This is a genomic window from Acidobacteriota bacterium (assembly GCA_016716715.1).
Taxonomy (GTDB): Bacteria; Acidobacteriota; Thermoanaerobaculia; order UBA5066; family UBA5066; genus Fen-183.
Genome location: JADJVE010000002.1, coordinates 1 through 57,671 on the forward strand (window position 1 = coordinate 1; position 57,671 = coordinate 57,671).

General features: G+C 70.2%; 41 protein-coding genes and 7 pseudogenes (1 of these 48 running past the window's edge). 16 read left to right on the top strand and 32 right to left on the bottom strand.

Annotation, left to right across the window (positions count from 1 at the left end; all coding sequences use genetic code 11):
• The 5 genes and pseudogenes from IPL89_02560 to modC all read left to right on the top strand — a co-directional run.
• A partial coding sequence (locus IPL89_02560) for a TonB-dependent receptor (GenBank protein MBK9062068.1) occupies positions 1 to 907 on the top strand: 907 nt, incomplete at its 5' end.
• 91 nt (positions 908 to 998) lie between these two features.
• Complete coding sequence (locus tag IPL89_02565; protein MBK9062069.1) at positions 999 to 1,370, top strand: LysR family transcriptional regulator; 372 nt, start codon at positions 999 to 1,001, stop codon at positions 1,368 to 1,370.
• A 92-nt stretch (positions 1,371 to 1,462) separates the two neighbouring features.
• Positions 1,463 to 2,220, top strand: a pseudogene (gene modA / locus IPL89_02570) (molybdate ABC transporter substrate-binding protein).
• A gap of 19 nt (positions 2,221 to 2,239) precedes the next feature.
• Positions 2,240 to 2,917, top strand: coding sequence for a molybdate ABC transporter permease subunit (gene modB / locus IPL89_02575; protein MBK9062070.1), 678 nt, complete (start codon positions 2,240 to 2,242; stop codon positions 2,915 to 2,917).
• Positions 2,914 to 4,026: a molybdenum ABC transporter ATP-binding protein gene (gene modC / locus IPL89_02580; GenBank protein MBK9062071.1), complete on the top strand. Its 1,113-nt coding sequence runs from the start codon at positions 2,914 to 2,916 to the stop codon at positions 4,024 to 4,026. The genes modB and modC overlap by 4 nt, the downstream gene beginning before the upstream one ends.
• A 13-nt stretch (positions 4,027 to 4,039) precedes the next feature.
• Here modC and IPL89_02585 read toward each other — a convergent pair.
• Positions 4,040 to 4,248, bottom strand: a pseudogene (locus tag IPL89_02585) (TOBE domain-containing protein).
• A gap of 96 nt (positions 4,249 to 4,344) precedes the next feature.
• Between IPL89_02585 and IPL89_02590 the strand changes: the two are divergent.
• The gene (locus IPL89_02590) at positions 4,345 to 4,836 is read left to right on the top strand and encodes a DsrE family protein (GenBank protein ID MBK9062072.1); all 492 of its coding nucleotides are present in this window, start codon (positions 4,345 to 4,347) and stop codon (positions 4,834 to 4,836) included.
• Between the two features lie 13 nt (positions 4,837 to 4,849).
• On the opposite strand, the pseudogene IPL89_02595 reads toward IPL89_02590, so the two are convergent.
• The 18 genes and pseudogenes from IPL89_02595 to IPL89_02680 form a co-directional block, all read right to left on the bottom strand.
• Positions 4,850 to 5,406 (bottom strand): annotated as a pseudogene (locus tag IPL89_02595) (response regulator).
• On the bottom strand, positions 5,403 to 6,701 hold the full coding sequence (locus tag IPL89_02600; GenBank protein MBK9062073.1) for a HAMP domain-containing histidine kinase: 1,299 nt from the start codon (positions 6,699 to 6,701) through the stop codon (positions 5,403 to 5,405). Before IPL89_02600 ends, IPL89_02595 begins: the two are co-directional and overlap by 4 nt.
• A gap of 47 nt (positions 6,702 to 6,748) precedes the next feature.
• Positions 6,749 to 8,111: pseudogene (locus IPL89_02605) on the bottom strand (PepSY domain-containing protein).
• Positions 8,093 to 10,402 carry a TonB-dependent receptor gene (locus tag IPL89_02610; GenBank protein ID MBK9062074.1) on the bottom strand — a complete coding sequence of 770 codons (2,310 nt, stop codon included), beginning with the start codon at positions 10,400 to 10,402 and terminating at the stop codon, positions 8,093 to 8,095. The pseudogene IPL89_02605 and the gene IPL89_02610 overlap by 19 nt, the downstream one beginning before the upstream one ends.
• 97 nt (positions 10,403 to 10,499) lie before the next feature.
• Positions 10,500 to 12,743, bottom strand: a complete 2,244-nt coding sequence (locus IPL89_02615; protein ID MBK9062075.1) for a TonB-dependent receptor — start codon at positions 12,741 to 12,743, stop codon at positions 10,500 to 10,502.
• Positions 12,744 to 12,915: 172 nt separating this feature from the next.
• The gene (locus IPL89_02620) at positions 12,916 to 14,088 is read right to left on the bottom strand and encodes an SCO family protein (GenBank protein MBK9062076.1); all 1,173 of its coding nucleotides are present in this window, start codon (positions 14,086 to 14,088) and stop codon (positions 12,916 to 12,918) included.
• Between the two features lie 1,201 nt (positions 14,089 to 15,289).
• The gene (locus IPL89_02625) at positions 15,290 to 16,057 is read right to left on the bottom strand and encodes an HAD-IC family P-type ATPase (GenBank protein ID MBK9062077.1); all 768 of its coding nucleotides are present in this window, start codon (positions 16,055 to 16,057) and stop codon (positions 15,290 to 15,292) included.
• Positions 16,009 to 17,050, bottom strand: a pseudogene (locus tag IPL89_02630) (HAD-IC family P-type ATPase). The gene IPL89_02625 and the pseudogene IPL89_02630 overlap by 49 nt, the downstream one beginning before the upstream one ends.
• 31 nt (positions 17,051 to 17,081) lie before the next feature.
• Positions 17,082 to 17,684: pseudogene (locus tag IPL89_02635) on the bottom strand (YHS domain-containing protein).
• Positions 17,681 to 20,938 (bottom strand): efflux RND transporter permease subunit, encoded by a 3,258-nt coding sequence (locus tag IPL89_02640; GenBank protein ID MBK9062078.1) that lies wholly within the window; start codon positions 20,936 to 20,938, stop codon positions 17,681 to 17,683. Before IPL89_02640 ends, IPL89_02635 begins: the two are co-directional and overlap by 4 nt.
• Complete coding sequence (locus IPL89_02645) at positions 20,935 to 22,215, bottom strand: efflux RND transporter periplasmic adaptor subunit (GenBank protein MBK9062079.1); 1,281 nt, start codon at positions 22,213 to 22,215, stop codon at positions 20,935 to 20,937. Before IPL89_02645 ends, IPL89_02640 begins: the two co-directional genes overlap by 4 nt.
• Before the next feature lie 10 nt (positions 22,216 to 22,225).
• Entirely contained in the window at positions 22,226 to 23,617 is a 1,392-nt protein-coding gene (locus tag IPL89_02650) for a TolC family protein (protein MBK9062080.1), read from the bottom strand.
• 73 nt (positions 23,618 to 23,690) lie between these two features.
• A complete protein-coding gene (locus IPL89_02655; protein MBK9062081.1) occupies positions 23,691 to 24,029 on the bottom strand; it encodes a hypothetical protein in 339 nt (112 codons plus the stop codon).
• A gap of 53 nt (positions 24,030 to 24,082) precedes the next feature.
• A complete protein-coding gene (locus IPL89_02660) occupies positions 24,083 to 24,493 on the bottom strand; it encodes a hypothetical protein (GenBank protein ID MBK9062082.1) in 411 nt (136 codons plus the stop codon).
• Complete coding sequence (locus IPL89_02665; GenBank protein ID MBK9062083.1) at positions 24,490 to 25,809, bottom strand: FAD-binding oxidoreductase; 1,320 nt, start codon at positions 25,807 to 25,809, stop codon at positions 24,490 to 24,492. The genes IPL89_02660 and IPL89_02665 overlap by 4 nt, the downstream gene beginning before the upstream one ends.
• Positions 25,806 to 26,549: an SDR family NAD(P)-dependent oxidoreductase gene (locus IPL89_02670; protein ID MBK9062084.1), complete on the bottom strand. Its 744-nt coding sequence runs from the start codon at positions 26,547 to 26,549 to the stop codon at positions 25,806 to 25,808. Before IPL89_02670 ends, IPL89_02665 begins: the two co-directional genes overlap by 4 nt.
• A gap of 31 nt (positions 26,550 to 26,580) precedes the next feature.
• Positions 26,581 to 27,363, bottom strand: a complete 783-nt coding sequence (locus tag IPL89_02675; protein MBK9062085.1) for a hypothetical protein — start codon at positions 27,361 to 27,363, stop codon at positions 26,581 to 26,583.
• A 128-nt stretch (positions 27,364 to 27,491) separates the two neighbouring features.
• Positions 27,492 to 29,933, bottom strand: a complete 2,442-nt coding sequence (locus IPL89_02680; protein MBK9062086.1) for a PBP1A family penicillin-binding protein — start codon at positions 29,931 to 29,933, stop codon at positions 27,492 to 27,494.
• A gap of 51 nt (positions 29,934 to 29,984) precedes the next feature.
• On the opposite strand from IPL89_02680, the gene IPL89_02685 reads away from it, so the two are divergent.
• Positions 29,985 to 30,527 carry a cysteine dioxygenase family protein gene (locus IPL89_02685; GenBank protein ID MBK9062087.1) on the top strand — a complete coding sequence of 181 codons (543 nt, stop codon included), beginning with the start codon at positions 29,985 to 29,987 and terminating at the stop codon, positions 30,525 to 30,527.
• Positions 30,528 to 30,555: 28 nt separating this feature from the next.
• On the opposite strand, the gene IPL89_02690 is transcribed toward IPL89_02685, so the two are convergent.
• Positions 30,556 to 30,771, bottom strand: coding sequence for a hypothetical protein (locus IPL89_02690; GenBank protein ID MBK9062088.1), 216 nt, complete (start codon positions 30,769 to 30,771; stop codon positions 30,556 to 30,558).
• A 72-nt stretch (positions 30,772 to 30,843) separates the two neighbouring features.
• Positions 30,844 to 31,824 (bottom strand): putative sulfate exporter family transporter, encoded by a 981-nt coding sequence (locus IPL89_02695; protein ID MBK9062089.1) that lies wholly within the window; start codon positions 31,822 to 31,824, stop codon positions 30,844 to 30,846.
• Here IPL89_02695 and IPL89_02700 point away from each other — a divergent pair.
• From IPL89_02700 to IPL89_02715, 4 genes are read left to right on the top strand one after another with little or no spacing between them, the layout of a single operon-like run.
• Positions 31,810 to 32,679 (top strand): formate dehydrogenase accessory sulfurtransferase FdhD, encoded by an 870-nt coding sequence (locus tag IPL89_02700; protein ID MBK9062090.1) that lies wholly within the window; start codon positions 31,810 to 31,812, stop codon positions 32,677 to 32,679. The genes IPL89_02695 and IPL89_02700 overlap by 15 nt on opposite strands.
• A gap of 12 nt (positions 32,680 to 32,691) precedes the next feature.
• Positions 32,692 to 33,642, top strand: a complete 951-nt coding sequence (locus IPL89_02705) for a hypothetical protein (GenBank protein MBK9062091.1) — start codon at positions 32,692 to 32,694, stop codon at positions 33,640 to 33,642.
• A gap of 43 nt (positions 33,643 to 33,685) precedes the next feature.
• Complete coding sequence (locus tag IPL89_02710) at positions 33,686 to 34,552, top strand: hypothetical protein (GenBank protein ID MBK9062092.1); 867 nt, start codon at positions 33,686 to 33,688, stop codon at positions 34,550 to 34,552.
• Positions 34,552 to 35,727, top strand: coding sequence for a trypsin-like peptidase domain-containing protein (locus IPL89_02715; GenBank protein MBK9062093.1), 1,176 nt, complete (start codon positions 34,552 to 34,554; stop codon positions 35,725 to 35,727). Before IPL89_02710 ends, IPL89_02715 begins: the two co-directional genes overlap by 1 nt.
• A 6-nt stretch (positions 35,728 to 35,733) precedes the next feature.
• On the opposite strand, the gene IPL89_02720 is transcribed toward IPL89_02715, so the two are convergent.
• The 5 genes from IPL89_02720 to IPL89_02740 are packed head-to-tail and all read right to left on the bottom strand — an operon-like array spanning position 35,734 to position 45,187.
• On the bottom strand, positions 35,734 to 36,171 hold the full coding sequence (locus tag IPL89_02720; GenBank protein ID MBK9062094.1) for a hypothetical protein: 438 nt from the start codon (positions 36,169 to 36,171) through the stop codon (positions 35,734 to 35,736).
• Between the two features lie 12 nt (positions 36,172 to 36,183).
• Positions 36,184 to 40,587, bottom strand: a complete 4,404-nt coding sequence (locus IPL89_02725) for an amidohydrolase family protein (GenBank protein ID MBK9062095.1) — start codon at positions 40,585 to 40,587, stop codon at positions 36,184 to 36,186.
• A 9-nt stretch (positions 40,588 to 40,596) separates the two neighbouring features.
• Positions 40,597 to 42,540: a S9 family peptidase gene (locus IPL89_02730; protein MBK9062096.1), complete on the bottom strand. Its 1,944-nt coding sequence runs from the start codon at positions 42,538 to 42,540 to the stop codon at positions 40,597 to 40,599.
• Complete coding sequence (locus IPL89_02735; GenBank protein MBK9062097.1) at positions 42,537 to 44,624, bottom strand: GreA/GreB family elongation factor; 2,088 nt, start codon at positions 44,622 to 44,624, stop codon at positions 42,537 to 42,539. The genes IPL89_02730 and IPL89_02735 overlap by 4 nt, the downstream gene beginning before the upstream one ends.
• Positions 44,621 to 45,187 (bottom strand): chalcone isomerase family protein, encoded by a 567-nt coding sequence (locus IPL89_02740; GenBank protein MBK9062098.1) that lies wholly within the window; start codon positions 45,185 to 45,187, stop codon positions 44,621 to 44,623. The genes IPL89_02735 and IPL89_02740 overlap by 4 nt, the downstream gene beginning before the upstream one ends.
• A gap of 141 nt (positions 45,188 to 45,328) precedes the next feature.
• Here IPL89_02740 and IPL89_02745 point away from each other — a divergent pair, with 141 nt between their 5' ends.
• Positions 45,329 to 46,051, top strand: a complete 723-nt coding sequence (locus IPL89_02745; protein ID MBK9062099.1) for a hypothetical protein — start codon at positions 45,329 to 45,331, stop codon at positions 46,049 to 46,051.
• A 3-nt stretch (positions 46,052 to 46,054) separates the two neighbouring features.
• Here the strand turns inward: IPL89_02745 and IPL89_02750 are convergent, their stop codons facing one another.
• From IPL89_02750 to recO, 3 genes are read right to left on the bottom strand one after another with little or no spacing between them, the layout of a single operon-like run.
• Entirely contained in the window at positions 46,055 to 48,115 is a 2,061-nt protein-coding gene (locus tag IPL89_02750; GenBank protein MBK9062100.1) for a glycine--tRNA ligase subunit beta, read from the bottom strand.
• On the bottom strand, positions 48,108 to 49,034 hold the full coding sequence (gene glyQ / locus IPL89_02755) for a glycine--tRNA ligase subunit alpha (protein ID MBK9062101.1): 927 nt from the start codon (positions 49,032 to 49,034) through the stop codon (positions 48,108 to 48,110). The genes IPL89_02750 and glyQ overlap by 8 nt, the downstream gene beginning before the upstream one ends.
• 30 nt (positions 49,035 to 49,064) lie before the next feature.
• Complete coding sequence (gene recO / locus IPL89_02760; protein ID MBK9062102.1) at positions 49,065 to 49,700, bottom strand: DNA repair protein RecO; 636 nt, start codon at positions 49,698 to 49,700, stop codon at positions 49,065 to 49,067.
• Here recO and IPL89_02765 point away from each other — a divergent pair.
• The 4 genes and pseudogenes from IPL89_02765 to mqnE all read left to right on the top strand — a co-directional run bounded on the left by IPL89_02765 (position 49,681) and on the right by mqnE (position 52,384).
• Positions 49,681 to 50,571 carry an MFS transporter gene (locus IPL89_02765; GenBank protein MBK9062103.1) on the top strand — a complete coding sequence of 297 codons (891 nt, stop codon included), beginning with the start codon at positions 49,681 to 49,683 and terminating at the stop codon, positions 50,569 to 50,571. The genes recO and IPL89_02765 overlap by 20 nt on opposite strands.
• The gene (locus IPL89_02770; GenBank protein ID MBK9062104.1) at positions 50,568 to 50,978 is read left to right on the top strand and encodes an MFS transporter; all 411 of its coding nucleotides are present in this window, start codon (positions 50,568 to 50,570) and stop codon (positions 50,976 to 50,978) included. The genes IPL89_02765 and IPL89_02770 overlap by 4 nt, the downstream gene beginning before the upstream one ends.
• A gap of 10 nt (positions 50,979 to 50,988) precedes the next feature.
• A complete protein-coding gene (locus IPL89_02775; protein ID MBK9062105.1) occupies positions 50,989 to 51,234 on the top strand; it encodes a hypothetical protein in 246 nt (81 codons plus the stop codon).
• A pseudogene (gene mqnE / locus IPL89_02780) lies at positions 51,234 to 52,384 on the top strand (aminofutalosine synthase MqnE). The gene IPL89_02775 and the pseudogene mqnE overlap by 1 nt, the downstream one beginning before the upstream one ends.
• On the opposite strand, the gene IPL89_02785 reads toward mqnE, so the two are convergent.
• The 3 genes in view from IPL89_02785 to IPL89_02795 are tightly spaced (at most 32 nt apart) and all read right to left on the bottom strand, a layout consistent with a single transcriptional unit that may run on beyond the window.
• Positions 52,381 to 53,514, bottom strand: a complete 1,134-nt coding sequence (locus IPL89_02785; GenBank protein ID MBK9062106.1) for a hypothetical protein — start codon at positions 53,512 to 53,514, stop codon at positions 52,381 to 52,383. The pseudogene mqnE and the gene IPL89_02785 overlap by 4 nt on opposite strands.
• 15 nt (positions 53,515 to 53,529) lie before the next feature.
• Positions 53,530 to 53,712 carry a hypothetical protein gene (locus IPL89_02790; GenBank protein ID MBK9062107.1) on the bottom strand — a complete coding sequence of 61 codons (183 nt, stop codon included), beginning with the start codon at positions 53,710 to 53,712 and terminating at the stop codon, positions 53,530 to 53,532.
• Between the two features lie 32 nt (positions 53,713 to 53,744).
• Positions 53,745 to 57,671: the 3' portion of a PKD domain-containing protein gene (locus IPL89_02795; protein ID MBK9062108.1), read on the bottom strand. It continues 813 nt past the right edge of the window; only the last 3,927 of its 4,740 coding nucleotides appear in the window; its start codon lies off the right edge, out of view; its stop codon occupies positions 53,745 to 53,747.

Here is a 57,671-nt window from a genome sequence, read left to right on the forward strand (position 1 = left end):
GCAGACGAGCGGCGCCCTCTGGGGGCAGGCCGCCGTCCAGCTCGCGCCGTGGTTCCGCGCGGTCGCGGGTCTGCGCGGCGACCTCTACCGCTTCAACGTCTCGAGCAACGTCCCCGAGAACTCGGGCACGGAAACGAGCGGCATCGTGAGCCCGAAGCTCAGCCTCGTCTTCGGGCCGTTCTCGAACACCGAGATCTACCTGAACGGCGGGTACGGCTTCCACAGCAACGACGGGCGCGGCGCGACGCTCCACGTCGATCCCGTGACGAAGGACCCCGCCGAGCCGGTGACGCCTCTCGCCCGGGCGAAGGGCGCCGAGTTCGGCGTTCGCTCAACGGCGTTCAAGGGCTTCCAGTCGACGCTCGGCGTCTGGCTCCTCGACATCGGCTCCGAGCTCGTCTTCTCCGGCGACGCGGGCATCACGGAACCGAGCCGGCCGAGCCGCCGCATCGGCTTCGAGTGGGCGAACTACTGGAGCCCCCTCCCGTGGATGACCGTGGACGCGGACTTCGCGTACTCGCGCGCGCGCTTCACCGAAGACGATCCCGTGGGCAACTACATCCCGGGCGCGATCGAGGGCGTCGCGTCGGCGGGCGTCTCCGTCAACAATCTCTCGGGCTTCTTCGGAAGCGTGCGCGTCCGGTACTTCGGTCCGCGCGCGCTGATCGAGGACGACAGCGTCCGGTCGAAATCCTCCACGCTCGTCAACCTCAAGGTCGGCTGGCAGGCCGCGCCCTGGGCGCGCTTCACGCTCGACGTCTACAACCTCTTCAACACGCAGGCGAGCGACATCGACTACTACTACGCGTCGCGCCTTCCCGGCGAGAGCGCGGAAGGCGTCGACGACGTCCACTTCCACCCCGTCGACTCGCGAACGATCCGGGCGGGGCTGACTCTGACGTTCTGACGAGCGGCGACTAGAATCCACGGCACGTGCACCACCTGAGGGAGGTTTCGGCCGCACGGCCCCTCGGTGCCCCTTCACACGGAGTCAGGCGATGACCGCTGCTGCCAAGTCCGCGACCGCGATCCGAGCTCGGCCTCGAATCCGGATCCTGAGGGGGACCGTGATCGCCTTCGGACCCGGAAAGGCTGACCTGCTCGACGCCATCCGGGCGAAAGGCAGCATCCGGAAGGCCGCAGAGAAACTCGGGATGTCCTACATGCGCGCCTGGCACCTCGTGCAGACGATGAACGCGGAGTTTCGGGCACCGGTCGTCTCGACCGTTCGGGGAGGGGAAAGACGCGGCGGTACATCGGTGACGGCGACGGGTGAAGCCGTGCTCGTCCTCTATCGGGAGATGGAGTCGGCGAGCGTCGGGGCGATGGTGCCGGCTTGGCACCGCCTCAGGCCGTACCTCAGGCGATGAGGCCTCTTCAGACCATTCGCATCAAGGCCCCGTGTTTTCCGTTATATTTACCGGATTATATCGCGCGTCGAGATCCTGGATCCGCCGAAGATATGGAGCCAACCGTGAACCCTCTCAGAACTCTGGTCCCGCTCATCCTGACCTTCGCGCTCTTCCCGGCCCGTGCGGATGAAGTCCAGGTGGCCGTGGCCGCCAACTTCTCCGCGCCAATGAAGCAGATCGCCGCGGTGTTCGAGCAGGACACGGGCCACAAGGTGCTGGTCTCCTCCGGCTCGACCGGCAAGCTCTACGAGCAGATCAAGAACGGGGCGCCGTTCCAGGTCTTCCTGGCCGCCGACGACAAGACGCCAGCAATGCTCGACAGTGAAAACCTGACCGTCGCCGACACGCTTTACCTACGCGATCGGCAAGCTGTCCTCTGGTCGGCCAAGCCCGGATTCGTCGACGCCAAGGGCGAAATCCTGAGACAAGGCGCCTTCCAGCATCTCGCCGTCGCCAATCCAAAGCTCGCACCCTACGGCACCGCAGCGGTCGAGACGATGACGAAGCTCGGGGTGTTCGCGGCGATCGAGCCGAAGCTCGTAAAGGGCGAGAACATCTCGCAGGCGCACCAGTTCGTCGCAAGCGGCAACGCTGAGCTGGGGTTCGTGGCGCTGTCGCAGGTGATGAAGGACGGCAAGCCGGTCGAAGGCTCAATGTGGGTGGTCCCGGCAGACCTCCACTCCCCATCCGCCAGGACGTCGTACTCCTCGCGACCGGCAAGGGTAAAGCCGCCGCCGAAGCGCTCGTGAAATACCTCAAGGGCGACAAAGCGCGCGCCATCATCACGTCCTTCGGCTACGGCCTCTGAGGCCATCGGGGCAGCGACGATGACGGCCGCCGATTTGTCCGCGATCCGCCTGACAGCGGAGCTGGCGACGCTCACGACGCTCCTCCTCCTCCTCGTCGGAACGCCGATCGCCTGGTGGCTCGCCCGCACGACCTCGCTCTGGAAAGGACCAGTCGCCGCAGTCGTGGCGCTGCCGCTCGTCCTTCCGCCCACCGTTCTCGGTTTCTATCTCCTTGTGACGATGGGGCCGCACGGCCCCGTCGGCCGGCTCACGTCATCGCTCGGCCTCGGCGTCCTGCCGTTCACGTTTCCGGGACTCGTCATCGCCTCCGTCCTCTACTCGATGCCCTTCGTCGTGCAGCCGGTCCAGAACGCCTTCGAAGGCATCGGCGACCGCCCTCTCGAGGTGGCCGCGACGTTGCGCGCGAGTCCGCTCGACACGTTCTTCTCCGTCGCAGTGCCGCTCGCGCGCCGCGGGTTCATCACCGCCGCGATCCTCGGGTTCGCGCATACCGTCGGCGAGTTCGGCGTCGTCCTGATGATGGGTGGCAACATCCAGGGCGTGACCCGTGTCGTGTCGGTCAGCATCTACGATCACGTCGAGGCGTCGGAGTACGCATCGGCGCACTGGCTCGCCGGCGGCATGATCCTGTTCTCCTTCCTCGTGATGCTCGCGTTGAACTGGATCGGCACGACACCGCGCAGGCACGCTCGGTGAGCGGCCCTGAGTCGTCGACCACCGCCGCGCCCGGCCGTCTGTCGGGCCGCTTCCGCCTGAGCTACCCCTCAGGGTTTGACCTCGACGTGGATTTCGACCTGCCGGGACGCGGCGTCAGCGCCCTCTTCGGTGCGTCGGGCTCGGGTAAAACCACGATGCTGCGTTGCATGGCCGGACTCGAACGAGCACCGGATGCGTTCCTCGCCGTGGCCGGCGAGGTGTGGCAGGACGAGACGCGCGGCGTGTTCGTTCCCACTTTTCGCCGCCCCCTCGGCTACGTCTTCCAGGAAGCCAGCCTCTTCTCTCATCTCTCAGTTCGGCACAATGTCGACTACGGCCGACGCCGTGTCTTACCAGCCGAGCGACGCGTGGCGCGAGAGAAGGCGATCGAGCTTCTCGGTATCGGCCACCTCCTCGACCGAATGCCCGACCACCTCTCCGGCGGAGAGCGCCAACGCGTCGCCATCGCCCGCGCGCTCGCCGCCAGCCCGCGATTGCTCCTCCTGGACGAGCCGCTCGCGGCGCTCGACCTCCAACGCAAGCGCGAGGTCCTCCCGTACCTGGAGCGGCTGCATGGGGAGCTGGAGATACCCTTGATCTACGTGAGCCATCAACCCGACGAGGTGGCTCGCCTTGCCGATCATCTCGTCCTCCTCGATCGGGGCCGCGTGACGGCTTCCGGCCCGCTCGCGGAGCTGCTGACCCGGCTCGACCTGTCGCTCGCGCACGGCGATACAGCCGGTGCCGTGATCGAAGCCACCGTGGCAGCACACGACGAGGCTTTTCACCTCACGTATCTCGAGTTCGCGGCCGGTCGCGTGAGCATTCCGCGAGAGGACTTGAGCGCCGGTACGCGCCGGCGAGTGCGGGTGTTGGCACGCGACGTGAGCGTCACGCTCGCGCCGCAGACCGGTACCAGCATTCTCAATATTCTGCCGGCCCGTGTCGCGGGCCTCGTGGAAGAGAAGCCGGGACAGGTGATGGTGCGGCTCGACGCGGCGGGCACCGCTCTCCTGGCGCGCGTGACGGCGAAGTCCGTGTCGCAGCTCGGGCTGCGCGAAGGCCAGAGCGTCTACGCGCAGATCAAGGGAATGGCGATGCTGGAATGAGCGGGCACAACCTCTACTCCTTCACCGGGAGGACGTGGATGGCCTTCACGACGAGAAGTACCTGGTCGCCTCTCTTCAGGCCCATCTCCTCCAGAGACTCCGTCGTGAGCACCGAGGCCATGGCCGTCGGAGCCGTGACGTCGAACTTCACGAGGGACATGACGTCCCCTTTCTTCACCGACTCACTTTGGCAACGATCGCGTTCCGCGCGCCGTACTTCATGGCGAACTCCTTTCGCGCTTGCGAGCCTTCCAGTCTACCCGCGTCGAGCCGGCGCCCGGCCTTTTCGGGAGCTAAGATTTCTCGAGGAGGAACGACATGACAGACACGATGAGGCCGGGCGATTGCTCACGTCTCGATTTTTTGAGGACCGCGGGGCTGGCCTCCGCCGCACTCGGCGTCAGTTCTCTCGCAAGCCCGGCGGCGTCCGCCGCGGACGCGAAGGGGAGGTACGTCGTCGTCGTCACCAACGGGTCGAATGACCCGAACCGGGCCATCCTCGGGCTGCTGATGGCTCTGCAGGTGGCCGACAAGGGCCTCGGCGAGGTGCACGTCTGGACGACGATCCACGGCGCCGAGCTCGCGAACAGTGCGAAGGCCGAGAAGATCGTCTCGCCGATCTTCAAGAAGTTCGGGAACGGGCTGGAGCTCGTGATGAAACTCAAGGCAAAGGGGGCGACGTTCCGCGTCTGCCCCCCCTGCGCCGACGCAATGGGAGCCACCGGCGCCGACAAGATGGACTTCTTCGAGCTGAAGGGGGCCGACTGGCTGATGCAGAACCTGCAGGGCGCCCAGGTCGCCTGGATGTAGCGGAAGGCGGTGCTCAGCGCCGGACGGGCGCCTTCGCCAGTTTCCGCTGCAGGGAGCGGCGGTGGAGGCCGAGGCGCCGCGCGGCCTCCGAGACGTTTCCGCCGCAGTCCGCCATGACGCGCTGGATGTGCTCCCACTCCACACGCGCCAGAGAGGGCACGTCGCTGCCGGGCTCGGCCACCGCCGCACCCGCCGCCGCCGTACCCGGCTCGAGCGCGGCGAGAATCGCGTCTGGATACGCGGGCTTCGTCAGATAGTGGACCGCCCCGAGCCGCACGGCTCGACCGCGGTCGCAATGCTGCCGTACCCCGTGAGAACGACGACGCGCATCGCAGGCTCCAGCGCGAGGAGCCCACGCACGACGTCGAGGCCGGGCGGCCCGGGCATCCGGAGATCGACGACGGCCATCTCGGGAGGGTCCGCCCGGGAGACGGCGAGCGCGGCGGCGCCGTCCCCCGCTTCGCGGACGTCGAGCCCGCGCTCGCGGAAGGCCTTCGCGAGGCGCGTCCGGAAATTCTCGTCGTCGTCGACGAGGAGGATCGTGCGTGCGAGCGGCGCGCCGTCGCTCAAGCCGGGCCCCTCGCCTCGGGCAGCTCGAGGGTCACGGATGTCCCGCCCCGCGGGCGCCGCTCGACCGTCAGGCGGCCGCCGAGGCTCTCGCAAAGGCCGCGCGCGAGGAAGAGCCCGAGGCCGAGCCCCTGCCCCGGCAACTTCGTCGAGAAGAACGGCTCGCCCACACGCCCGAGCGCTTCCGGGGAAATCCCGGGGCCCTCGTCGAGCGTCGTGATGCGGACGGAGCCGGAACCCGCGTCGAGCCACAGCGCCACGGGCGCGCCAGGCGGGCTGGCCTCGAGCGCATTTCGGAGGACGTCGCGCAGGGTGCGGGAGAGCGCCTTGTGCGGGGCGACGATGCGTGCGGACGGGGCACGGTCCTCGAAGACAACCCGGCGGGCGTCGGCCTCCGACAGCGACGCGAGAGCGTCCGCGGCGACGTCCCCAGCCCGTATCGGGGAGACGTCTTCTCCGGTGATCTCGCCTCCCTCGGAGGCGATCCGGTCGAGGACCGCGCGGCAGCGTTCCACTTCAGCGCAAATGAGGCGCGCGTCGGCGGCGAGCGCCGGGAGGTCCGGGGCCTTCGACTCGCGGAGCACGCGCTCCAGCTCCGACGCGGCGACCGCGATCGTCCCGAGCGGCGTCCCGAGTTCGTGCGCCGCGCCCGCCGCGAGCGTCGTCACGACGGCGAGGCGTTCGGCCTTGAGCGCGCGCTCGCGCATCCGACCGACCTCCTCGTTCCTCTTCTCGAGCGCGCCGGCGAGCCTCACCACGAAGAGGACGGTCAGAAAGGCCGACACGCTCAGGGCGACCCACATGGTCTGGAAGTGGTCCAGGTGCAGCCCCGCACCGGCGGGCATCCTGTGGCCCATGTGCTCCAGCTCGGGGATCGGCACATACCAGAAGAAGAGGCTCGCGTAGCACGCGACGGCGAGGCCCGTGAGGATCCACGCCCACCGCGCCCCGAGGACGACCGCCGCGAGCGTGACGTGGACGAGGTAGAGCGTGCTGAACGGATTGGACGGCCCGCCCGAGAGCATCAGGAGGCCCGTCAGGGAGAGCGTGTCGAGCGTCAGGAGCGCGCCGGGCAGGCCCGCCGCAGGGGTCCGGCCCGACGCGAGCAGCGCGCGCACCGCGAGGTTCGAGAGCGCCGTGACGAGGACGACGGCGAGAAACGGCGCGATGGGGATCTGCGCGGACAGGAATTCCCGGGCGAAGACGAGCGCGCCGACCTGCCCGAGGACGGCCAGCCAACGCAGCCGCGCCAGCCAGATAAGGCTGATCTCCCGCCGTCCGTCACGAGGCGTCTCCATCATTCCGCGCGGATCCTCCGCGCGCATTCTCTCCGACGCGGCGACCTTCACGGCGCGGCGCCCGGAGCCGGCAGACCCAGCCACACGCGCGCGGCGGGAATGCGGCGCAGGACGAGCAATTCGAGGAGACGGACGACGAGCAACGTGGCCCCGAAGAGCGGGAGGTAAACGGCGAGAACGAGCACGGCGAGCCGAGACCAAAGGAGAGCCGGGACGATGCGCCGCCTCCGGCTCGGGCGCTCCGAGAACTTTCGACGTGCGGCGGCGCCACCAAAGGACGAACGCGCTCACCGAGAGCGTCACGAGCCCGAGCGCCGTCAAGAGGCCGAGCAGCTGGTTCGGCCAGCCGAAGAGCTGGCCTTCGTGCGCCGCGATGCCGGTCCCGACGATCCGGTCGAGGACGTGGCGGTCCTTGAAGTCCTCGCGCGAGAGGACGGCGCCGGTCGCGCCGTCGAGGACGAGGTTCACACGCAGCGGCCGGTTCGCCGCGTCGGACTTCGCCGTCCAGTTCTTCTCGCGGCGCGAGGGCGGGGATAGGAGGACCGGAGGCGCAAGATCGAGAGGCCTCACCGCCGCCACGACGCGGTCGAGCCCCGACAGGTCCTGCGGGCGCCCGGGGCCGGAGCCCTTCGACATCCCGGAGTGGCCCGCGTGCTCGCCCTCCTCGCTCTCGGCCCGCGAGGGGCGGCCCGTCGTCCAGTCCTGCTGCGCGGCCGCGGTTCCCGTCAAGCGCCGCGCGGTCTTGAAGTACTCGCCCCAGAACTTCGCCCACGGCAGCCCCGTCAGGAGAAGGAAGAGCGCGAGGCTCGAGATCCAGACGCCCGTCACGGCGTGGACGTCGCGCCAGAAGACGCGTCCCCCCGCGCCGAGGCGCGGATACGCGACCCCGGCAAGGCCCCGCCCCTCGCGCGGCCACCAGAGGAAGAGGCCCGTGAGGAGGAGGACGATCGTCCACGACGCCCCGATCTCGACGAGATTCGAGCCGCGGTTGCCGAGAAGGAGCTCGCCGTGGAGGCGGAAGAGGACGCGCATGAAGCGGTCCTCCTCCGGCACCTGGTGAAGGACCCGAAGGGTCGCCGGGTGGACGTAGACGCGCGTCGCCTCGCCCCCCTTCGCCACGATGACGCGCACCGTCGACGTGGGCGTCTTCGGCAGCTCGTACGCGCGCAGCGCCGAGCCCGGCACCGAGGCGAGCGCCGCCTCGACCTGCCGGCTCGGAGGAGCGGGCGCGCCCGCGTCCGCGAGTCCGTCGTAAGGCTGGTCGATCCACGCCTCGATCTGGGGCCGGAAAAGGTAGATCGAGCCCGTCGACGCGAGCAGGAGCACGAACGGGATGGCGAAGACCCCGGCGTAAAAGTGCCAGCGCCAAACCGTCCGGTACGACGGCACGCTCAGAGCCTCAGCCGGAATCCGCCGGAAACGGTCCGCGGGGCGCCGGCCCAGATCGCGCCCGTCGCGGCCGACACCGAGGCCGCGCCGTTCTGCTCGCCCGTCGCCGGGCTGATCGTGTTCGAGACGTTCGAGGCCGACCCAACGTACGTCGCGTCGAACGCGTTTCGGACCTCGAGGAAGAGGCGCACACCCTTGACGAGCCCGGAACCCAGATCGCGGTCGTAATGGAGGTTCGCCGACCAGAGGACGTAGCTCGGGACGCTCACGAGGTTCGCGTTGTCGATCGGCGTCGCGGCGCGGTAGTCCGAGTCGACGTAGAAGCCGAGGCCGCGCAGCAGGCCGGTGAGCTGGTCGTAGCCGACGCGGGCGTGGACGTAATGCGGCGGGACGCCGGGGAGCTTGTTTCCGGACCGGTCGAAGGCGGTGGACTGCGTGCCGGCGCTCAGCCGCTCGACGTACTCCGTGTAGACCTGGTTGTTGTAGAGGTACGCCCCCGAGAGCTGGAGCCCCGGCACGGCCGTCGAAAGCGGCCGCCAGTCCAGTGTGACCTCGACGCCCCGGTGCTCGGAGCGCGGTGCGTTGAACGTGAAGCTCTGGAGGTTCGCGCCCGGCGACTGGCTGACGAGCTCGTTCCGGAAGAATTCCCAGAAGCCGATGACGCCGGCCTTCAGCGAGCCCGCGACCGTCCAGTCGACGCCGAGGTCGACGCCGAGATTCGTCTGCGGCTTGAGGTCCGTGTTGTTCCCCGGGGCTCCCTGCGGCGTGACGAAGAGATTCGTCGCCTGCGGCGTTCCGTATCCGCCCGCGACGCGCGCGCGGAACTGCCACTCCTTCGCCGGCTGAAACGAGAGCGACACATCCGGCGCGACGTTGAAAAACGTCCGGTTGGCGTCGATCGTCGCCCACGTCGGCGGCGCCGCCAGCGGGTAGGTCCAGTTGCGCGCCTGCGCCTCGAGCTTCGTGTTCTCGACGCCCACCCCGGCGACGGCCGTCCAGCCGCGGGCGAAATCGACTTCCTCGCGCACCCGCGCCCCGTAGTTCAGATGGTGCCCGAGAACCGTCTGCGTGACCGCCCCGAGACTGGCCGGGCTGCCCGGCGTCGGGCTCACGTCGCCGCCCGGCGCCGTGTTGTACGTGGTCGAGTTGATGTTCTCCCAGTTCGCGAAGACGCCGCCGTAGTGCCGCGCGGGAAGACCGAAAAGCCGCCCGTTCGCCGTGACGTCGCTCATGAGGTTGAACGAGGGGTACGTCCCGACGGCCGCCGTCGCGCTCGTGGGCTGCTTGATGTCGCGGTTGTCCCAGACGAGCTGGGTGCGCCAAGTGACCCCTTCGGCGAAGTCGTGCTCCCAGCGCCCCGCCGTGATCGTCCGGCGGTCGTGACGGCCGAGGGACGCCTGTTCGGCGCTCAGGCTGACGCGCGGCCCGTTCACGCCGTTCGCGAAGACGGACACCGACGCGCAGCCCGTGCCGGCGAGCGCCTCGCAGCCTTTCTGAAACGGATTGAGGTTGAACTGGACCAGAGAGAGACGGATCGAGAGGTCCGAGTCGAGGTCGTTGTTCACGAACTTGACCGTGATGCGGTCCTTCGGTGTGGCCGTGTACGTCGTGAGGAAGTTCAGCGTCGTCGTGTGGTACGCCGTGTGCGAAGTGAAGCCGTCCCCCCCGACGTAGCTTCCGAAGAGCGCGTAGTCCCACGCTCCCTGCCGGTGCCCGAAGCTCACGTATCCGTTCTTGTACCCGAAGCCGCCCACGTCGCCGCCCACCTCGGCGCCGTTGATCTCGAGGCCGGTGCGCGTCCTGAAGTTCACGGCGCCGGACGTCGCGTAGTTGCCATAGAGCGCGCCCGCGGGGCCCTGGAAGACGTCGATCCCGGCGTACGCGTGCGGGTCCATGAGGTCGGTCCGCGCGAGGCCGTCCGGCTGCGTGAACGGGAAGCCGTCTTCGAGGACCTGGATGTTGCGGATGCCGAACGTCTGGCGCGCGTTCGAGCCGCGGACGGAGACGGAGACGTCGCGCGGCCCATTGCCCTGCTGGACCGTGACACCGGGCGTCTGGATCAGGACGTCACCGATCGAGAAAGCCGTCGCGTTCTTGAACGACTCGCCCGGGATCGTCGTCGTCGTCTGGCCGGCGGGCGACTCGTACGCGGCCGGCTTGGGCGCCGTCACGACGACGTCGGCTTCCTTCTTCTTCGGAGCGGGCTCCTCGGCCTCGTCGGCGCGCAGCGGAACGCACGCGAGTGAGAGCGCGAGGGCGAGCAGGTGAACGGACGTCCGTTGAAATCGAGTCGGGGTCGCAATCGTGTGCATGGACCGGATGGTCCGCGACAGCGACGCGTCCGGGAATGCGGCGAATTGACGCACAGGGGCCCGGCGCGCGGTGCGCGCCGGGCTCACGCGGCCGAAGTCAGATCTTGACGTTCAGCGCGGCGTAGATCGAGCGCGCCGGGCCGGGAACGTTGATTCCCCACGGAACGCCCGCTCCCGACATCGTCATCCCCTGCCCCACGTACGCCCCGCCCAACGGGAGTGAATAGAGGGTGTTGAGGAGGTTCTCGAGGCCGAGATCGAAGCGAAACTGCTTCCACGTGTAGCTGCTGCGCAGGTTGACCAGCGCGTAGCCCGCCGTCGAGACTTCGTTCCGCACCGCCGAGACGCGCGTCCGGGCCGACACCGCCTGGACCTCGGCCGTGTTCGTCCAGCCGCCGAGGCGATGGACGAGCGCCAGCTTCGCGTTGAGCGGCATCACGTCGTAGAGGTCGCCGCCCGACGTCCGGTTCTCTCCCTGGACAAAGGCGGCGACGAGGTTCGCGTCGAGCCTGCCGGCGCCGCCCTTCGCGAGGAGCGTGTGGCCGGAGACATCCACGCCGTAAAGCCGGGCCGACTGATTCGCGTACTGGAGGTAGACGAAGCCGGTCGTGGCCATCGCGTTCATGGCGCCGCAGGTCATGTTCGCCGAGCTGCAGCGGACGGCGTCGACGTAGTCGTGGACGGCCGTGAAGTAGGGCGTGACGGTCAGCCCCCAGACGTCCCGGGAAGCGTCGTGCCAGTCGGCCGTCAAGCTGACGGTGTTCGCCACCTCGGGCCTCAGGTCGAGGTTCCCGACATAGCCGTTTCCGTCTCCAACCAGGTTGTTCATCACCATCGCCATCCCGCCGGTCGACCACGCGTAGCGCTCATAGAGGTTGGGCGAACGGGTCTTGCGGGCGAAGCCAGCGGCATACGACTGCCCCGCATCCGGCGCGAAGCGAACGAGCGCGGTCGCGTCCCAGTTGTGGTCGGTCCGCTGGCGGTCGGCGGCGTTGAACGCCGTCGATTCGGAAAGATACTGGGCCATCATGTTCGTGTTGTAGTAACCCTGCACCGGGCCCGTGTCCGACTGGACCGTGTCGCTGCGCAGCCCGAGCTGGGTCGTCCAGCGCGGGTTCCAGCGCGTCTCCCATTCGGCGAAGACGCCGAGGCGGTCCCGCTGCCCGTCGTTGATGTTCCAGAACGTGTTCGGCGCCATCATGCCGCCGGAGGGCGGCCACCAGTCGTCCAGCCGGAAGCGCTGGTATTCGGCGCCCGCCGTGAGGGTGTTGCCCGGAGAGAGCGCGACGGCCGCCCTGACGAGGGCTCCGGAGTTCCGTCCCTCGGTGTCCATGGGCATGCCGGGAATCGTGCCGCTGTACCAGAACTGCTTGTCGTCGCCGAAGTTCATCGAATGCTGCGTCTTCTCGGCGTAGGCGCGCGCCTCGAGGACGCCCCACGAGAACCGGCCCGTGTAGTGGAGGTTGACGTGCTTGCTGTCGTTCCCGGTCAGGTCCATGCGCTGGTTCGGGTACCCCTCGTACGGAATGTCCTGCAGACCGAGCTTCACCTCGACGACGTGGGCGTCGAGCTTCAGCGCGAACCCGACTTCGTGGTTCCACGCCTTGAACCGGGACGATCCGACGACGTCGCCCTCCAGCCAACCCTGTCCCATCGCGGCGGGCCCGGACGGCTTGAAGTCCTTCGCCGCCGAGTAGTTCTCGGACTGCGCGAGCGAGCCGTTGTACGTCACGCTGAATGTGGGGCCCGCCACGAGCGCCGCGAGATTGGCGCCCCAGCCGTTTCCGTTGCTGCGATAGAAGGCGCCGGCCCCGCCCTTGACGAGGGTGCCCTGCCCCGCCTTCGCGAACTCGGGCGCGGCCGAGTCGACGAGGATCGTGCCGCCGATGCTGTCACCGCCGGCGCTGACGGGCGCGATGCCGGCGAAGACCTTGACGCTCGCGACGTTCGTCGGGTCGATGTAGGAGAGCGGCGAGTTCATGTGATTCGGGCATGCGGAGGCGAGGGGCATGCCGTCGATCTTCACGAGAAGGCGGTCGTCGGCCAGGCCGTGAATCACGGGCAGGCTCGAGACCCCGCCGCCGGTGTGGAGGGCGACGCCGGGGACGTCCCGGAGGAGGCTCGCCGTGTCGCTCGTGGAGGGACGAAGAGCCGCGAGCGCGGCCTCGTCGAGCTCGCATGTGGGTGCCGGCGAGACGTCGGTCTTGGGCGCGGTGACGGCGACCTGCGCGTGGGTTTCCCGGCGCTCATCGGGCGAGGCAGCAGGAGCGGTCTGCCCCGCGGCCGTGCCCGCCGGGCCGAGAATCAGGATGGTGGTCAGGGTCGCGAAGGAGGGCAGCATCGCCCGCTGTCGTGCCGGGGAGTTCGTCGTGTGCATCTGCTCGTGCTCCGTGCGCGGGCGCGTTCACGGCCAGCGCCTCCGGGCGATGGTGCGGAACGCGGAGGCACTCCGGAAACGATGCACGTGCACGATGCGGCAAATGGTCGCACCGGCCGCGGCGGTGTCAGCCGTGTCAGCGCCGGCGGGCGGCGAGTACCGCCGCCCGAATTTCCTGCGGGGGGCTGTCGGCCGGCACGAGCCGTTCCACTCCGCCGCCCGCTCCGAGAACGTAGAGGCTCGTCGTGTGGGAGTAGAGAGTCCCGGCGGCGGAGCGTCCCGGCGTGGCGATCACGGACGCTGCAAACTGCTTCACCACCTTGTTTACCTCTTCCTTGGAGCCCGTCAGCCCGACGGCGGGGACCGCAAAGTACGAGAGGTACTCCTTGAGGAGGGCCGGCGTGTCCCGCGGGTCGACGCTGACGAAGAGGATCGACACGTCCCGCCCGTCCGGACCGAGAAGCTGCCAGGCGCGGCTAAGCTTCGACATCATCGCCGGGCAGGCGTCAGGGCAACGCGTGTATCCGAAGAAGAGCAGGGCCACCCTGCCCCGCAGGCTCGAGAGGCGGAACGGGCGCCCTTCCTGGTCGACGAGAGTGAAGTCGCCCGGATCGATCAGCGGCGGCGCGTCGGACGCCGCCGCGCGATCCGGGTTGATGACCTTCGCTTCGACGCGTTTCGAGGTGCCGTCGCGGAAGCCGAGGGTCAGAACGACGGTGTCACCAGCCTTCAAGCGGCGCTTCAGGTCGATCAACATGAGATGCAGGCCGCCCGTTGCGAGCCGGACGGAGCCCTTTGCCGGGATCGGAATCGCGTCCAGCGGGCGCATCTCCATTCGGTCGTCCTGCATGCGCATTTCGTGCAGCTCGGTGGCGGACGCGTCGGGCGTCGACGCCGAGATCAAGTCGATCGCCTTGCCGCCCGCGTTGACGATCGTGAAGTACCCGGCTCCGACCGTCTGGCCGGGCGCCGGCTCGCGGACCCACGCGTCGCGGACTTCAAGCACGGGCGGCGAGCCGTTCGCGCCCGGGCTCGCGGACGCGAGAGACGCAACGAAGGCCGCGATCTTCAGCCGGTCCTTCCCCGCGATGTGGGGGAAGGCCATCATTCCGGTGCTGCCATCGCCGACGCCGTTCATGATGCTCCCCGCGATGCCGGGGACCGTGTGGCCGTTCTTGAACGAGGCGGCGTCGTGGAGGTCCCGCGGCGGCGCGTGGAGGGACGGCGCTGCCGGCCCGTCGCCGCGCCCCTCCGGGCCGTGACAGGCGGCGCAGCCGAACGAGAGGTAGAGCGCGCGGCCCTCCGCCACGGCCGACCGGTCGAGGCCGTCGAGCCGCCGCAGCCCGCAAGGAGCACGGCCGCGGAGACGAGTGCGAGGGCCGGCTTCATATGCGCGAACTGTATGCGGATTGAAGCCTCGCGCGCCTGCGGCCCGATTGACGCGGACGGCGATCTCCCGCGCGGCGCGGGCGGCTACTCCGCGCTTCGCGTCGAAGTCGATCTCCCATCGCGCGCCGGCGGGCGAGTTCCCCGTTCCGAGAAGAGCCAGCTTCCCGGGCGGGGGCACGTGAACGACCCCGGGCCGTCACCGTCCGTGCGGCCAAGGGTCCGCTGCGCGCCGGCGCCTTCGAGCGGGCCGCGAAACTCCTCGTTCTTCTCGGCGAAGGCGTGCCGAGGCTTTGAGGACGCGTCACGAGGTGAACGTGGATCCCGCCGGGACTCCAGCGGATGCCGAGAACAGGCAGGGCGATCTTGCCGCCGGGTCCGAGCCGGCTCCTTCCGGGATTCCTCGGCGATGCGGCGTCGCGCGACCGAGGCGGGCAGGCTGCGAGCGGCCGTCGCGAGAATCGCCGTTCCACCTCGGACTCGGCGCCAGCGAAACCGTCCCACCTGCGAAGTTCCGGGCCGGCTTCAGCTTCCGATCCGTACAGTTAGGATGCGAGAACCTCTCAACGGTGTCCACCTCGAGCTCTTTCGGGGGAAGGGTCAGGACGATCACCGCGATCCCGTTCCCGGGGGCTTCACGGTCATCCGCAGGGAATGTACGAGGCGCTGCTTCTCCTCCCCGATCAGGGTGCTTCGGCCGCGCAGGCACCTCGGCCCGCGCCACGGCGCTCCGGACAGATGGCATAGTCGAGCGCGGGAAACGCTCCGCCGCTCGTCACGTCGAGGACGATAGGCTGCGCCATATCCACCCCGGAGTTTTCGAGGCGCAATCCACGTGTCATGGGCCCCGGCCTCCCGCGCCCCGAGGGCGAGATGAACGAACGCGGCCGCTCGCGCTCGCATGCTCGTTCTCGAACCCGGCGACCGGATGCCGCCGTCGATCAAACCGAGCGCGGTGCCGAGGCTCGTAAGAGCCGTTCTGCGATTCATCGTCCCTGTCCCCCTGGCGAGAAGTACCCGGTTCCCTCTCGCAGCTTAACCCTCCGTCCTCCGGCTTCTCGCGGTCCGGAAGCGCCGGCGACTGGCCCGAACGGCCCCTCTCGATGAGTTCCCGGCGGGCCGAGCTACAGGGCAGCCCGCCGGAGCCGCAGGGCGTTGGCTATGACGGAGACCGAGCTCAGGCTCATCGCGGCGCTCGCGATGATCGGAGAGAGGAGGAGGCCGAAGAAGGGGTAGAGGACGCCCGCCGCCAGCGGAACCCCGAGCGAGTTGTAGACGAACGCGAAGAAGAGGTTCTGCCGGATGTTCCGGATCGTCGCCCGGCTCAGGTGCCGCGCGCGCAGGAGGCCCGAGAGGTCGCCTCCGACGAGAGTCACTCCCGCGCTCTGGATGGCGACGTCGGTCCCCGTCCCCATCGCGATCCCCACGTCGGCGGCGGCCAGCGCGGGCGCGTCGTTGATGCCGTCGCCCGCCATTGCGACGATCCGGCCCTCGCTCTTCAGCCGCGTCACGGTCCCGGCCTTCCCCGCCGGAAGCACGCCCGCGACGACCTCGTCGATGCCGAGCTCCTTTGCCACGGCCTCCGCCGTCGCCTTCGCGTCGCCCGTGAGCATCACGACGCGAATCCCGAGGTCGTGCATCCCCGCGATCGCGGCGCGCGTGGAAGGCCTGATCGGATCCGCGGCGGCGAGGAACCCCGCAGGCTTCCCGTCCACGGCGACGAAGAGGATCGTCTGGCCCTGCGCACGGGCGGCGTCGGCCTCGGCAAGGACCTCGACGGCGGAAAGGAAAGGGAAGAAGAGAGAAGAGAGATCTGCTTCGAATGAGGGAAGAGAACCAACGGCTACGATGACGCTCCTCGATCTGAGGCCATCGCGCCCTTTGCCCGGGATCGCCTGGAAGTCGCGCGCGGTGACGCGGCGAGGCCAGCTTCCTTCTCATTCGCGGAAAATACGACCGCGCCCGCGAGCGGATGTTCGCTCGCGCGCTCGACCGAGGCGGCGAGGCGAAGCAAGTCATCCTCTTTCCACCCTTGCACGGGTCTCATCAGAGCGATCTTCGGCTTCCCTTCCGTCAGCGTGCCCGTCTTGTCCACGACGAGCGTGTCCACCTTCTCGAGCCGTTCGAGCGCGGCCGCATCCTTGAAGAGGACCCCCGCCGCCGCGCCGCGGCCCATCGCGACCATGACGGACATCGGCGTCGCGAGACCGAGGCGCGCACGGGCAGGCGATGATGAGGACGGCGACCGCGTTCACGAGCGCGTGGACGAAGCGTGGCTCGGGCCCGAAGAGCGCCCAGGCCGCGAGGTGGCCGCCGCGACGAGAATCACGACGGGAACGAAGACGGCGGCGACCTTGTCCGCGAGCCGCTGGATCGGCGCCCGGCTCCGCTGGGCCTCGGACACCATCCGCACGATCTGCGCGAGGACGGTGTCGCCGCCCACCTTCAGCGCCTCGATGACGAGAGCGCCGTTTCCGTTCACGGTCGCGCCCGTCACGGCGTCGCCCGCCTTCTTGGCGACGGGAACCGGCTCGCCCGTGATCATCGATTCGTCCACCGCGCTCGCGCCCTCGACCACGCGACCGTCGACGGGAACGCGCTCGCCCGGGCGCACGCGCACGTGGTCCCCCGCCTTCAGGCGCTCGATCGAAACGTCTTCGTCGGCGCCGCTCGCGGTCACGAGGCGCGCCGTCTTCGGGGCGAGGCCGAGGAGCGCCCGGATCGCGCCGCCCGTACTTCTCGCGGCCACGGGCTCGAGCACCTGCCTCCGGAGCACCAAGCGTCGTGATGACGGCGGCCGCTTCCGAAGTAGACGTCGTGCACGGGGAATGGTCTGAAGAGACAGAAGAAGAAGATCTGCTTAGAAAGGGGATAAGGAACCCAATCGCTCTTGTGGCGCTGGAGTAAGCCGCGCCGTCCCAGCGCGATCAGGGTGAACATGTTCAGGTTGCGGGTCTTGACGGACGTCCATCCGCGCTCGAAGAACGGCCCGCCTGCCCAGAGCACGACCGGCGTCGAGAGGAACAGCTGCGCGAAGACGCTTGCCATCGGCGAAATGGCCGTCGCGAGGCTCGGAGCCACCATCAGGCCCATTTCAAAGAAAAGAAGCGGCACGGTAAGAACGACCGCAACCCGCAGCCGCCGCTTCATGTCGACGAGCTCGGGATTCGGCGCATCGTCCAGCGACACGGTTCTCGGTTCGAGCGCCATCCCGCAGATCGGGCAAGAACCGGGAGAGGGCCGGACGACCTCGGGGTGCATCGGGCACGTGTACTCGACTCCCGGGCCTGCGGGCGTCGCGGACTCCATCGGCTCGTGGCTGCCGCCCTGCAGATATTTCTCGGGCTCCCGGCGGAACTTCTCCAGGCATCCCGCAGCGCAGAAGAAGTAGTCCTTTCCCTCGTGGACGAGGGTGTGCTTCGTCTTGCCCGGGTCGACGTTCATGCCGCAGACGAGGTCTTTCTCGGTCCCGGGCGTCGGCAGGGAGGGTAGCGTCGGAAGATTCATCGGATCGATCATGCCTGCGCTCCCGGCAACTCGCGCTGCTTCCAGAGGATGTAGACGGCCGGGTAGACGAGGAGCTCCAGCGCGAACGACGTCACGAGGCCGCCCACCATCGGCGCCGCGATGCGCTTCATCAGGTCGGCGCCGGCGCCCGTCGACCACATGATCGGGATCAGGCCGAAGAACGCGGCGCAGACGGTCATGGCCTTCGGCCTCACGCGCTTGACGGCTCCGTGGATGATCGACTCGACGAGGTCCGCGCGGTTCCTCAGGAGCCCCTTCGCCTTCGCGTCCGCGTGCGAGAGGTCGAGGAAGAGGAGCATGAAGATGCCCGTCTCGGCGTCGAGCCCCATGAGCGCGATCATCCCGACCCACACGGCGATCGAGAGGTTGTAGCCGAGGAGGTACAGGAACCACACGGCGCCGATGATCGAGAACGGCACCGCGAGGAGGACGATCATCGTCTTTATCGCCGACTTCGTGTTCGCGTACATCAGGAGCCAGATCAGGACGAGCGTCACCGGGATGACGACCTTGAGGCGCTCCTTGACGCGCATCATGTTCTCGTACTGGCCGCTCCAGACGAGCGCGTACCCGGGCGGCAGCGTCACGTGCGCCGCGACGGCCTTCTTCGCCCGCTCGACGTACCCGCCAACGTCCTCCTTCGACGTGTCGAAGTCGACGTAGACGTAGCCCGAGAGGAGGCCGTTCTCGTTCCGGATCATCGCCGGTCCCCGCACCTGGCGGATCGTCGCGAGCTGGCCGAGCGGCACCTGGGCGCCCCCCATCGTCGGGACGAGGACGCGCGCGAGGCGGTCGAAGTCCTCGCGCAGCTCGCGCGAGTAGCGGACGTTGACGGAGTAGCGCTCGCGGCCCTTGATCACCGTCGTGACGGTCTCGCCGCCGATCGCCGTCATGATGACCGCGTTCGCGTCGTCCACCGTGAGGCCGTAGCGCGCGAGCGCGTCACGGTTCAGGTCGAAGTCGATGAAGTAGCCGCCGGCCACGCGCTCCGCGAACGCGGAACGCGTGCCCGAGACGTCCTTCACCGCCGCCTCGACCTCCGCGCCGATCCGCTCGATCTCGCCGAGGCTCGCCCCGAAGATCTTGATCCCGACCGGCGTGCGGATGCCCGTCGAGAGCATGTCGATGCGCGCCTTGATCGGCATCGTCCACGCGTTCGTCGTCCCGGGAATCCTGAGCGCCCGGTCCATCTCGTCGACGAGCTCGTCGTGGGAGATGTGGTTCGGCCAGATGTGGCCGAAGCCGTTCGCGAGCCAGCCGGGCGCCCACGACGAATACCACCTGTCCTTCTTGCGCCACTCGGCCTCGGGCTTGAGGATGACCGTCGTCTCCATCATCGAGAACGGAGCCGGGTCCGTGGACGTCTCGGCGCGGCCCGCCTTGCCGAACACGCGCTCGACCTCCGGGAACGACTTCAGCACGCGGTCCTGCGTCTGGAGCAGCCGCTCGGCCTCGGTCACGGAGATTCCCGGCAGCGTCGTCGGCATGTAGAGGATCGAGCCCTCGTAGAGCGGCGGCATGAACTCGGAGCCGAGCTTCAGGAAGACCGGGACCGTCGAGAGCATGGCGAGGAGCGCGATCGCGATCGTCGTCTTCGGGTGGTTGAGCACCGCGCGGCAGGGCCTCTCGTAGAGCCGGTGCAGGACGACGCTGATCGGGTGCTTCTCCTCCGCGTAGTACTTCCCCACCGTGACCTGGTTGACGATCCACGCGAGCCACTTCGGGCGGAACGAGAAGCCGTCCATGCGCGTGAAGAGCATCCGGATCGCGGGATCGAGCGTGATCGCGAGGAACGCCGCGATCGCCATCGCGAGGTTCTTCGAGAACGCGAGCGGCTTGAAGAGGCGGCCCTCCTGGTCCACGAGCGTGAAGACCGGAAGGAACGCGACCGCGACGACGAGGAGCGAGAAGAAGACCGACGGGCCGACCTCCATGAGCGCCTCGAGCCGGATCCTGTGGAAGTCTCCGGGCCGGCCGCCGTCGTTCCACTCCTGCAGTTTCTTGTAGGCGTTCTCGACCTCCACGATCGCGCCGTCCACGAGGATGCCGATCGAGATCGCGATGCCGCCCAGCGACATGATGTTGATGTTCAGGCCCATCGCGTTGAACGGGATGAACGCGAGGATCACCGAGATCGGAATCGTCACGATGGGGACGATCGCGCTCGGCACGTGCCACAGGAAGAGGAGGATTACGAGCGAGACCACGACGATCTCCTCGATCAGCTTCGACCGGAGCGTGTCGACGGAGCGCTTGATGAGGTCCGACCGGTCGTACGTCGTCACGATCTTCAGGCCCGGCGGCAGCGACGGCTCGATCTCCTTCAGCCGGGCCTTCACACGGTCGATCACGTCGAGCGCGTTCTCGCCGCTCCGCATCACGACGATGCCGCCCACGGTGTCGCCCTTGCCGTCGAGGTCCGTCACGCCCCGCCGGATCTCGGGGCCGAGCGCGACACGCCCGATGTCCCGGACCGTCAGCGGCGTCCCCTTCTCGTTCGTCTTGACGACGATTTTCCCGATGTCCTCGACGGTCTTGAGATAGCCGCGGCCGCGCACCATGTATTCGCGCCCCGAGAATTCGATCAGGCGCCCGCCGATCTCGTTGTTGCTCTTCCGGATCGCCTCCACGACGGACTCGAGCGGGATTCCATAGGCCGAAAGGGTGTTCGGGTCCAGCGTCACCTGGTACTGCTTCTGGGAGCCGCCCACGCTCGCGACTTCCGCGACGCCGGGCACGGACTGCACGGCGTACCGCAGGAACCAGTCCTGGTACGAGCGGATCTCGTCGGTCGCGTTCTTCCCGCTCTCGTCGACGAGCGCGTACTGGTAGATCCAGCCGACGCTCGTCGCGTCCGGCCCGAGCTCGGTCTTCACGCCGGCGGGGAGACGCGACTGGATCGTCGAGAGCTTCTCGAGGACGCGGGAGCGCGCCCAGTAGATGTCCGTGCCGTCCTCGAAGATGACGTAGACGTAGGAGAAGCCGAAGTCCGAGAACCCGCGGATCGTCTTGACCTTCGGGGCTCCGAGGAGCGCCGCCACGATCGGGTACGTGACCTGGTCCTCGAGAATGTCCGGGCTGCGGTCCCAGCGCGAGAACACGATGACCTGCGTGTCGGAGAGGTCCGGAATCGCGTCCAGCGGCGTCCTCCTGATGACGCCGATCGCGAGGACGATGACGATCGCGTAGACCGCGATGACGAGGTATTTGTTCTCGGCGGAGAACCGGATAATCCGCCGGATCATTTCGACGTACCCATCGCCGAGATGGCGGCCTTGAGTCGCGACTCGGAATCCACGAGGAAGTTGGCGCCCCGGACGACGACGTCGCCCTCCTTGAGTCCGCTCCGGACTTCCACCATTCCCTCGCCGCGATCGCCGATCGCGACCTCGCGCGGAGAGAGCGTCCCCTCGCCCTCGGCAACGAACACGACGTTCCGCGTGCCGCTCTCGAGAACGGCGTCATCCGGAACCTGGAGCACGGTGCGCGGCCGGGCGTGGAGCGTGACGTCCGCGAACATCTCGGGCTTCAGCTCGCCCTTCGGGTTGTCGAACTCGGCGCGCACCTTCACGGTGCGCGTCTTCTCGTCCACGGACGGGTAGACGTACGTGACCGTCCCCTGCCACGAGCGCCCCGGCCAGTAGGAGAGCGTCATGGTCGCCTTCTCGCCCGTGGCGAGGCGCGGGAGCTCGTACTCGTAAACGTCCGCGAGCACCCACACGGCGGACAGGTCGAGGATGTCGAAAAGAGTGTCGGCCGACGTCACCTTCATCCCGTGGTACGCGGTTCGCCCCGTGACGTACCCGGAGATCGGGGCGTAGACGGGCATCGCGCGGACGGGCTCTCCCTTCTTCTCGATCGCCGCGATGTCGGCGGGCGTGATCTCCCAGAGGAGGAGGCGCTGGCGCGCCGCCTCGAGGAGGTCGCGCCCGCCCTGCGCGACGGACGGGACGCCGGAGGGCCCGAGCGAGCGCGACGCCTTGAGCGCGAGCAGGTACTCCTGCTGCGTGGCATAGAGCTCCGGGCTGTAGATCAGCGCGAGGACCTCGCCCTTTTTCACGTACTTGCCCGTGAAGTCCGCCGTGACGTGCTCGACGAAGCCCTCGTAACGCGTGTGGACGTGGTGGACGCGGCGCTCGTCCGCCGCGATACGCCCGGTCGTCCGGATGGATGTCGCGAACGGCGCGCGCGTCACGGCGACGGTCTTGAGGCCGAGGAGCTGCCGCTTGGCCGCGTCGATCGTGACCGTCGCGAGGCCCTCGGGCGCGGCGCCGGCGCCTTTCGACGGCGCAGAGGCCGCCCCCTCGATCGGGACGAGCTTCATGTTGCAGATCGGGCAGTCCCCGGGCCCGTCCTTGACGACCTCGGGATGCATCGGGCACTGCCACTTCGCCGCCTTCGCCGCCGGCGCTCCCGGGGAAGGCGCCGACGTCTTGCCTCCGCAGCCTCCGAGGGCGAGCACGGCGCCCACGACCAGCGCGATGCCGAGGGGAAAGCAAGGGATCCTTCTAAGCAGATTCATTTTCTTCTCCCTACATCCCGGCCGTGCTCGACGAAGGCGTCGACGTCGAAGCGCCGGAGGCGGAGGCGGTGCGGTCAAGCGAGGACTCCCTGAGGTCCGCGTCCGCGCGCAGGAAGCCCGCGAGCCTCCCGACCGCGGAGCGGCGGTCCTGGTAGAGAGTCCCGAGAGCCTCGAGGACGGTCACGAACGGGACGGCGCCGGAGCGGTAGCTCGCGAGCGCCGCATCCACCGAAAGGCGGTCCTGGACGAGGACGCCCTCCGCGTCCAGCCGCGCCTCGTCCGCGAGCTGGCGCATCCGGATGAGGCGCTCCTCGGCGCGCGCGCGCACGATCGCCTTGATGGCGGCTTCCGTCGTGGCCGCGGAGCCGGAGAGCCCCTGCGCCTCGGCGACGAGCGGCCGCGTGCGCGCGCCCGCGAAGATCGGCACGGTCACGCCGACGCCGGCGGACCACATGAGCGGGAGCGAGCCGCGGTTCATGTACGCCGCCGAGACGACGAAGTCCGGCTGCGACCCGCGCTTTGCGAGGTCTGCCGCGAGCCGCGAGCGCTCGCCGAGCGCCGCGGCGTCGCGAATCTCGGGCGTGGCGTCGAGGGCCTTGGCAACCGCTTCGTCGCGACGCGGGACGTCGAGCGCGCCTCCGGGGAGAAGCCGCGCGGCAGCGGCGACGGGCGCGTCCGGAGGAAGGTCGAGGAGGCGCCGCAGCTCCGCGAGAGCACCCTCCTCGGCGGCCTGGTCGCGCCGCCTCTGCTGAAGGAGGCGCGTCCGCTCGCTCTGCGCGCGGATCACGTCCTGCTGCGTCCCCATCCCGGCCGCGTAACGGGCGCGAATCGTCTCGTCCATCTGACGCCACGTCTCGATCTGCTCGTCGACGAGGCGCTGGTTCTCGCGGGCCTCGAGAAGGTCCGCATGGGCGCGGCGGACGGCACCGGCGACGGCGAGCGCCGCGCGCTCGGGCCGGAAGGCGGCCCGGGCGGCGTCGGCGTTCGCGAGCTTCTCCGCGGCCCCGAGCTTGCCCGGAAACGGGAACGCCTGCTGGGCCGCGAAGATGAGGCGCGACATCGGCTCCGTACCGAGGGAGATGGCGGACCCGTCGTTCTCGTATCCGACGGAGAGCATCGGGTCGGACAGGACCCCCGCCGCCGGAGCGCGCGCCGCGAGAGCCGCGGCCTCCGATCGCGCCGCCGCGAGCTCGGGATTTCGAGCCAGCGCCTGGGCGACGAGGGCGTCGGCCTCGGCGGCGGCACTTGCGCCCGCATCCGCGGGCGCGCCGGGGGCGGGCGCCGCATTCGCGGCGCCCGCCGGGGGAACGGCCGCGAACAACGAGACAAGGCCGCAGACAGCCACGGCACGGCAGGCCTGCACTCGGGACCTTCTAAGAAAATCTTCTCTTCTTCCGACCATCTGGAACTCCTAAATTGAAAAGCCTCACGGAGCCGCTCGTTGGAGGCGGCGCGAGAAGGATTCAACGCGGGGATCAGACGAGGAGGACGGCGAAGAGCAGGTGCAGCGGCGCCGAGCGCGCGCGCGGCGCGACGCGCGACTCGACGTCCACGGCGAGCGGCGCGTCGACCACGACCATGGGCGCAAGCGCCTCCGCGAGCACGACGGGCGGAGCGTCGGCCGAAACCACGACCGCAGGGGCCGGAGGGACCGGATTCAGCGAGCAGTGGCACGGCGGGGCGTCGTCGTCGCCCATGCCGGCGCAGCAAGCCATCGGCGCCGAGCCCCCGCACGGGGATGCGGCCGCGAGGCGCGCCGCGGGCGCCGCCACGAGGGCGGCGGCGAGCAGGGCAAGAAGGAGAACGCGTCGCATCGCGCGATTCTACGCGCCTCCCCCCTTCGACCCATGATGCAGACGCTCCGGGGCTACTTCCGGACGAGGACGACCGACCCGGTCACCGCGCCGCAGCAGGCGCCGCCGCCCGTCGCCTGGCCCGCGTAGGTGCCCGTCAGGCCCCCGTCCGAGGTGAGCGTCATCGTGCCGCTGGCCGAGCCTCCGCACGGCGAGAACCCGATCGCGAAGACGAGCGTCGCGCCGCTCACGTTGCCGGTGAGCGTGCCGACGCCCGGCAGATCCGCGACGACCTTGCACCCCGTCTGGAAGAGCGTGACGTCGAGCGTCTTCGCCCCGCACGAGTCCGTGAACGTCCCGGCGTACTGCCCGGTCAGCGGCACGCACGAGGACGGCTGCGTCGGCGTCTCGGTGCTGCCGCAGCTCGTGAGAACGAAAGCGGCCGCGAGAGCTACCAGCGCGGCGGGAAACGGGCCCGCTCTCACGCGGCCCTCCCGCCGCGCGCCGCCGCGAGGCGGTCCACGGTGCCGACGCAGTCCTTCGCGCGGTAGGCGCGGCCGCCCGTTTCGAGGAGGATGCGGTCGAAGCCGCGGCACAGGCGGACGAGGCGGTCCGCGTTGCCGCGCGTGACCGGGAAGTCGAGCGCGAGCGAGAACCCGTCCGGCGCGTAGCCGCGCGGGAAGGTGTCGGCGCGGTGGCGCTTGACGACGGCCAGCGACGAAACGACCTCGGCCTCCTGCTGCAGGAAGAGGGCGCGGGCGAACGCCTCCTCGGCCTTCTCCTTCGGGACGAAGAGCTGGTACTGGATGAAGCCGCCCGGGCGGTACGCCTCGTTCCAGCCGGGAACGTAGTCGAGGAGGAACGAGTACGCGACGAGCGACTGCCGGTAACGCGCCCGGCCCGCGAGGCGGCCGGCGAGGAACTTCGCCGCGTTCACGAGGCGCATCTGCGGGCCGCGCGCCGTGAGCTTCAGCCCGAGGAGGAGCAGCGGGACCGGCAGCGGCCCCGTCTTGACGTCGGCGAGCTGCTCTGCGACTGAGAAGCCCGTCGGCTCGCCGGGCGCCGGAACGTGCTCGTTCGCGACGTGCAGGGCGCTTCGCCCGAGCGCGCGCCCGGACGCCCAGCAGTCCATCCAGCCGACGACGTACTCCCAGTCGTCCTTCGCGCCGTCGATTCCCGCGAGCGTCGCGGCGAGGTCCGGAGTCGCGAAGCCTTCGACGTCGAGGTAACCCGAGCGGAGCTTCTTGAGGTGGAGCGCGACCTCCACGATTGGGTCCGCCGCGCGCGTGTTCCCGACGACGTCCGCCAGCGCGGCCGAGCCGGCGGCGATCTGCTCGATGCGGCCGTCCGGCCGCAGCACGGAGACGCTCTCGAGGTGGTCGCCGATCGTCCCGCGCTTCCAGCCGTTCTTGCCGTGGACGTTCACGGCGACGGCGCCGCCGAGCGTCACGTTCATCGTGCCCGTGACGACGGGCGGCCAGAGGCCCTTCGGAATCGAGGCCTTCCAGAGCTCTCCGAGCGTGAGCCCCGCACCGGCGCGGACGATTCCCGTCTCGGCGTCGAGGCTTCGGATCGCGTTCAGCCGCGTGAGCTCGACGACGGGCCCGGCCGGGTTCAGGGCCGCGTCGCCGTACGAGCGCCCCGCCCCGCGGAAGACCGGCGTCTCGCCACGGGCGCGGAGGTTCGCGAGAATCGACGCCAGCTCCTCCACGGACGACGGCCGGTAGACCGGCGACACGCAGAAGTTGTAGAGGCCGAAGCCCTCGACACGTTCGGGAACCGGGCACTCGGCCGCCGTCACGGCGGGCCCACCCGCTTGAAGAGGAAGCGCGGCACGTGGTGGAGCGCGAGGCCGAAGAGCGCCCAGCGGCGGTAGACGTAGAAGACCTCGTGCCGCTTCTCGAGGCGGTCCGCGATCGTCCGGGCCGCCACGTCGGGCGGGACGACCCAGAAGAGGTTCTTCTTCCCGTCCAGCATCCGCGTGCCGACGAAGCCGGGCTTGACCGTCGAAACCGTCACGCCGAACGGGAAGAGCCGGTTGCGCAGCCCTTCGAGATACGTCGTGAGCGCCGCCTTCGAGGCGTTGTACGCGGGGTTGCCCTTGCGGCCTCGGTCGCCCGCGATCGACGAGATCGCCGCAAGGTGCCCGCGGCGCGCCGCGCGGAAGTAGTTCGCCGCGAGGCCGAGCATCCGGACCGCCGCGACCGCGTTGACGTTCATCGTCGCGGCGTCGCTTTCCGGATCGCACGTGACGCCGTCGCCGGCGGGCATCAGCCCCGCGTTGTAGAGAAAGAGGTCGCAGTGTCCCGTCGCTTCGAGGGCCTCGCGGAAGGCCGGCTCGATGCGCGAGGCGTCCGCGAGGTCGCAGACGACGCCGCGAACCGTGGCCGCCGGGTGGCGCAGGGACAGTTCGGCGACGAGGGCTCCGAGCTTCTCCGGCGACCGGCCGAGAATGGTGACCCAGCAACCCCGCGACGCGTACTCGGCCGCGAGCGCACGCCCCAGCCCGTCCGTGGCCCCAACGAGGACGACTCTCTTCACGCGATCTCCCCGCCCATCTTACGGCGGCCCGTCACGGCCAGAGGCGCTCCTTCTCCTCGTGCCAGTCGCGCGTCACGTCCAGCCAGAACGCGAGGCCCGCGTGAGGGCCGAACGGCGCGTACAGCCGCGCGACGCGCGCGTCGGAGACCTTGCGCCCGCGGAACCGCAGGGCGGACACCTTCTTGCGGGACCACGAGTCGAGCCCGAGCTTTCCGTGCCGGCCGAGAAGACGCCCGAGGGTGTCGGCGGCGTACGGGCCGAAGCCCTTCTCGGCACGGATCTCCTTCTCGACGTCCTCGTCCGGCCGCGCGAGATCCTCCCAGCGCGCGAGGTCGAGCGCCCCAGAAGCGACGCGGTCCGCGAACGCGGCGAGGTACGGCGCGCGGTAGCCGAACTTCAGCGATTCGATCTGGCGGGCGGAGAGCCCTGCAACGAAGGCAGACGGCGGAAACGCGCCGCCGTTCCCGTAGCGCGCGATCAGATTCGAGACCATCACCTTCGTGAGACCCCACGTGCAGTTCGTCGTCGCGAGGACCTTCACGGCGTCCTCGAACAGCGTCGGCGCGCGCAGGATGCGCCCCGCCCCGCGCCGCGCGATCCACGCGAAGCGCGGATCGCCGGCGCAGAGGGAATGAAACCCCGACAGTTCCGCTCGGAGGTCGAAGACCCGATCCAGCGCGCGGCGGACCGCGGCCCTGGACGGCAGGTTCGAAGAGACCGGAAGATTTTCTTTGAATGGTGAAGAGGGCGGCGGCGAGGGCGGCGCTGCGGTTGCGACCAGACCGCTCGAGCGCGCCGCCACAACCACCTGCACGGGGCATTCACCTTCTAAGAATCTGAATCCCAGGGTCCTCTTCTCCGCATCCCATTCGAACGGGGGCAGGTCGTACCACCCGTGGCTGCGCACGAGGAGGTCGAGGTCGAGGGGCGGAAGCGTCAGCCTCAGTTGCCCGTTCCCCCGATGCCGGGGCCGGGCGCGCCGCCGCCTCCGTGGGGGCACCGTTGCTTCGGCTCGGTCCCCTCGAGGAAGACCTCGTCCAGCGACGCGGGACACTCCTCGGTCACGAGGAGTCCCGTCGTCGGGTCGATCGACGCAGTGACGACGCCGGGCGTCTTCGGGAACGGCGTCTCGAACCAGTGGGACGGCAGACGACGGACGAAGTCCGCCCAGATCGGCAGCGCGGCGTGCGAGCCCGAGAGGTTCAGGCCGCGGTTGTCGTCGAAACCGACCCACACCGCGACGAGGAGGCTCGGCGAGAAGCCGACGAACCACGCGTCGCGGCCGTCGTTCGTCGTGCCCGTCTTGCCCGCGAAGATGCCCTGCGCCCCGAGGCGCCGCGCCGAGCCGCCCGTCCCGCGGTCCACCACGCCCCTCAGGACCGAGTCGAGCACCGACACCGCGTCGGCGTCGGCGCCGCGCACGATCGGCTCGTCTTTCGACTCCATGCGGCGGAGGGACGGCGTCACGAGGCCGAGGAGGGCGTTCGGCTTCACGCGGAACCCGCCGTTCGCGAACGTGCAGAACGCGGAGGCGATCTCCATCGGGCTCGTCTCGAAGGAGCCGAGCGCAATCGACGGGTAGGGTTTGAGCGGCGACGAGATTCCGGCGCGGCGCGCCGTCTCGACGATGTCGGGCAGGAGAGTGCGCCCCGGCGCCGTCTGGGTGACGGCGATGCGCACCGTCGGGATGTTGATCGACTGTTCGAGGGCCTGGCGGGCCGTCATCGTCCCGCGGTACTCGCCGTCGTAGTTCTTCGGGGACCAGGTCTCGTCCTCGCCCGCGCCCCACACGAGCGCGATCGGCGAGTCCACGTAGAGCGACGCGGGCGTGATCGGCGGGACGAGGTCGCGCTTGCCGAACGCGGTCAGGTAGACGAACGGCTTGAAGAGCGAGCCCGGCTGGCGCCGCGCCTGCACGACGCGGTTGAACTGGCTCACCTGGTAGTCGCGCCCGCCGACGAGAGCCCGCACCGAGCCCGTGGAGGGGTCGAGGGCGATCAGGGCCGCCTGGAGCTGCTCCTCGTCGCCACGGACACGCAGGCGCTTGAACTTCTTCTCGAGCTCCTCGAGCCCCTTCAGGACCGCCGCCTGCGCGGCCTGCTGCATGTCGGGGTCGAGCGTCGTGAAGACCGACGAGCCGTCCTCCTTCGAGTAGCCCGGGATCTCCTTCGCCTGCTTCAGGACGAAGTCCACGAAGTGGGGCGCGACGACTCCCATCGGGGGAGACGCGATCGGCGTGAGCGGCGCCGCGCTGGCGGCGTCGAACGCGGCCTTGTCGATCTTCTTCTGCTCGAGCATGCCGCGGAGGACCACGGCGCGCCGCTGGCGCGCGTTGTCGGGATTGCGGAACGGCGAGTACTTGCCCGGCGACGAGATGAGGCCCGCGAGCATCGCGGCCTCGTTGAGCTCGAGCCTCGAGACGCCCTTGCCGAAGTAGAAGCGCGACGCCTCCTCGACGCCGGTCACCGACACGGAGCCGCGCTGGCCGAGATAGATCTCGTTGAGGTAGGCCTCGAGAATCTGCGTTTTCGAGTACTTCGACTCGAGGATGACCGCCATGAGCGCTTCGACGCCCTTGCGCTTGAGCGTGCGCTCGGGCGTGAGGAACATGTTCTTGACGAGCTGCTGGGTCAGCGTGGACGTGCCGCGCACTCCGGCGCGGCGCGTCACGCTCTGCAGGACGGCCCCGACGAGGCGCCGCGGAGAGATTCCCGCGTGGGTGAAGAAGTCGCGGTCCTCCGTCGTGAGGATCGCGTCGAGGAGGACCTTCGGGACCTGGTCGAGCGTGACGAGCGTTCGGTCCTGCATCTTCTCGTCGAAGACGGTGCCGACGACCTCGGGCTCGAAGACGACGTGCGGAAGCGGCGAGCCGTCCTCGGCGCGGCGCACGGACGCGACGCGGCGCCCCGAGAACTCGAGCACCACGGCCACGCCCGGGGTGCGGCCCCACGCCGTCTCGCGGTCGTTCACCCAGACCGTGATCCGCTTCGGCGAGAGCGCGTACTGGCCGGGGAGAAGCGGAGGCTTCGGAACCTCGGCGTAGCGCAGGCGCCCGAGCCGGCGCGTCACGTCCTCCGCCGCGAGGGCATCGCCCGGCCGCACGACCCAGACGTCCGAGTACAGGCGCGTCGGCAGGCTCCAGCGCCGGCCGTCCATCGTCGCCCCGACGACTCGGGAGAAGTACAGGACGACGACGACGGCCGCGGCGACGAGGAGGACCGCCGTCGCGCCGAGCGCGAACCAGGCCGGCCTTGGGATACGGCCGAGCTGCCGTCCGCACCACGCGGAAACGACCTTCAGGCGGGCGGATGCCGCCGCGCCCAGGGTTTTCAGGCGGGCGGACACCGCCGAGAGGGCCGCGAAACGCGGCTCAGGCTCGTTCACCGCGGCGAGTCTAGCCGACGGGGTCCGGTGCTACGATGCGATTGATTCTCGATGGCGAAGACCTTCGCGGAGCTCCTCCGCCGCCTCGACGCCTTCTCCGACCGCATCCCGCTCGGCGAGCTGGAGGCGGCGCTCTCGGACGTCTCGATGTCCCTCGACGACGTCCGACACCACCTGATCTTCGGAGCCGACACGTACCGCCGGAACCTCGTCCACGCGGGCCCGGCCTACCAGGCGCTCGTGTTGTGCTGGCGGAACGGACAGCGCAGCCCGATCCACGACCACGCCGGCTCGAGCTGCGGAGTGCGCGTCCTTTCCGGCGAGGCGCTCGAGACCGTCTTCGAGCGGACGCGAGCCGGAATGGTCTTCGCGGTCCGCTCGCTCGCGCATGCGCCGGGAAGCGTCTGCGCAACGCAGGACGCGGACATTCACCAGGTTTCGAACGTCGCCGACGACGGCAGGGACCTCGTGACGCTGCACGTCTACTCGCCGCCCCTCCTGAACATGGGGACCTATACGCTCTTCGACCCGAACGTCCGCGCCTTCCGCGAGCCGGTCCATGAGGACGCGCTCGTGGACGGCGGCGGGATCTGAGTCCCTGCGCCCCGCGGGTGGGGCCGCGTCAGGCCGTCTTGCGGGCGGCGCCGAACTCGCGGGACGCGAGCGTCCCGTCGGCGTTCATGACGAGGAGCTCGGCGTCGGTGATTTCCACGAGGTGGCGCGCGGTGAGGATCGCATTCTGCTGACCCTCGAACGCCCCCATCGGCTGCCCGCTTCCGACTTCGTAAACGTACCAGAGGCCCTCTTCGTAAACGACCATGAACCTCATGCGGCGCATCACCGTCCGAGTGTCGCGGCCGCGGCGCGCCCGCGCCAGAGCATGATCATGCCCCCCGAGGCGTGTCCCCCGTCACGAGATCCAGCCCGCGAGAATCGCCGCGGCCGTGGCCGAGGCCGCGAGAATCCACAGGATCACGCCGAGCAGGATCGGCCGCACTCCGACCCGCGCGATCGCCTCGCGCGTGAGCGTGGTCCCGATCAGGAACAGCGTGACGACGAGCAGGCGCTTCGCCGCGTCCGCGACGGACCGCCCTGCCGGCGCGAGGGCCGGGATCCACGTGACGAGCGCGGCGGCGGCGACGAAGCCCCCGAGAAACCACGGGACGGCGAGGCGGGCGTGCGCGCTCTCCCCCGTGCGGCGCGCGTGGTACCGCGCCGCGAGGAGCGCGAGCGGGACGATCCACAGGGCGCGCGCGAGCTTCACCGTCGTCGCGACCTCGACGGCCTTCGGCCCGTACGCGGCCGCCGCCCCGACGACCGAGCTCGTGTCGTGGATCGCGAGCGCCGCGAAGAGCCCGAACCGGGCCTCGTCGAACCCGAGGAGGCGCCCGAGCGGCGGGAAGACGACGAGCGCGACCGCGTTCAGAAGGAACACGGTCGCGAGGGCCACGGACACGGACTCGGCCTTCGCCCGGATCGCGGGAGCGACCGCCGCGATCGCGCTGCCGCCGCAGATCGCCGTTCCCGCGGTGACGAGGATCGCCGTGTCCTCCTCGACGCGCAGCGCGCGCGCGAGGGCGAAGCCCGCGGCGCACGTCAGCGCGATTCCCACCGCCGTGTAGCCGATGCCGCGGGCGCCCACGCGCGCCACCACGCCGAGGTCCGCCGCGGCTCCGAGCCCCATCACCGACAGGCCGAGGAGAAGGTGCGCGAGGCGCTTCGTCTCTGCGGGCCAGGGGTTGCCCGCGGTCAGGGCGACCAGGATTCCGAGCACGAGGGCCCCGCCGGCGGGCACGACCGGCGCGAGGCAGGCGGCCGCGAGAAGCGGGACGAGGACGCGGCCAGCCGTCACGCGCGAAGTGTAGGCTAGCGCACGATGTCCGCTCCGCACCGCGACGCGTCCGTCTCCGTGCACGTCGTCCGCCGTGACGGCGACGCGGAGACCCGGGACCGGGACTCCCTCACGGCCGAGGAGCCCCTCGAGATCCGGCTCCGCGAAGGAACGGACGCGCCCGAGCGGTTCGTCGTCACGATGCGCACGCCGGGGGACGACGACGATCTCGCCGTCGGCCTCCTCTACGGGGAAGGCGTGATCTCGGGGATCGGCGACGTCGCGGCCGTCGGTCCGCCCGGAGAGCCCGGCCTCGCCCCGGAACTCGCGCGGAACGTCCGCGTCGTGACGCTCGCTCCCGGCGCCGCTCGATGCGCTCCGCGGCGCGCGACCGTCATGGGATCGGCCTGCGGCGTGTGCGGCCGGACCTCGGTCTCCGACGTGATCGCGCTCGCGGAGGCGGCCCGCGCGCGCGCCGCACGACCCGCTGGGGCCGGAGGCGCGGCGGACCTCACGATCACCGCCGAACTTCTCACGCGTCTCCCCGGCGTCCTGCGCGAGAAACAGTCCGTCTTCGCCTCGACGGGCGGCCTGCACGCGGCCGGGTTTTTCGAGGCCGACGGAACGCTGGTCGTCGCGCGCGAGGACGTCGGCCGCCACAACGCGACCGACAAGGCCGTCGGGGCGCTCCTCCGCGAGGGGCGGAGGACGCCGCCGATCCTCCTCGTCTCGGGGCGGCTCGGGTTCGAGATCGCCCAGAAAGCGGCCCTCGCGGGCGCCCGCATCGTCGCAGCCGTCTCGGCGCCGACGAGCCTCGCCGTGGAGCTCGCCGAGGAGGCGGGCCTCACGGTCGTCGGGTTCCTGCGCGGCGCGCGCTTCAACGTCTATGCCCACCCGGAGCGCATCCGGGGGTAGACTGCGCGCCTCATGCCCAGGGAGATTCCCGTTTCGCTGAGGCTCTGCTGGACGGATCCCGTCACCGGCGAGGCGCGGAGCGTCCCGCTCGAGGGCGCGCTGCGATTCGGCTCGAACCGGCAGCAGAACGACATCGTCCTTCCCCTGCGCTCCGTGGAGCCGTTCCACGCCGAGATTCTCGGCGACCAGGCGGGCGGCTGGGAGCTCGTGGCTCTCGGTCCGAGGCGGCTCAAGGTCGGCGACCAGATGACGCCCCGGGCGCGCCTCACGGCGGGCACCGAGTTCTCCGTCGGCCCGGTCGCGTTTCGCGTCAGGCCGAGCGAGCCAACGGTCACGCGGCCCGTCTCCAGCACGGGCTCGCGGCGCGCGTTCGCGCCTCCTCCGCCGCCCGCGCCTGCCCCGGGCCGCTGGCCCGCCGTCGGCGTCGCGCTTCTCGTCGCGGCGACGGGCGTGGCGACGTGGTCCGCGCTCCACCAGAAGGCGGAGGACGCGACGGGCCTCCGGGCAAAGGCGGCTTCGCCGGCGGCGCCCGCCGCGGGCCGCGCGCGCCCGAAGGCGAAGACGGCGGACCGGACGGCCCTCCTCGAGGCCGGTTCGGTTGCGACGTCGCCGTCCGCCGCTCCCGGCGTCGAATCCGCCGCCCCGATCGTCCTCGTGAAGATCGGCGGCTCGTGGGTGCCCGCGCAGGGGTTCTTCGTGACGACGAACGGCCTCGTTCTCCTGAACCAGCGCCTCGCCGCGGCCGCCGAGTCCATTCTCGTGCGGGCCGCCGGGGCCGATGCGCCGGTGACGGCGCGCCTCGTCGCCTCGGATCCGGGGAAGGACCTCGCGCTCCTCGAGGTTCCCGTGAACGGCCCGGTGCTCGCGACACGCCTCGACGACGACGACTCGTTGCGCGCGGCGGCGCTCGCGCTCGGCGTTCCCGCGGCGGACGTGCGCGCGTTCGTCGCCGCCCACCGCTGAGACGGGCCGTTGCCGCCTCCCCGAGGCGTACACTTTCGCCACGATGTCCGCGCTCCTCGCAGCGGCGCTCCTCTTCCAGGTCCAGGACCTGAGACCGGCGACGAAGGCCTGCCCGTTCTTCGTCGTGACGACGTCGGGTGAGCGCGTCGGCGCCCTCGACCGGCCGAATCACGACGGCAAGCCCGTTAAGTTCCGCCTCTGCTCGAACGGCACGCTCACGATGTTCGCCGCCCAGGACGTCGACTGGGCCGCGACCGAGCAGGCCAACGCCGCGGGGAACGCGCCCGCGCCGACCCCCGGCCTCGCCCCGAATCCGACGCGCGCGTCCCTCTCGGGCATCGCGAAGCAGACGTCCCTCCGCGACGCGGAAGCCGCGGTCAAGCAGAACCAGCTCTCCGGAAAGATGAAGCTCGCCGGCCGCGAGGTCTCGCTCGACGACTCGGTGCCGTTCTTCGGCAAGGAATCGGTGGCGCAGCACCTGAAGCTCAGCACGTTCTACGCGGACGCCTCGGGCTGCCCCTCCCAGCGGGCCCGCGCGTACGGCTCGGTGAAGAACATCTCGCGGATGAAGCTGCGGAGCCTCAAGGCGCTCGTCCTGATCGGGAGCATCCGGTCCGGCGACTACAACGGGCAGGTCCAGACGATGGACCCGTCCGACCTCGTCCCGGGTGAGGAGTCGGAGATCTTCCTCTGGCTCTCGTGCGACTGGGCCGGCCAGGCCTCGTCGTTCCGCACGAAGAACGACGCCGTTCTCGTCATGATCGCGGACGTCGCGGGCCACACCGAGGAGGTTTCGAAGCCAGACGGCTCGAACCCGTTCATGACGCCCGCGCCGACGAAGACCGCCGCTCCGGCGCGCACGCCCACGCCGGCCTCACCCTACGGAAACGCTCCGATGAAGCCACGCTGATGCCCGACGCCGGCGCCTCCCTCGCACTCATGTGGATGGACCCCGCGACGGGCGAGACGAAAAAGGTGCCGCTCGACCACGCGCTGCGCCTCGGCTCGAACCGCCAGCAGAACGACGTCGCCCTGCCCTTCGCGGGCGTCGAGGCTCTTCACGCGGAGATCGTCTCGCGTCCCGGCGGCGGATGGGAGATCGCGCCGGTGGGCGTCCTGCGCCTGAAGGTGGACGGCGCGATGGTCCCGCGCGCCGAGCTCCGGCCGGGCTCGACGTTCTCGATCGGCATTCTCGATTTCACCGTCGGCTACGCGGGGGCTTCGCTCGAGCGCGCGTCCGCGCCCGCCCGGCCCGCCGCGCCGGTCTCCGGCTCGTCGCGAATTCTCGTGCCGCCTCCCGTGCGGCGCCCGGCGGTCGCGGGGCCGCGCCCGCCGGAGCCCGACCGGCGCCTCGCCTTTGCGCTCCTCGGCGGCGGCCTCGTCGCCGCACTCGGGGGCGTCGTCTGGTTCGTCGCGCTGCGGCCGAAGCCGACGCCCCTGGCCGCGCCGCCCGCGAACGTGCCCCAGGCGGCCGCGTCCGCTCCGGCGAACGCGCCGGCCCGGCAGGAGCCGACGGACCCGTTCGCGGCCGCCAAGAAGTCCGTCGTCACGGTCATCGCGAAGCTGGCCTTCGACAAGGGATTCGCGACCGGAACGGGCTTCTTCGTGACGTCGTCGGGCAAGCTCGTCACGAACTTCCACGTCGTGAAAAGGACGGACTACCAGCAGATCCTGATGCCGGGCTCGAAGAAGCCGGTCGACGCGCGCATCCTCGCGACCGACGAGGAGCACGACCTCGCGCTGCTGCAGGCGATGGTCGATCCGCCCGTCCCCGTCGCGCCGCTCGCGGCCGGCGCGGTGCTGAAGATGGGCGATCCCGTCTTCGCGCTGGGCTCGCCGGCCGGCCCCGTCCTCGAGATGAGCCTCTCGCGCGGCATCGTGAGCTCCGACAAGCCGCGCCAGTTCGGGGACGTCGCGCTCATCCAGCACGACGCCGCCATCAACCCCGGCAACAGCGGCGGGCCCCTTCTCGATCAGCAGGGGCGCGTCGTCGGCGTGAACACGCTCAAGATCAAGGAGACGCAGGGGCTGAACTTCGCGATCCCGGTGGATCAGGTCAAGGATTTCCTCGCCCTGCCGCGCTGACGCCCGTCAGTTGTCCACGATCCAGCGCTCTCCGTCCCGGCTCAGGCGGACGGACACGCTCGTGAGGTTCGGGAACGAGCCGGGCGCGTTCGGGTCGGCGCACGAGAATTCCGCGTTCCAGTAGGCGGACACGCCGTCGCGGCTGACGAGCGTCGCACCCGTGTACGTGCACCTCGCGCGCGCCGCCTCCTCGCCCGAAAACGCCTGGTCCGCCGCGCGCCGGCCGAGCGACTGCGCCCGCCCCGCGACGATCGACCGCATGTCGGCCGTCTCGCGCGCGGCGGTTTCCTCGGCCGAGGGCGTCCGGACGGGCTCCCGGGTGGTCGCCCCGGTACGGTCGATGCGGATCGGCGCCTTCGTGTCGAGCGCCTTCCCCATCACGAACATCAGAAACGCGACGAATGCGAGCCCGAGGCCGGCGAAGATCCAGGCGCCGCGGCCCATGCTCCCCTCCCCTCAGCGGCCGCCGGCCGCGGGCGGAGCGGGCTTCGGCCGGCTGCGGTAGCGCTCCCAGAGCCGCTTGTGGCGGTCGGAGAGATCGAGCGCCACGCCCCTTTCGTAGAGCGCGGTGACGGTGGACGTCGTCTGGAGGGGGTCGCCCGTCCATACGGCGAGCGACGCGTCCTTGCCCGGCTCGAGCGAGCCGATCCGCGCGTCGACGCCGAAGATGCGCGCCGGGTTGAGCGTGATGGAACGGAGCGCCTCGAGCGGGTCGAGTCCGAACGACACGGCCATCGCCGCGTCGTTCGGAAGGTCGCGCGTCGTCGCGGCGGTCATCGTCGTCTGGCCGTTGCCGATCGCGACGACGACCCCCGCCTTCGCGAGCTCCGCCGCCTTCGTGAACGGCGCGTCGTACGCGTCGTCCTCGCGCAGCGGCAGATCGAGGACCGTGTCGAGGACGACGGGGATCTTCCGCTCGGCGAGCGCCGCCGCCGACCTCGGCGCGTCGTATCCGCCGAGGATCACGAGGCGGACCTTCGTGCCCTTGAGATCCTCGTCGAGAAACCGCAGCGCTGCGTCGATCTGCGCCCTGCGCTCGGCGCGGACGACGAGGGGAATCGACCCGTCGAGGACGGCCGCGAGCGCCCCGGTGGACGCAACGGTGTCGTGCGCGGGGACGCCGGCCTTGCCCTCGGCGGCGCGGGCCGTCCGGTACGCCGCGGCGTCCCGGAACGTCCGCCGGATGAGGTCGAGCGCCTCGTCGCGCCGGCGCTCCTGGACTCGCGCGGACGGCCGGGCCTCCGGGCGCCGGTCGATCGCCATCTCGGGCCACTCGACGAGGACCGCGGCCGGGCACTTCACGCACGCGTCCTCGCGCGTCCAGCCGTTCAGGGTCACGACGGACGCGGCGCCGGGGAACGTCGAGCCGCGCGGCGCGAGCGCCGCGAAGAGGACGCCGTTCGAGCGCGTCACGGGGAGCGTCTCGGAATCGAGGTTCATCGCGACGTCGGGCCGCGCCTCGGGGTTGATCTCGGCGATCTCGGAGACGTCGTTCGTCGCGCGGACGGCCTGGATCTCGACGAGCCCGACGAGCGACGCGGGCGCGAAGAAGGCGGGGGCGACGTGCCTGCCCGCCGCGTCGACGACCGTCGCTCCCGCGGGAATCGGCGTTCCGGGGCCGCCCACCGCCGAGATCTTCCCGCCGTCGATCACGACGACGCCGTTCGGAATGGCGGGCCCGGCCGCCGTGTGCACGGTCGCGCCCTTGAGGACGAGGACGGAGGCGAGAAGGAGCATGCTCATCGCGCCACCTCCACACCGGCGGACGCATCCATGGCGTGCTCCTCCTCGCTGCAGGAGTGCTCGGCGGGCCGGGCCGGCGGCCCGGCAGGCGCGGCCGCGGCGCCGCGGGAGGCGGCCAGGCGCGCCTTGCCGATCAGCTCGGTCTTCTCGGCCCCGAGGGCGGCGCGGGCCTTGAGGTCCTCGGCGCGGTCGAAGTACTTCTTCCCTTCGATCCAGGTTTCGTCCGCGTGGCTGGTTGCGTCCAGCGGGTCGCCCGACCACACGACGAAGTCGCCGTCCTTGCCCGGCTCGAGGGAGCCGATGCGCGCGTCGACCTTCAGCTGCTTCGCGGAGTTCGCGGTCACGAACTTGAGCGCCTCCTCGCGCGGCACGCCGCCGTACTTGACGGCTTTCGCCGCCTCGACGTTCATGCGGCGGGCCAGCTCGTCGGAGTCGGAGTTGAACGAGACGAGGACGCCGCGTTCCCGCATCAGGGCGCCGTTGTACGGGATCGCGTCGTACACCTCGAACTTGTAGGCCCACCAGTCGCTGAAGGACGAGGCGCCGGCGCCGTGCGCCGCGATCTCGTCGGCGACCTTGTAGCCCTCGAGGATGTGCTGGAGCGTTCCGATCTTCACGCCGAACTCCTCGCAGAGCCGGATCAGGTCGAGGACCTCCTGCTTGACGTAGCTGTGCGCGTGGATCGCCCGCTTGCCCTCGAGGATCTCGGCGATCGCCTCGAGCTGCAGGTCCGTGCGGACGGGCTCGGCCTTCTGCTTCCTCCGGTAGTCGCGCGCGGCCGAGAAGCGCTCGCGGATGAGGGCCGAGACGCCCATGCGCGTCTGCGGGTAGCGGAGCGGACCGGTCCCCTGCATGTTCGAGCGCTTCGGGTTCTCGCCGAGCGCGAACTTGATGCCGGGCGGCGCGTCCTTGAGCCTTGAGGCCGTCGGGCCCCTCGCCGTTCCTGAGCTTGAGGATTTCCGACTGCCCGCCGATTGCGTTCGACGAGCCGTGGAGCACGTTCGCGGCCGTGAGGCCGCCGGCGAGCTCGCGGTAGATCGCCGGTGCGAAGGGGTTCACGACGTCGCCGATGCGGACCTCGGCCGAGATGTTGTGGCTGCCTTCGTTCACGCCGCCGTCGACCGCCGTGTGGCTGTGGGCGTCGATGAGACCGGGCGTGACGGAGCGGCCCTGCGCGTCGATGGTGACGAGCGACGAGGCGGCCGACGCCGGCACGGCGACGTCCTTTCCCACGGCGGCGACCTTGCCGTCCACGACGAGAACGCTCGCGTTCTCGAGAGTGCCCTTCGGACCGGACGTCCAGACCGTCGCGTTCTTGACGAGGACGGCCTTCGGCGCCGCGAGCGGAGCCGCCCAGCGCGCGGGGAGCGGGCGCACGTCGGAGTCCGGCGCGTCCAGCTTCTCGGCGGCCGTGGCGGCCGGCGCCGCCCCCGGCTCGGCGGCGTCGGCGCCGGAACCCCCGCGGCCCGGTGCGGAGCGGTCCCGTTCCGCGCGCTTCGACACGGCGGGGCCTCCCGCGGCAGGGCGCACGTCGAGCCGCAGCGAGTCGCCCTCCACGACGGCCTCCGCCTTCTGCGGGCCGGAGAGCCCGAACGGCGCCCCGTCGACGTCGAACGTGAGCCTCTGGCCGTGCCTCACGACGTTCGTCGCCGCAACCGGCTTGCCTCCGGCCGCCGGAGTCACGCCGACGCCGGGGAGGCCGGTGCGCGGATCCGAGCGGAGCGAAACCGACGCGCCGTCCACCTTGAACGTGCCGGCGACCGCGCCCTTCTTCGGCCTCACCTCGTAAGGGACGCCGTCGACGAACGTCGTGAGGACGCGCGTCCTGTCGCTGAATAGCGGGCCGGACGACACGACGAGGTTCGCGAGCGCGCCGGGAACGATCTCGCCCGCGCGGCCCGCGAGACCGAGCTGACGCGCCGGGATCGTCGTGAAGGCCGCGAGGAGGTCGTCCGCCGAAAGGCCGCGAGCCCGGGCCTTCTTCGCGCGATCCGCGAGGTCGGAGAGCTCGGCGAGACCGTGCGTCGTCAGCGAGAACGTCAGGCCGAGGTCGCGCATCCAGCGCGGGTTCGAGGCCGCGCGATCCCACGCGCGGAGGCGCTGGAGCGACACGTCGCTCCACTCGTCCTCGTCCTCGACGGACGGCGCGGCCGCGAACGCGAGCGAGAGGACGAGGTCGGGCCTCGCGGCCTTGACCTCGTCGGCGAGAAGGTAGAGGTCGCTCCCCGTCGCCACGTGACGCGCCTTCAGGCCGAACTCCGCCGCGATCTTCGCGGAACGGAGGAGGGCGAGGACGTCGGAGGCTTCGAAGACGACCGGCTCCCTGCCGGAAACGGCGTCGCCCAACGCGACCCACCCGTCGTACCGTTCGGGACGCGCGCGCCCGGCGGGCTTCGCGGCGTACGCGGCGTCGGCCGCGAGCAGCCATTTCGCGTCCGAGAAGGCCTGCCGCACCGCGGCGGCCATTCCCATCTTGGAGCCCGGATACTCCCCTCCGAATTCGGGCGCGTCGGCGTCGCGCGCGACGTGCTGCGCGGACTTCGCGACGAGGAGCGCGCGGGAGAGCGGGCCGTCGGAGAGCGCGATCACGGCGCTCTCGCCGCGCAGGATGCCCTTGTCGGGCACGGCGGCGACCACGGTGAAGCCGAGGTCGCGGAACGCCTCGCGCACGTCGGAGGAGACCTTCAGGTCGGCGAGGACGGTCCGCTCGGGGCGGAGCTTCGACGACGGGAGCGCGTTGCCGGAGGGCTCGGGCGCCGGCGTGGCCTGGGGAAACGCGGCCGCGCCCGCGCCGCGGCGGGAAGCGGTCGAGTCGTCCGCGGAGGGGCGGACGCCGGAGAGGCGCGACACGGTCACGTACGGGTCGATGAGGCCCGGCGAAACCGTCTGGCCCTCGAGATCCATCACCTGCGCGTCGGCCGGCACGGCCACCGCGCCCGCGGCCCCGACGGCCGCGATGACGCCGCCGCGCACGATCACGACGCCCTTCTCGATGACCTTGCCCGGCGAAGTCACGACACGCGCGTTCACGAGCGCATAAACGTGCGGCAGCTCCGCCGCCCAAGACATCTTTGCGAAGAGAAAGAAAGAGAGAAAGAGGAGAGAAGACTTTCGCATCTCTTCTTCCTACTTCAGCAAGTTGTCCTCGACGAACTTCAGCGTCGCGAGGAACAGGAAGTCCTGGTTCTTCTTCTTGCTGAACCCGTGGCCCTCGTCCTTCGCGAGCAGGTACCACACGGGGCCGCCGTTCTTCTTGATCGCGCCGACCATCTGCTCGGCCTCGGTGTACGGCACGCGCGGGTCGTTCCGGCCCTGCACGATGAACATCGGCTTCGTGATCTTCGACGCGCTCGCGAGGGGCGAGACCTTCTCGAGGAACGCGCGCATCTTCGGGTCGCGCTCGTCGCCGTACTCCACGCGGCGCAGGTCGCGCCGGTAGGCCTCCGTGTGCTCGAGGAACGTCACCCAGTTCGAGATCCCGACGACGTCGAGCGCGCAGCGGAAGCGGTCGTTGTAGTGCGTCATCGATGCGAGCGTCATGTATCCGCCGTAGGAGCCGCCGGTCACCATGACGCGGCCCTTGTCGAGGCCGGGCTGCACGGCGATCCAGTCGAGGAGCGCCCCGACGTCCTTCACGGAGTCCTCGCGCAGGACGCCGTTGTCGAGCTTCACGAACGTCTTGCCATAGCCCGTGGAGCCGCGCACGTTCGGATAGAGGATCGCGACGCCGAGCTCGTTCAGGAGGAAGTTGTTCCTCCCGAGGAACCCCGCCTGCGACTGCCCCTCCGGCCCGCCGTGGATGTTCAAGATCACGGGGCGCGGACCGGCGAAGGACGCCGGCGGGCGGTAGAGAAGGCCGGTGATCGTCTTCCCGTCGAAGCTCTTCCACGACACGATCTCGGGCTCGGCGAACGCGCTCGCGTCGAGGCCGCCCGTCTCGCTCTCGGTCCACCGGCTGAGCGCACCCGTCTGCGTGTCGATGGCCCAGGCGTCGGCCGGCGACTTCGCGGACGTGAGCGTGAACCCCAGGTTGCGGCTCTGCGGGCACCAGCGCAGGCCGCCGATCGTCCCGTACGGGACTTTCGGGAGCGGGATCGTCTTGCGGGTCTTCACGTCCATCGCGTGGAGCGTCTCGGCGCCCGCCTCGTTGACCGTCCACGCGAGCTTCGATCCGTCCTCGGAGAGGTCGAAGCCCTGCACGTCCCAGGACAGCCCCGGAGTCAGGACTTCGAGCTTCCTCGTCGCGACGTCGACGGCGACGAGGCGGCTGAACTCGGAGTCCGCGTCCGTCGTCGTGTAGACCGTCTTTCCGTCGGGAGAGAAGCGTCCCGCGCCCCAGGAAACCTGCTCCTTCGACTCCGGCGAGAAGCGCGTCTTCGCGCCCGTCGCGACGTCCACGAGCCACAGGTGCGACACGTTGACGGAGATCCCCTCGACGACGAGAAGCGTCTTCTCGTCCGGCGACCAGTCCGTCACGAACAGGCGCTCGCCGGAGCCCTCGAGGACCATCCGGTCGGTGTTCGCGGGGTCGGAGGGATTCATGACCCAGATGTCGCCGTTCTTTCCCGTGCGCCTCGTGGACGAGTAGGCCATCCACGTGCCGCTGCGCGTGAACGCGCCGCCCTGGTTGCGCGACTTGCCGTCCGTGAGAAGCGAAACCTTGCCGGTCTTGTCTTCGCGCAGGTAGAGCTGGAACCACTCGCCGCCGCCGACGTCCTTGGAGAAGACGACGTCGGCCGTCTTCGGCCGATAGCGCGCGCCGATGATGCGCTCCGGGTAGAACGTGAGCTGCGTGCGCGCGGCGCCGGGCGCCTTGACGCGGTGCAGCTGCGGGACGTCGCCGAAGCGCGTCGTGACGAGCATCTCGGAGCGCAGCGGGTTCCACGCCTGGAACGACGCCGTGCGGAACTCCATGTACGCGGACGCGCGCTCCGCGAGCGTCTTCGGCACAGCCGGCAGGCCGTCCAGGACGAGCGCCTCGTTCGGCGCGACGGCGTCGTCGGCGCCCCGCGCCGCGAGAGGGAGAAGAAGGAGACTGGCGAGAAGGAGAACGCCCGAACGTCTTTTCATGCGAAGACCTCTATTTTCTTGATCGTCATCTCGTCGCCGAGCACCGTGGCCTGTTCGCCCGCCGTCTTCCCGAGCAGGAGTTTCCCGAGCTCGGAGAGGTACGAATACACGCCCTCGTCCGGCTTCGAGTCCCACGGGCCGAGGAGCGTGACGGTCTTCTTTCCTTTCGGGCCTTCCAGCGTCACGCGCGCGCCGGGGCGGATCTCGGTCGTGTCGATCGTCGCGGGATCCAGCGCCCGGGCCTTGAGAAGCTCTTCCTGGATCTTGCCGGCGCGGGCCGAGAGAAGCTGCTGCTTGTCGCGGCGCGCCTTGTACTCGAAGTTCTCCGACAGGTCGCCCTCCGCGGCCGCGAGCGCGATCCCCTTCGTGTTCTCGGGAATCTCGACCTTCAGGATGTTTTCGAGCTCGGCGCGCTTTCTCTCGATGGCCGCGGCCGTCACGAAGAACGTGTCGTCCTCCGCCTTGCGGAGGTCCTTGAAGCGCATCTCGGCGGCCGCGAGGAGGCCGTCGCGGCGCAGCGGCTCGAGCTCGTGGTGGCGCGAGAGCCCGGCCAGGAACGACCGCGCTTCCTCCACCGAGGCCTGCTTGACGAGCCAGCCCGCGACGAGGCCGGTGCGGTCGAACATCTCGCGCACCTTCGTGCGCAGGCCGCCGAGCTCGTCCCAGGAGATCGCGTCGAGGAGCCGGCCGAGGACGTTCGGGTTGAGGCGCGCCCGGAACGCGTCGTCCGTCGCGGAGCGCTGGGCGAACCACACGAAGGCGCGCGGCCCCGAGCGCGGGTTCTTCAGGAGCTTGTCGAGAGTCCGCTCCCGCGTTACGGGGTCGATCTCCGCGAGCTTCCGGTCGATGAGCTCGATCGTCCGGCCGTCCTCCTCCTTGAACATCCACTCCGCGAGGACGGCGGGGGCCTCCGCCGGCTTCTCGCGGACGAGGATCTCGAGCGCCCGCTCGCGGATCGTCCGGTCCGAGAGGCGTCCGAGGAGAGCGAGCGGCTGCGCGAGGACGTGGCGTTCGACGTCGGCCGCGTGGGTGACGCCGGGCACCTTCTCGACGAGAACGGCGATCTCGAACGCCGTGGCCGAGTCCCGGTCCTCGAGCTCCTCGGCGTCTCTCACGAGGAGCTTCGCCATCGCGAGCGCGAGGACGGTCGAGCGCTTCTGGTTCTTACGGAAGAGGTCGATGCGGTCCTTCAGGGCGGCTCTTTCGAACTTCGCGAGGAGAGTCGCGTCGGCGGCGTCCGCCGAGTCGGACCACTCGACGGTCGCGCTCTTGCCGCTGCCGTGGACGACGACCTGGGGGTTCTTCTTCGAGGCGGTCCACCAGGAGGTCCAGGCGTCTTCGGCCACGAGGCCCTTCACGGCCTCCTTGACCTCGGTCATCGTCAGGGCGCGACCGAAGGAGTCGATGAGGTGCTTGAGCGCCGCCCCGGGGTCGGCCACGACGCGCTCTCGCAGAGCGTCCGGGGCCGTGAACTTCTCGTTCAGGAAGTGGCCCGGCGGAAGCGAGACGAGCTGCCGGGACGCGATGCCGATCGGAACGGCGACGCCCTTGGCGGACTCGAAGTCGAGCCGCACGACGTTGAGCGCGAAGTTCGTCTCGACGACCTTGCCGGCGCCGCGTCCGGCCATCGCGAAGACCTTGCCGGTCTCGAACGGGAGCCAGGCCTCGGCCTTTTCGGCGCGGGCGAGACCGTCGAGCGGGTCCTTCGCCTCGCGGAACTTGAACCGGCCGAGGAGGCTCGTCAGCGACGTCGCGTCGGGCCACGCGGACGCGAGCACGTCCTCGAAGAGACGGTGGAAGCCGTCGGGAGTCGACGGCGTCGCGCCGGCCCGGACGGCCTCCTTCAGGATCGTCCAGCGCAGCCTCGGAGCGTCGGGGTCCGGGGACTTCTTCAGGGCCGCGTCCGCCGCGCCCGCGAGGGCCTGCAGGCGCGGCTTCTGGCCCGCGCGGGCGAACCCGCGCAGGGCCGCGAGGATCGTTTCCTCGTTCAGGAGAGGGTCGGCGAGCGCCTCCTGGAAAACGGTCTCGACGAGATCGAAGCGCTTCTCGGTGAGAAGGCTCTGCAGCGAGGCGCCGCCCGTCAACCGAGCATTCCCTTCTTGAGGTCCTCGGACGGGGGCTTCGGCCCGAGCCAGAGCGCGAAGAGCGCTTCGGCGAACTCCTTGCCCTCGATGACGCCGAGCTCCTTGTCACCGAAGGAGACGGTCGTCCCCTTGCCGGGGAGGTACGAGAAGGAGAGCGTCTGGGTCTCCTTCATGTCCGGGATCAGCCCGTAGAGCTTCTCGATCGCGGCCTTCTGGGCTGCCGCCTTTTCCTTCGCGTTGTTCTCGAAACCCTCGACGAAGCCGTCCTTCAGCTGGCTCTTCGAGACGTCGCGCAGAAACGTCATGCGGACGGCCTTCGCCCCGTCGGAGGCGAGGATCGCCGCGGCGTCCTTCGAAGGCGCCTCGAGGTAGAGGCCGCCGACGTAGACCTTGAAGATGGCCTTCTTCCGGAGGCCGAGGCCGTTCAGCTTCAGCGTCTTGTCGCCGACGGAGAGGGTCTCGGGCATGTTCACGCCCGCGAGCTCCTTCGCGACGGCCGGACGGGCGGGGATGACTGCGGCGAGAGCCGCAGCGGCGAGCACGAACAGGGTGGCGCGTTTCATCGCAATCCTCCTCAAAGGAAAGGGATTCTAGCTTTGCTTCGGACCCGGGCGTTTCGGGAGACGAGGAAGACGGGGAAATCCTGATTTTTCTCAGAAAGTGAAAGAATCCGTGTGCAGCGCCGCAGCAAGCGAGGTGAGCCGATGCGCAAGCCGCAGCCCCATTCACCTTCTAAGAAATCTTCGAATTCTCCGAGATCTTCTCCGAAAGCAAAGAAACCCTCTTCGGTCCCCGTTTTCCCCACCCTCGAGGTCGTCTTCGCGTCCGTCGAGGTGAAGCACAACGGCTGGCCGGGCGATGCCGGGACGCCGACGGACCTCTCGCTCATCCTCCAGCTCGAGATCCCCTCGGCCGCCGCGCCGAACACGGCGCTCGCCTCGGCACGCATGCCGTTCCGGGCGGCCTCGGGCCAGACCGTCGCCGCGGACGACCTGCCCCCGGACGCGTCGGGGCGCCCGTTCTTCGGCGGGCCCGTGAAGGTCTCGAACCACGTGAACCTCCACGCCCGCCTCTTCGTCGACCGCACGAACACGGTCGGCCCGATCCTCGGCGCCGCCCTGAACACCGTCATCGGAACGTTCGTCGGACAGATCCCTCTCCTCGGCTCCCCCGTGCGCGACGTCCTCCACATCCAGATCGGGAACGTGATCTCCACCGAGCTGGCACGTGCGACGGCGATCGTCCCGGTGGATACGTCGATGAAGGGGACGCATCCCGTCTCGATCGCGCTCGTGGCCCCGCGCACGATCCCGGGCGTCTACGCGCCGCCGGGGAGCCCGGAGGGCTACCGCAAGGGCGTCGTCGTGACGGAGGGCGACCTCGTGGCCCTCCTCCACCTCACGCTCACGCTGACGCTGCCGGCCTGACGCCTAGCCCCGGATCTCGGCGAACTTCGCGACGCGGGCGAACTGGTCGCGGATCGCCTTCAGGAGCGCGATCCGATTCGCCTTCACGCCCTCGTCCTCGGCCATGACGTGGACCTCGGTGAAGAAGCGGTCGAGGGCGGGCCCGAAGGACGCCATGATTCCGAGCGCGTCGTGGAAATGCCGCTGCGAGAGGAGGTCGTCGATCATCCCGCGCGCCTGCAGGTAGTCGCCGGCGAGCGCCTGCTCGGCCTCGTCGGTCATCTTCGCGGGGTCGGGCTCGCCCAGCGCTTCCGGCGCCTGCGCAAGGATGTTCTGCATCCGCTTGAACGCGGCGGCCAGCGGCGCGAAGTCGGCTTCCATCCGCATGGCGTCCACGGCGGCGACGCGCTCGGCCGCGTCGACCGGGTCGCGCGCGTCCGCCTCGAGGACGGCCTCGATCGTGTCGGCCGCATGCCCCTTCTTCTCGAGGAGGAAGCGCAGCCGCTCGGTCAGGAACGCCGAGAGCTCCGGCACGACCTCCTCCCGGCCGCGCGCGAGCGAGCCGTGGAGCTGGAGCGCGTCCGAGATCGCGACCGGCACGTCGAGGTGCCAGTTGCGGTCGAGGAGGATCTTGACGACGCCGAGCGCCGCGCGGCGCAGCGCGTACGGGTCGCGCGAGCCCGTCGGGACGAGGCCGAGGCCGAAGAGGCCCGTGAGCGTGTCGAGACGGTCCGCGAGTGCGACGACGGCGCCCACGTCGCTGCGCGGCGACGCGTCGTCGGCGGACGCGGGCCGGTACTGGTCGTAGATCGCCTGCCACACCTCGTCGCGCTCGCCCTCGCGCTGCGCGTAGAGGCCGCCCACGACGCCCTGCAGGTCGGGGAACTCGCGGACCATGTCGGTGACGAGGTCGGCCTTCATGAGGCGCGCCGCGCGGATCACGGAGGACGAGTCGGCGACCTGCAGGCGCGCCGCGAGGCGTTCGGCGAGATCCTGCACGCGGCCCGTCTTCTTGAGGTAGTCGCCGAGAGTTTCCTGGAACTGCAGGCGCCCGAGGCGCGAGAGGCGGTCCTCGAGCTTCGTCTTGCCGTCGTCGTCCCAGAAGAACCGCGCGTCGGCGAAGCGGGCAGACGTGACCCACTCGTTGCCCTGCGCGATGAGCCCCTTCGGGTCGCCCGTCTGGTCGCAGACCGCAAGGAACGCGGGCAGGAGCGCCCCCTCGCGGCGGATGGGGAGCATCTTCTGGTGCTCGCGCATCGACGTCACGAGGATCTCTTCCGGCAGTTCCAGAAACGCCTCGTCGAACGCGCCGCGCACGAGGCCGGGCCACTCGACGAGATGGGACCACGCTTCGAAGAGCGACTCGTCCGCGGCCGGCTCTCCGCCGATCCCAGCCGCGAGCGCCTTCGCCTGCTCCTCGAAACGCGCGCGGCGCACGGCGAGGTCCGGCTCGACGTGGGCTGCGCGCAGCTTCGCGAACCAGTCCGCGACGCCCATCACGATGATCCGGCCGCCCGCGAGCGTGCGGTGGCCGTACGTCGTGCGACCGCTCTCGACGCCGAAAAGCTGGAGCGGAACGACGAGGCCGTCGAGAAGCGCGACGACGGAGTGGACGGGCCGGATCCAGATCGGCCCGCCGTCGCCCCAGCGCATCATGCGCGGGAACGTCATCTTCTCGACGAGCGGCGGCAGGATCTCGGAAATGACCTCCGCTGCCGGGCGCCCCGAGACCGTCTTCTTCGCGACGACGTAGGCTCCCTTCGGGAGCTGGACGACGGCGAGGTCGTCCACGGACACGCCTTGCGCGTTCGCGAAGCCCTCGGCGGCCTTCGTGGGCTTGCCCTCGGCGTCGAACCCCTTGGAGGCCGGGGGACCGGTGACCTCGAGCGTGGCGTCGGGCTGGCGGTCGGCCACGCCCTCCCCGACGAGAATCAGGCGGCGCGACGTGGAGTGGACGGTCAGCGTGCCACCGAGGCGCGCCTCGGCGAACGCGTTCGCGACGCGGGCGAGCAGGTCCTCGCGCGCGCCCGGGAGCACGCCCGCCGGGATCTCCTCGGCGAGGATTTCGAGAAGGAACTCAGACATCGGTCGGCTCCGGGGCCGCTTCCGGCGCCGGCGGCGGCTCGGGCTCGGGCTTCTTCGGAAGCATCGGGAAGCCCTGCGCCTCGCGCGAGGCGACGTAAGCCTTCGCGCACTCGACGGCGAGGCCGCGCACGCGCTTGATGACGCCGACGCGGTCCGTGGCCGAGACGGCCCCGCGCGCGTCGAGGATGTTGAAGGCGTGCGAGCACTTCAACGTGAAGTCGTACGCCGGGAGAACGAGCCCGGCCTCGAGGCAGCGTTTGGCCTCGGCCTCGTACTTCTCGAAGAGGAGCTGCCAGAGCGCGGGGTCGGCGATCTCGAATCCGTACTTCGAGACCTCGTACTCGTCCTGCTTGCGCGCCTCGCCGTACGGCACGCCCGGCGCCCACTCGATGTCGTAGACGCTGCGCTTCTTGGCGAGGAACATCGTGAGGCGCTCGAGGCCGTACGTGATCTCGGCCGTGATCGGGGCGAGGTCGAGGCCGCCGGCCTGCTGGAAATACGTGAACTGCGTGATCTCCATCCCGTCGAGCAGCACCTGCCAGCCCACGCCCCACGCGCCCAGCGTCGGGGACTCCCAGTTGTCCTCCTCGAAGCGGAGATCGTGCTCCTTCGGGTCGATCCCGAGCGCGACGAGGCTCTCGACGTAGAGGTCCTGGATGTCCACCGGCGCCGGCTTCATGACGACCTGGAACTGCTGGTGCTTCACGAGCCGGAACGGGTTCTGGCCGTAACGGCCGTCGGCCGGGCGGCGCGAGGGCTGCACGTAGCCGGCGTTCCACGGCTCCGGGCCGAGGACGCGCAGGAACGTCGCCGGGTGCATCGTCCCGGCGCCGACCTCGACGTCCCACGGCTGCTCGATGAGGCAGCCCTTCGACGACCAGTACGCGGAAAGCCGGAGGATCAGCGACTGCAGGTCCATGAGCGGACGCCGAGTGTACCGAATCCCCGCTCAGCCGAGGCTCTGGAGGAACCGGTAGCTCTTCAGCTCGTGCCCGAGGAAGCTCCGGCGCGCCTCGCGCAGCAGGTCCTCGAGGGACTCGAGGGCGCCGGCGGGCGGCGGCTTTTTCGCGAGCGCGAGGAGCGGGAACCTCCGCATGGATGCGAGGACGCCCCTCGCGGGCTCGGCAACCTCCTCCTCGTCGAGGACGCCCGCGAACCTCAGGAGCCACGTCTCGAAATACCGCGTCGCGAGCGGCGCCGGGACGCCGGCTTCCAGCGCGTCGAGCACGTGGCGCACGAGGCGGTAAACGTCGCCGCCGAGCTCGGACTCGGGCACGAACGTGAGCGCGCTCTCCGCGACGTACGGCAGCAGCATCGCCGCGTCGGCGGCGACGGCAAGGTCGTACGCGCTCTTCACGATCTCGAGACCGTCCACGCGCGCGAGGTCCGCGCCCTCTTTGCGGAAATACGTGAGGGAGACCTCCGTGAGGAGCTGCAGCGCCGCCGCGCGCTTCGACTTGCCGCGCGCGCCGCGCACGGCCGCCCGGACGACGCCGTGATCCTTCGTGAGGAGCGCGACGACGAGGTCCTTCTCCGAAAGCGGGTCGAGCTTCAGAATGAAGGCCGTGGTCGAGACGAGCGCCATGCCCGGCGATTCTCCCCCGCGGAGCCGAACCGGGCTGCCGAAGACCGTCGTCCGCCTCGGCTGGGTGTCGTTCCTGACGGACGTCTCGTCCGAGATGATCGTCCCGCTGCTCCCCGCGTTCCTCGTGACGCTGTCGGGCGTCCCGGCGGCGGCGCTCGGCTGGATCGAGGGCGTCGCGGACGCGACGGCCTCGTTCGTGAAGATCCTCTCGGGCAAGTGGACGGACCGCGCGAAGGCAAAGAAGCCCCTCGTCTTCCTCGGCTACGGCCTCTCGTCCGTCGCGCGCCCGCTCATCGGCCTCGCGCCGGGCTGGCCGACGGTCGTCCTGATCCGCTTCTTCGACCGCGTCGGCAAGGGCGTGCGCACCGCGCCGCGCGACACGATGATCGCGGCGGCCGCGCCCGCGAACCGGCGCGGCGCGGCGTTCGGCCTGCACCGCGCGTTCGACAACGCGGGCGCCGTCTTCGGCCCCCTGCTCGCGGCGGGGCTCGTCGGGTTCATAGGCCTGAGCCTGCGGACCGTCTTCCTGCTGGCGGCCATACCCGCCGCGCTTTCTCTTCTGGTTCTTGCTTTCGGAGTAAGAGAAGAGAAAGAAGAAGAGAAGATTTCTTTGAAGGTGAAGAGGGCGGGGCGCCCTCTGCGCCTCTCGACGCGCGCCGCGGCTCCCCGCCGCCCTCTAAACCATTCGAAGAATCTTCCTCTTCCTCTTCGTCTTCCTCTTCTCTCCCCCCGGTCTTCTGGAGGACCTCCGGCGTCTTCGCGCTGTTCGCTCTCGCCGCGTCGTCCGACACGTTTCTCCTCCTCAAGGCGAAAGAGATCGGGATCGGTGCCGCGTGGCTGCCGATCCTCTGGGCGTTCTCGAACGCCGTGAAGTCCCTCTTCTCGACCTGGGGTGGGGGGCTTTCGGACCGCTTCGGCCGCAAGCGCGTGCTCTCCGTCGCGTGGACTCTCTACGCGGTCTGCTACGCGGGTTTTGCTTTTGTCACGTCCACGGCGGCCCTCGTCGCGCTCGTCGGCGTCTACTCGCTCTACTACTCGCTCTCGGAAGGGACGGAGAAGGCGCTCGTCGCCGATCTCGTCGGCCCGGCGATGCGCGGACGGGCCTTCGGCTGGATGAACGGCCTCATCGGATTCGCGGCCCTGCCCGCGAGCGTCGTCTTCGGCCTCGTCTGGCAGGGCGCGGGCTCGAAGACCGCGTTTCTGCTGGGAGCAGCCGTCGCCGCGGCCGCCGTTCTGGGCCTCGTGGCGCTTGTTCCGCGCGGGCGCAAGGCCGGGTAAGATCCCCGCCATGTCTGGACCCGTGTGGAAGCGCCTCCACCAGAAGGGCGCATGCGACTCCTGCGGAGAGACGTTCGACGAGCGCTACGCCGTCGGGACCGTCTTCGACTTCACGTTCCGGCCCGACTCGGCCTACTGCGCGGCGTGCTACGCCCGCTACGGGGGCCGCGCGGACGAGCTGAACCCGGATGCGGTGGGCCACATGCAGGCGCCGCGCACCCTGTCGCGCCCGAACTCCGTCAGCGACGTCGAGTGATCCTCGAACGGTTCAAGGGGTCGGCCCTTCTCCCGATCGCGGAGAAGGTGGCCGCAGGGACGCGCCTCTCGTTTGCGGACGGCGTCACGCTCTTCAACTCCCCGGACGTCCTCGGCGTCGGCGCTCTCGCGAACTTCGTCCGCGAGAAGAAGCACGGCAACACCGGCTACTACAACGTCAACCGGTACCTGAACCCGACGAACCTCTGCTGGGTGGACTGCGCGCTCTGCGCGTGGGCCCGCAAGCCCGGCGTCGACGGCGGCTACACGATGTCGATCGAGGAAGCCGTCCGCGAGGCCGCAGTCGGCTGGCACGACGGGATCACGGAGATCCACATCGTGGGCGGCTTGCACCCGTCACTCCCCTACTCGTGGTACCTCGATCTCCTGCGCGCGCTGCGCGCGAAGTTTCCCGGCGTCCACCTCAAGGCGTGGACGATGGTCGAGGTGGACTGGATCGCCCGCGTCGCGAAGAAGGACGTCGTGACGGTGATCCGCGAGCTGAAGGACGCCGGCATGGACTCCTGCCCGGCGGCGGCGCCGAGATCTTCGAGAAGCGCGTCCGCGACGTCATCTGCCGCGACAAGATCTCCGGCGAACGCTGGCTCGAGCTCGCGAAGCTCTGCCACGAGAACGGCGTCAAGACGAACGTCACGATGCTCTACGGCAGCGTCGAGACCGTCGAGGACCGCGTCGACCACCTCGTGCGGATCCGCGAGCTGCAGGACGTCACGCACGGCTTCCTCGGGTTCATCCCGCTCGCGTTCCACCCCGAGGAGACGCAGCTCCCGGACCTCCCCGCCGCCACGGGCATGACGGACCTCAAGGTCATCGCCGTCTCGCGCCTCATGCTCGACAACGTCGACCACGTGAAGGCGTACTGGGTGCAGATCGGCGAGAAGCTGGCCCCGGTCGCCCTCCACTTCGGCGCGGACGACCTCGTCGGCACCGTGATGGAGGAGACGATCACGCACGCCGCCGGCGCGACGACGGAGGCGGGCCTGACGCGCGCGCAGATGGAAGCGCTCATCCGCGGCGCGGGCCGCGAGCCCTTCGAGCGCGACGCGTACTACGAGCGCGTCGTCCGCGACGCCGACGGCCGCGTCCTGCGCGCGAACCGGCACGACTTCGCAGCGGCAGCCGCTCGCTAGTTCGGCGCCGCCTCCAGCTGCTTCTTGATCGACGCGATCGTCCGTTCGTTGACCTGCTCCTTCGGGAGCGCCTCCGCGTACGCGAGCATCTCCTCGAGCGTCTTCTTCGACGCCGCCGCGTCGCCCTTGTCCTTGTAGAGGCCGGCGCGCGTGCGGTAGACGACGAGCTTGCGCGGCCCGTAGGCGCGCGCCATGGCACGGTCGGACGCCGCGAGGGCCTCGTCGTACTTCTTCATCGCCCCGTAGGCGCTCGCGAGGCGCTGTGGCGGGTTGTAGTCGTCCGGGAAGTCCTTCTCCGACTGAACGAGCGCCGGAACGACGCGCTCGGGCTGGCCCAGCGCCAGACACGCGGATACGCGGTGCGCGTCGAACACGGTGCGCTCCGTCGGCGTCTTCGCCTTCGCGGCCTCGCCCTCGAGGTAGGACGCCCACGCCTCGAGCGTCTTCTTCGCGCCCGGCTCGTCCTTCGCGGCGCTGCGCTCCCCGGCGAGCGAGCCGTAGACGGCCGAGACGTCGTCGGCCGCGAGGCCGGTTTTCGGTCCGTCGACGACCGACCGGGCGTCCGCGGCGAGAGCCGCGACGAGGGCCGGCTTCTGCGGATCGTCGTCCTTCAGAGAGAGCGCGCAGTCGAGGCCCGAGCCCGCGACGTTCGCGGCCGACGGCGTGGCCCTGAGGTTCGGGAAGGCGTCGCGCGCCGCGGCCGCGCAGGCCTCGCGCTGGCCGCTCTGCGAGAGCGAGAAGAGAAGCGATTCGACCGTGCGCGCGTACGAGGGCGCGTTCGGCTTCTGTGTCTCGAGCGCCTTGCGGTACGCCGCGGCGGCCTCGGGGTACTTGCCGTCCGCGTAGAGGCGATCCGCATCCGCGAGCGCCGCGCCGGGCGCCGTCTTCCCGCGGGCCGCCTTCTCTCCGTCGTCGAGGAGGCGCAGGAGCTGCGGCGTCGTCACGCCGCCCGCCCAGCGCAGAACGATCTTCTCGGTCGCGGGGTCGATCACGTAGATCGACGGCCAGACCCTGACGGGGAACTTCCCCAGCAGCGCAGCGTTCTCACGCTTCTCGGTGTTGACCGAAAGCCAGACGAACCGTCCGGCCTGCCGCTCGAGGGCCTTGTCCGTGAAGACGAAGGCCTTCATCGAGCGACACGTGTGTCACCAGGGCGCCCAGGCCTCGAAGAAGATCGGCTTGCCGGAGGCTTTCGCGGAAGCGAGCGCCTTCGTGTAGTCGTCCTCGATGAAGGGCAGGACCTGGCGGGGCGTGGCGGTTCCGGCCACGGCGGCCGGAGCGGCAAAGAGGGCGGCGGCGAGCGCCGCCCGAATCAGTTTCGTGCTCATGCCGTGACTATACGAAACCCGGCCCACGCGAGTTACGGGAAACTCTCCTGGAAGCTCATCGCCACGTAGCTGCCGTCGGAGGTCACGTTGTCGTTGAGGACCGCGTATGCCGCGAAGCGCGACGCGCCCGAAATCTTCTCGACCTCTGCGTACCCCGCCGACGCCCCGAAGTCGGCGAGCGGCCGGTTGAACTGGAACCATTCGCCGGGCGCGAGCGTCTTCACGACGGGAGACCCGAGCAGCGGCCGGCCCGGACCCGCCCCGAAGTACGTCACGCGGAGCGTGATCGCGTCCGCGGCGTCGCCGCGATTCACGACCGCGAGGTTCGAACGCTGCGAAGCGTTCTCCTGCAGGCCGTAAACGGACGCCGTCGTGGTTGCGCACTGCCCGGCCGTGAGGCCCGGGTAGAACAGGCCGTACGAGCCGCCGGAGGAAATCGGAACGTACGTCCGCGCGCCGACCCCGAGCGCGCCCGCAGCCGTGCCCGACGCCGCCCGGACGGAGAGCGAGCCGCCGACGTTCCGTCCGTCGCTCTCGATCGGGAGCGTCCCGCGGAGGAACGCGATCGCGTCCGGCAGGATGCGCTGCTCGCCCGGAGCGAGCGTGAGCGGAGCGACGCCGGATCCGCTGCCGAAACCGCTCGCGGCGACGTAGACCAGCTGGAGCGACAGCGGCGCCGCCGTGAAGTTCGTCAGCGTGAGCTCGGTCCGGAAGCGCGCGCCCAGGCCCTGCACGTCGAGGACGACCGGCACGAGCCGGTCGGCCCCGGACGCGTCGCCCGCGAGGAGCGGCGGCACGTACGAGCCGTCAGACGTCACCGCGTCGTTCAGGACCGCGTACGCCGTGAACGGCGACGAGCCGGACACCCGCGTCACGACAGCCCGGCCCGACGAGGCCTTCCCCGCCAGCGGCTGGTTGAACTGGAACCACCCCCACGGCCCGAGCGGCTGGTCCGGCAGCGCGCCGAGATCCTCGCCCGCAGGACCCTGGAGGGAGACTCGGAGGACGATCGGATCCGGCCCGGCGTTCACGACCGCGACGTTCGAGCGCTGGGCCGCGTTCTGCTGCAGCCCGAAGAGCGTGGCCGAGACCGTCGTGGAATCGGCCGACGGATAGGCGAGGCCGAACGTCCCCGCTCCACCCGCAGGATCAGCCGTGAACGTGCGGGCCCCCGCGTAAACGTACTCGCCCGGATGCGTGGAGAACGTGGCGCGGAGCGTGCCGACGTGCGTCGCGCCGTCGTCCGGGATCGGGACGTTCTGGGAGCGGAGCCACGCGACCAGGTCCGGGAGCGTCCGCATCTCGTGGGAGCCGAGGTTGAGCCGCGCGAACCCGCTGCCTCCGCCCACCGCGGCCGTAAAGGAAAGGAGGACGGGCGTGGAGTCGCCCACCGCCCAGAGCGTGACCTCGCTCCTGTAGCGGCTCCCGCCCAGTCCCGGCGACTCGAGGACGACCGGGAGCAGGAGCGACGTCCCCGTCGATTCCACCGGGACCCTGATCGTGATCGTGATCGACGCGACGCCGGATCCGCCGTTCGTGTCGGTCGCGGTGAGCGTGACGCGGTACGTCCCGGGCACCGCGAAGGGATGGGCGGCGGGCGTCGCGCCCGCTGCGCTCTTGCCGTCGCCGAAGTCCCACGCGAACGTCACGGAGTCGCCGTCGGGATCCGTCGCCGAGCCGAGGAACGGCACGGGCACGCCCGCTTCGTACGAAACCCCGACGGCGGGAGCCAGGATGGTCGGGACGGGCGGACGGTTCGAGATCAGCGCCGCGGGGAGCGTCGAGACGAAGACGTCCGGCGCGGCGCCGGCGTCGTCGGACCACGAGACGACGATGGCTCCGTTCGCGCCGGCCGAGACGGCGGCGCGGCCGGGACCGCCGAGGCCGTCCACGGGGTTCGAGGCGCTGCCCGAGAAACCCCCGTTCGCCGAGAGGTCGACCGGGGGCGAGAACGTTTTCCCGCCGTCGGTGGAGCGCGCGACCCGGACGTCGCTCTGAACGTCGTTCGCGTCGAAACCCTCCCACGCGACGTCGATCGCGCCCGAGGATTCGAAGACGACCGCCGGCACGTAGGACTGATCGGCGGCAGACGAGAGGAACACGGGGCTCGAGAACGACGTCCCGCCGCTCGTGGAACGCGCAAAGGCGATCTGGCGGTTCTGGATGACGTTGGCGACGATCGCGCGCATGTAGAACGCGAGCCCGATGCTGTCGTCGGGGCCGGCGGCGAGGTCCGGCGCGTAGGACAGGGTCGCGGAGTCCGTCACGGTCGCCGGAGCGCCGAATGCGGCGCCCGCCTTCGAGACCGCGAGCCGGATCACCGACGTGCTCAACGTCTGCTGGATCCAGGCGAGGTACGCATTGTTCTTCGAGTCGATCGCGAGGGCGGGCCGCGAGTAGGTCGTCGGCGAGTCAAATACCGCCACGGGAGTCGAGAAGCTCGTCCCCGCGTTCGTCGAGCGCGACCAGCCCACGACGGGCGCGTCGCCAGAGAGGTCGTACCAGCCGACGACGACGTTGCCGTTGCGGTCGGCGGCGACGTTCGGAAGGATGGCGTAGCCGGTGTTCCCGTTGACGGCGAGAGGCGCCGAGAACGTCGCGCCCCCGTCCGTGGACTTCACGAAATAAATGCGCGGCGTCGGGTCGGCGATTACCCTGCCGGACCAGACCACGAAGATCCGGCCCGTCGCGTCGATCGTGAACGCGCTCTCGGCCGCCAGGGAGCCCGTCGCGTGCAGCTTCAGTGGCGCGGAGAACGTCGCGCCCCCGTCCGTCGAGCGCCTGTAGAACACCTCGGAGCCCGTCACGGCCCCGGAGTCGTCGTCCGTGACGGCGTGGAGCACGCCCGACCCGTCGGCCTTGACCGACCCCGTCGAGAACCCGGCCGTCCGCGTCACGTTCACGGGCGGCGCGAAGCCGCGCGAGCCGTTCGTGACCGTGAGGCGCATGCGCGTCCCGCGGACGAGGCCGCCCGCCGTGGCGGCGACACCGAAGACGTAGTCGCCGGGAGGCGCGGAAGCCGACGCCGTCACCGTCAGGCGGACGGTCTGGCCCGGAAGAACCGTGCCGCTCGCGAGCGACAGCGTGAGCCCCGCGGGCGCGAGGTCCGGCTCGAGGGCGAGCGTCCCTGCGAAGCCGTTGGCGCCGGAGGCCGCGAGATCGAACGTCGCGGCGCCGCCCTGCGGAACGGCCGCGTAGGTGTTCAGAGCCGACAGGTTGAAATCGGGAGTCGACGCGTCGAACGCGGCGGGCACGGCTGCCGCATAGACGTCCGCGTCGCCCGAGCGTTCGTCCGTCCACGCGACGTAGAAGGTCCCGCCGTCGGCCGCGAGCCCGTCGTACGACGTGTGCCCGGACCCGGACAGACTGTGCGGAGCGGGCCCCCACGGGGAGTTCCGGTCCGTGACCCTGATGTTCCGTCCCCACGTCACCCCGCCGTCGCGCGAGATCGCCAGGGTCACGTCGTTCAGCACGTCGCGGGCCGCGTCGTTGCGCCGGTCGGCCCAACGCACCCCGACGGTCCCGTCGGGCAGGGCGGCGAGCGCCGGAAACGCCTGTGTCGTCGGCGTCCCGTCGTCGTTCAGCTTCCGCGCGGCCGAGAACGTCGTCGCGTTGTCGGTCGAGCGGACGTAGAAGACGTCCGACCGGTCCGACGTCGCGCCGGACGAAACCGCGGCCCACGCGATGTGGACCGTGCCGGCGCCATCGACCGCGAGGGAGGGGCCGGAATTCGGCGCGGCGCCGCCCGAGCCCGCCGTCAGCGAACCCGCGGGCTGAAACGTCGCGGCCGCGCGGAGCGCGCCGAACAACTGCCCGCCGTCCGTCGAACGCGTGATCGTGATTCCGCTCGGGGAGCGGTGGCCGTCCTGGTAGGCCACGTAGACGTCGCCGTTCGGCGCGACAGCGACCGCCGCGTGGTCCACGGGGGCCCCGTCGATGATCGAGAGGATCGCGGGAGC

What these genes read in the sequence shown, in the direction of transcription:
- IPL89_02710 (MBK9062092.1), top strand. Translation starts at nt 33,686, where the DNA reads ATGTCCGCGCTCCTCGCAGCGGCGCTCCTCTTCCAGGTCCAGGACCTG.
- IPL89_02745 (MBK9062099.1), top strand. Translation starts at nt 45,329, where the DNA reads ATGCGCAAGCCGCAGCCCCATTCACCTTCTAAGAAATCTTCGAATTCT.
- glyQ (MBK9062101.1), bottom strand. Translation starts at nt 49,034, where the DNA reads ATGGACCTGCAGTCGCTGATCCTCCGGCTTTCCGCGTACTGGTCGTCG.
- IPL89_02655 (MBK9062081.1), bottom strand. Translation starts at nt 24,029, where the DNA reads ATGCGACGCGTTCTCCTTCTTGCCCTGCTCGCCGCCGCCCTCGTGGCG.
- IPL89_02685 (MBK9062087.1), top strand. Translation starts at nt 29,985, where the DNA reads ATGGCGAAGACCTTCGCGGAGCTCCTCCGCCGCCTCGACGCCTTCTCC.
- IPL89_02640 (MBK9062078.1), bottom strand. Translation starts at nt 20,938, where the DNA reads ATGATCCGGCGGATTATCCGGTTCTCCGCCGAGAACAAATACCTCGTC.
- IPL89_02590 (MBK9062072.1), top strand. Translation starts at nt 4,345, where the DNA reads ATGACAGACACGATGAGGCCGGGCGATTGCTCACGTCTCGATTTTTTG.
- IPL89_02610 (MBK9062074.1), bottom strand. Translation starts at nt 10,402, where the DNA reads ATGCACACGATTGCGACCCCGACTCGATTTCAACGGACGTCCGTTCAC.
- IPL89_02730 (MBK9062096.1), bottom strand. Translation starts at nt 42,540, where the DNA reads ATGAAAAGACGTTCGGGCGTTCTCCTTCTCGCCAGTCTCCTTCTTCTC.
- IPL89_02720 (MBK9062094.1), bottom strand. Translation starts at nt 36,171, where the DNA reads ATGGGCCGCGGCGCCTGGATCTTCGCCGGCCTCGGGCTCGCATTCGTC.
- IPL89_02790 (MBK9062107.1), bottom strand. Translation starts at nt 53,712, where the DNA reads ATGAGCACGAAACTGATTCGGGCGGCGCTCGCCGCCGCCCTCTTTGCC.
- IPL89_02690 (MBK9062088.1), bottom strand. Translation starts at nt 30,771, where the DNA reads ATGCGCCGCATGAGGTTCATGGTCGTTTACGAAGAGGGCCTCTGGTAC.
- IPL89_02785 (MBK9062106.1), bottom strand. Translation starts at nt 53,514, where the DNA reads ATGAAGGCCTTCGTCTTCACGGACAAGGCCCTCGAGCGGCAGGCCGGA.
- IPL89_02645 (MBK9062079.1), bottom strand. Translation starts at nt 22,215, where the DNA reads ATGAATCTGCTTAGAAGGATCCCTTGCTTTCCCCTCGGCATCGCGCTG.
- IPL89_02650 (MBK9062080.1), bottom strand. Translation starts at nt 23,617, where the DNA reads ATGGTCGGAAGAAGAGAAGATTTTCTTAGAAGGTCCCGAGTGCAGGCC.
- IPL89_02700 (MBK9062090.1), top strand. Translation starts at nt 31,810, where the DNA reads ATGTCCGCTCCGCACCGCGACGCGTCCGTCTCCGTGCACGTCGTCCGC.
- IPL89_02615 (MBK9062075.1), bottom strand. Translation starts at nt 12,743, where the DNA reads ATGCTGCCCTCCTTCGCGACCCTGACCACCATCCTGATTCTCGGCCCG.
- IPL89_02775 (MBK9062105.1), top strand. Translation starts at nt 50,989, where the DNA reads ATGTCTGGACCCGTGTGGAAGCGCCTCCACCAGAAGGGCGCATGCGAC.
- IPL89_02750 (MBK9062100.1), bottom strand. Translation starts at nt 48,115, where the DNA reads ATGTCTGAGTTCCTTCTCGAAATCCTCGCCGAGGAGATCCCGGCGGGC.
- recO (MBK9062102.1), bottom strand. Translation starts at nt 49,700, where the DNA reads ATGGCGCTCGTCTCGACCACGGCCTTCATTCTGAAGCTCGACCCGCTT.
- IPL89_02715 (MBK9062093.1), top strand. Translation starts at nt 34,552, where the DNA reads ATGCCCGACGCCGGCGCCTCCCTCGCACTCATGTGGATGGACCCCGCG.
- IPL89_02600 (MBK9062073.1), bottom strand. Translation starts at nt 6,701, where the DNA reads ATGGAGACGCCTCGTGACGGACGGCGGGAGATCAGCCTTATCTGGCTG.
- IPL89_02565 (MBK9062069.1), top strand. Translation starts at nt 999, where the DNA reads ATGACCGCTGCTGCCAAGTCCGCGACCGCGATCCGAGCTCGGCCTCGA.
- IPL89_02740 (MBK9062098.1), bottom strand. Translation starts at nt 45,187, where the DNA reads ATGAAACGCGCCACCCTGTTCGTGCTCGCCGCTGCGGCTCTCGCCGCA.
- modB (MBK9062070.1), top strand. Translation starts at nt 2,240, where the DNA reads ATGACGGCCGCCGATTTGTCCGCGATCCGCCTGACAGCGGAGCTGGCG.
- IPL89_02725 (MBK9062095.1), bottom strand. Translation starts at nt 40,587, where the DNA reads ATGCGAAAGTCTTCTCTCCTCTTTCTCTCTTTCTTTCTCTTCGCAAAG.
- IPL89_02705 (MBK9062091.1), top strand. Translation starts at nt 32,692, where the DNA reads ATGCCCAGGGAGATTCCCGTTTCGCTGAGGCTCTGCTGGACGGATCCC.